The sequence below is a fragment of the Idiomarina xiamenensis 10-D-4 genome, from assembly GCF_000299895.1.
GTDB classification, from domain to species: domain Bacteria; phylum Pseudomonadota; class Gammaproteobacteria; order Enterobacterales; family Alteromonadaceae; genus Idiomarina; species Idiomarina xiamenensis.
The window spans coordinates 168654-226324 of record NZ_AMRG01000002.1 but is presented as its reverse complement, the minus strand read 5'-3'; the positions used below and the strand labels follow the sequence as shown (position 1 = coordinate 226324).

Sequence of the window (57671 nt, the reverse complement as noted above, 5' to 3'; positions counted from 1 at the left end):
GGCTAACCAACACCGATTCACGTTTGCATAGCTGCTCGCTTTTAATTTGTCGGTCGCGAATACGACCACTACTCATGACCAGATCGAGTTGTTCGTGTTGTAATGCTTGCACCGTATTAGCGATGTCTTGCTCTAAAAGGTTTTCCGAGATTTGTTGAAATGACAGTCGGATATGAGGGTACAATGCGTGAAATTCGTGGAGCTGATCGCGTAACCACCAGCGTAGCCAATGGTTGGGCAGGGCAATGCGCAAGCGTGTGACTTCGCTGTCGGCAACTTGTCGAGTTTGCGCAATAGCACCGTCTAGTTGCTGAAAAATGTCGGCCAGTCGCGGCGCTAAGGTCATACCCGCGATGGTTAGTGCATGAACGCGATTATCGCGCTCAAATAAACGGACTTGTAATTGCTCTTCCAGGGTTTGAATTTGTCGCGTTACCGCCGATTGCGAGACGCCTAACTGTTGTGCGGCATGCTTAAAACTATGGGCGCGAGCAGCAACATCAAATACCCGTAAGGCATTTAAAGAAGGACGTGATTTGCTCTTCATGGGGGCTAGTCCTAGTCGGTTGAAGACTTTATTTTGGCAATCAATATTGATTAAAAGTCAATTTGATGTGGTTATATTGGCAGTTCTGCGTTTGCAGCTCAAGTTTTATTGTCATTTGAAGGAGTATGCCTCAAGTGTATCTACAAGAGTCTCTGACCATTGCTTTAGTCCACCTTTTAGCGGTAGCAAGCCCCGGTCCTGACTTTGCCGTATTGTCTCGCTACGCTATTAGCGAGGGTCGAAAAACCGGTATCTGGGTGGCTTTAGGAATTGGCTCAGGGATCTTGGTTCATGTGACCTATTCATTAATTGGGGTGGGTTTGATTATTCAACAAACGCCTTGGTTACGACAGCTTTGTTTACTGATCGGCGCGGCCTATTTGGCCTATATTGCGGTGCTAAGTTTACGTGCGCAACCTCGTGCCGAATTACCTAATAATGACGTTGCTATCAGGATTGGCAAAGGCCGAGCCTGGCGAGTGGGCTTTTTAACCAATGCCTTGAACGTTAAAGCCACACTGTTTTTTATGACGTTGTTCAGTACCATTGTTTCGGCGCAAACGCCGTTTTGGTTGCAAGCAGGGTATGGCCTTTATTTGACTCTGGCAACGGCATTGTGGTTTTGCTTTTTGGCATGGTTACTCACTCATCGACGTTGGTATCGCTGGCTGTGGTGTCATAGTCACTGGGTCGACAGAACCATGGGTGTGGTGTTGATGGTGATCGTCGCTTATCTACTGCACGAGTGGGTAACTCTTGTGGCTTAACTCGGGTATACTATGGGTTAACTGAAAAAGACAACAGCGAATGTGGTTTTTGCTCTATGCAATTATTTGTCAATGATTTGACCGTTATCGATTTTTCTTATTTGTGCGCGCGACGCGGTATTGTCGGCGAAAGTTGGATTGTCGATATCGTGCTGGATGGCGATTTGAACGAACAATCGATGGTGCTGGATTTTGGTCGTGTGAAAAAGCAGATCAAACGCATTATCGACGATGCTGTCGATCATAAACTGGCGGTGCCAGCCGATAGCACGTTGACGCAAGTCACACATAACCAAGATGATAGTGCTTATTGGGTCGACTTTAATCGCCCCGATGGTCGCAGTATTCACCTGTACTGTCCTGCCGACGCTTACGCGTTTATTGAGGCTGAACAAATCGACCAAGCGTCGGTCATGGCTTATTTACGTGCGGTGATCAAGCAGCAATTACCGGACAACATCGATGGTTTACAGCTTTTCTTACGCGCCGAGTCGATTGATGGTTTTTATTATCATTACACCCATGGCTTAAAAAAGCACGATGGCAATTGCCAGCGCATCGCACATGGGCATCGTTCTAAGATCCATATTGCATTAGATGATATTCGTCAGCCCGCTTTAGAAAAGCAGTGGAGTGACCGCTGGTGCGATATTTATTTAGGCTCAGAAGAAGACACCTGTAAGGTAGAGCAATTGACGCGCTCAGCCGCAGCGCAAGGCTGTAGCGACGATAGTCATCAGGCTTATCGTTATCATGCCGACCAAGGTTTGTTTGAATTACTGGTGCCGCAGGCAGAGAATGATCTGATCCCCACTGATTCAACTGTCGAGTGTATTGCGCAATTTGTTGCCGATAGTATTAAACGTCGACATCCGCAACAACGCGTGAAAGTATTAGCCTACGAAGGGGTTGGTAAAGGAGCAATTGCGTATGCATAAGTTAGCGTTAGTACTTGGAACTGTCATTTTATCGACCAGTATATCGTCGTATGCCGCATCTGAGGTAAAAGTTCGTGGCGAATTAACCCAAGGTGCGTTATTGATCGGCGAAGCACCGGCAGGCAGTCAGGTGACGTTAAACGGTGAAAAGCTCAGCCAAACCGCAGACGGTGAGTTTGTCTTTGGTTTTGGTCGTGATGCCAAATTGCAGCATAAGTTGGTGGTAGTCACCGCCACCGGTGAGCGTATCGAGAAAGTACTGCAGTTAACGCCGCGTGAATACCAGATTGATCGTGTTGAAGGAGTGCCGCAAGAAACTGTCACTCCCGATCCTGAGCAAGTTGCTAGAGCCAAAAAAGATGCCGAGCAGGTATGGTTAGCTCGTCAGCAACACTCAACTCGCGACGATTTTTTAACACCAGTAATCGCACCTGCGCATGGCCGTATAAGTGGCGTTTACGGGAGTCAACGTTATTTTAATGGCGAACCGCGGCGTCCGCATTATGGTCAAGATATTGCAGCGCCGGTTGGTGCCGCGGTGGTGGCGCCATGGCCCGGTAAAGTGGTGCTTGCCGTACCGGATATGTTTTACTCCGGCGGCACCTTGATCATCGAGCATGGCTACGGCGTAACCACCACTTATTTGCACTTGAGTCATATTTTGGTGAAAGTCGGTGAGCGGGTCGAGCAGGGTGATGACATTGCCGAGGTAGGCGCAACGGGCCGGGCAACGGGCCCTCACTTAGACTGGCGTGTGAACTGGGGGCAGGAGCGTTTGGATCCGGCCTTATTACCCAGCTTATATCAACCATCGACTAGCACGCATTAAGCCGTTATTCGATTTCAGCAAACAGCCAGCCGTTAACGACTGGCTTTTTATCCATCTAGGTATTATATGGGATAGTTTAACCATCCCTGTAAACGCTCTGGTCGATTAATACTGAGCACATGGTTATTGCTTTTTGGCGCCTGCCAAATCAATTTTAACGTTAACAATTGATCGCGTCGAAACGCGTGTACTGTGGTTTCCCGATGCGCTTGCGCTGCTTGCAAAATTTCTTTCAAGTTAGGCTCGTTAACTTGAATATGATCAATCGCAACGATACGGTCACCGCTGGCAAGTCCAGCATGGTAAGCCGCTTCGTCATGATAAACAACTTGTACGTCTAAGCCCTGGCTATGTACTTTGTATTTTGCGCCCAAACTGACGTGCGCAGGGCTATCGCTGGCTTTGCCATTGAGCGTGTTATCATCGGCAGCAACTTGCTTATGCACGCGTACACCAAAATTATCTAATAGCTCACTTAATGGCAGTGGATCGGTGCTGTACAATGCCTTTTGTAAAAGCGCGTCGACATCAATGCCGGGGTAGCTTTGTAAATGCTTAATCAGCGTATCATCATCGGTGCCAATCGCGGTTTTACCATACGCATGCCAAAGGTCACGCATGACTTGCAATAAGCTGAGCTGATGGTCGCTTTGCAAACGTAAGGTTAAATCGAGACACAAGGCAATTAAACCGCCTTTCGCATAATAGCTAACGATGCTATTGGCGGCATTTTCATTCTGTTGATAAAACTTTGTCCAGCTTAAAAAGCTCGATTCGGTCACAGTTTGACTGCTGCTGCCGGCACCTCTTCGCACCCGAGACAGCGTTTCGCCCACCAGTTGTAAGTATTGGTTAGCGTCGATTAAACCGGCTTTATGCAAAATATAGTCGTCAAAATAAGAGGTCATGCCCTCGTAAAACCATAATTGCTCAGTGTATTGTTCGCTATCTAATTGGTAAGGCAAAAAGCGTTTAGGTTTTAATGTTTTGACGTTCCAGCTATGAAAGTATTCGTGGCTGCAGAGACTTAAAAAAGTTCGATAATCGTTATTTAAACGACCGTCTTTGCGACCACCGAGTAAATCTTTACGGCTGCAAATTAATGCAGTGCTATTACGGTGTTCTAACCCGCCAAAGCCACTACCAACAACCAGCGTTAAAAAGGTATAACTGGTAAACGGAGCCGGCTCGCCAAACAACGCCAATTGTTGTTCACAGATTTTTGCTAAATCGGCGGTAATACGGCCCATATCGGCTTGCTGTTTACCGCTTAATACCAACTGATGTTTGATACCATGGGCGATGAAGTCTTGGATGGTCAGCTCACCTAACAAAAACGGATAATCAATGAGTGCCTCATAGTTGTCGGCGCGAAATCGACCAAAACCAAAAGCTGAACCACTCACCCGAGGCATGCCAGTAGCGACCTGCCAGTGAGGCTGTTGAGACGGTGCGTGTAATTGTAATTCACAGGGTTGTTCGGTTTGACCGACAACCGCAAAGCACAGGCTGCTGTTATTAAAAAAACCTTGATATTGATCCAAATAGGCAGAACGCACGGATAAATCCCAAGCGTAAACTTGGTAATGAACGCTGATTGGTGTGTTGCTAGCGGCTAATTGAATTTGATGCTTATTGAGCCAGCGCCAAGCGACTTCATCGCCATTAACGTCTTCGGCATAAAAGCCGATAATGTGTTTAGCGAAGTCGCGGATCATATAACTGCCGGGTATCCAATTAGGTAGCGACAAGCGCTGACCGTCGGCGCTGTCAGCATCAATACTAATGCTGACACTGAATAAATGACCGTGTAAGTCCGCCGGGGTGATTTGGTAGGTGATCAAGGGCTACTCCTATTGCTTGACAGCAGAACCGAACTGTCGGTCATAATAGCATAAACGAGAATCGAGTTAGCGGGGTCTTATGACAAAGAAAATCATGCAGTTGGGTGTGTCGACACGGGTTGAAATTCAAATTGCCACTGCCGGCACGCCGTTGCGTTTTCAGACCTCCTTTATAGGCGCTATCGAAGAGCGCTGGTTTATCGTGGCCATGCCAGACGCCCGCCGTTATGGTGATTATCGTGATGCGCTACACGAAGGTGTGCCGCTTATCGTGCGTTATATACTTGAAAACGACCATGGTGAAATCGTCGCTTTTCGTACCGATATAGATTATATCGTCGCACATCCGACCAAAATGCTGTTTTTAGCATGGCCAGAGCGTATAGAGAGCCGTGTTATCCGCGCCAATAAACGCTTCGATGCCTATTTACCGATTACTATCAGCCGTCTAACCGAGGACCAGGTAGAACAGCAGGCGGCAGTGATGGTCAACGTCTCCAGTTCTGGCTGTCGTTTGAGCATCTTGCCGGCGCAATCATCGCAATGGGCGGAAGGAGACAAAATCAAACTTCATGTGCCGCGTATCGACGAGCAAGCGCTAGAAATCGAGGCCATCGTGCGGCAAATACAGCGTGGCAGTGAAAACCATGAAAACCATGACGATGATGAAGGCGATACGGTAAGACACTTTCTTGGCTTGCAATTCAACCCGCAATTTAAGCCGATCGTCGATAAGCTGTTTTTAGGGAGTTTGGTGGATATCAACGCGTTAACCGAGAAAGCGTAACAAAAACCTTCAGCGACTGTGTAAATATCCATCACAGGCTATCCCGTCGGCTATGACTCTGTGGTAGGCTAACGGTTTTTACCGAATCTTTACGTAATGAAGCAGTTTGCAGCCGCCTGGCAATATTTATTGGATGATCGAAGTCGTTTTTTCTGGCTGCTGCAAGGCGGTGGCTGGCTCGGTTATGCGTTGGTGCATTATATCGGCTCTTTGATGCACGAAATGCGCGATATTTACGCGCTGATTATCGTTCTGGGGGCATACGCAGGGTTCTTAATTACCGTGCCTTTACGTTATTTTTATCGGCGTATTTGGGAGCTGAACCCGGTGATATTATTGCCGGTGGTGCTAACCGCAACCTATGTGGCAGCGGCGTCTTGGGCTGTGATTGATAATGCCACCTATTGGGAAATTTATAAGTTTGGCTTTCGGCCCGATAACTGGCTGTTTTATTTCAAAAATAGCCTAGCCAAGTTTTATATTATGGCGAGCTGGAGCGGGCTATATTTTGGTATTAAGTACTATCAGCTATTGCAAGATGAACGGCAAAAAGCGTTGATGGCGACGTCGATGGCGCATCAAGCTCAGTTGAAGATGTTGCGGTATCAGCTTAATCCACACTTTTTGTTCAATACATTGAATGCGATTTCGACTTTGATACTGGTTAAACAAAACGATTTGGCTAATCAGATGGTCAGCAAGCTCAGTCGCTTTTTGCGTTTTTCGTTAGATAACGAGCCGATCAAAAAAATACCCTTAGTAGAAGAAATCGATGCCTTGATGTTGTACTTGGATATCGAACGGGTGCGCTTTGATGAGCGTTTGAACGTGGTGGTGGAACTGAGTGATGCTGCTCAGCAAGCCCTAGTTCCTAGTTTGATTTGTCAGCCGCTGATTGAAAACTCGATAAAATATGCCATTGCTAAAATGGAAGCCGGCGGTGAAATTCGTATCGATGCTGCAGTGCAGGGTGAGCAACTGATTTTGACGGTAACCGACAACGGTCCCGGCGTAAAAGGTGATGCACAGCATATTCTTGACAATGGCGGAGTTGGCTTAGCCAATACCCGTGATCGCTTGGCCGCGTTATACGGCACCGACTATAGCTTTAGCTTAACTAATCACGATCCTTCGGGATTACGCATTGACATACATATCCCTTATGAACAGGCAGACTAATACGATGAACGAAAAAATTACAACATTAGTCGTCGATGACGAGTCGCTAGCACGTCAAGGGCTGACGATACGCTTACAGCAATATCCGGAACTGGCGGTGGTAGCCGATTGTAGTGGTGGTCGCGAAGCCTTAGCACAAATCAAGGCTTTACGCCCACAACTGGTATTTCTCGATATTCAAATGCCGGGCATGAATGGTTTTGAGCTATTGCGTGAAATCAAACGCAGCGGTATCAGTATGCCGATGGTGGTTTTTGTCACCGCCTATGATCAATATGCGATTAAAGCATTTGAAGTACGTGCTCTGGATTACTTGCTAAAGCCGGTCGATGATGAACGTTTACAGCAAGCTATTAGCCGTATTTGTGCAAGCGTTAGCGCACATCAAGAGCAACAGCAGCAAGATAAACTCATCAACTTAGTCGCTGAAGTCACGGGCGAAGACTGTGAAGATATTTTACGCCGCTTAGCGGCGGGGTCAGATATTGGTTCTGCGCGTTATCCCGAGCATATTGCGATCAAAGAAAGCGGTGAAATTACCCGTGTAGCGATTAATGCCATCGAATGGATTGATGCCGCTGGCGACTACATGTGTATTCATGCTAGCGACGAAACCCATATTTTACGGCGCACCATGAAGGAATTGGAACAAGACCTGAATCCGCAACGTTTTCAGCGCATTCATCGCTCGGCGATTGTTAACATGACTCAGGTGGAAAAACTTTGCAGCCGACAAAATGGTGAATATCATTTGGTTTTGCATAATGGGCAGCAGTTAAAGGTCAGCCGTAGCTATAAAGATAAAATTAAACAGCTGATCTTAAATCGCTAATTTGACCCGTGTCAGCAATTGTGGCGTAGTAACATCATCGCGCTAATCAAGGTAGCTGTTATGGGTATCAAGAGGTTAAAGCAAACCATCTGGCGGGTAGCTAGTGTTGTCACGGTTTTGGCAATAGCTGGCTGCTCTAGTCAATTAGCTTATCGTTTTGCCGATACCGCCATCGAGTGGGAAGTCGACAATTATGTTGATTTAGATAACGCGCAAGAACAGCGCTTAAGTCAACGCATTGACGGTCTGCATCTGTGGCATGCGCAAGTCGAGCTACCTAAATACCGGCAGCAGCTAAAACAGCTACGAGACGATTTGGCCAATGGCAACATCGACCAGCAACGGGTAACCGCAGTCTATGAGCAGTTATGGCAATTGTGGCATAACATCCAACAACGAGTTTACCCCGAAGCGTTATTGTTATTGCCGCAGCTCACGGCCGAGCAACGCCAACAATTGTTAACTAATCTTCAAGAAAAGCTCGACGAGCGCCGGGAAAAGTATCAGCAACGAGCGCAGCAACCAGTTGCTGAGCGGCGCAGTGAACAAATTGATGAGCAAGAGGAGCGGCTACAAGATTGGCTGGGCTATTTAACCAATCAGCAACGTCAATTGGTGGCAGACAACGTCTCGCAACGGGTTTCTGATACCACACTTTGGTTAGCGTATCGGCAGCGTTGGTTAGACGAGTTTGCTAGCACTTTACAAGCAGGTAGCGAGCAGCCTGACTTTGCTGAGCGGCTGCGATTACTACTGACCGACCCGGCGCAGTTGCGCTCGGCGCAACTGAATGAAACCATGCAACAGCAACGCCAGCAACAAATTGCGTTTTACCTGTCGCTCTATCAAAGCTTGAGCGAACGCCAGCGTCAACATCTGTTAGCTAAAGCCGACGACTACCTGATACTGCTCAGTGACTTAATCGATGAGTATCAGGCGAAGTAGGGCATGTAAAAACGCTTTAGCTGACGGTCAAAATTTTGCAGGTATTGGTTGAACCAATACTTTCCATCATATCGCCGTGGGTCAAAATAACTAAGTCGCCAGGCTTGATATGACCCAATGCCTTCACTTGTTGCAATGCCGCTGGCACTAGTTGCTCATGAGGGTACTCAGTTGAGTCAAAAGCGACCGGGTAAACGCCTCGATAAAGCGCACATTTGGCTCGGCTATCGACGTGCCGAGACAGCGAAAAAATGGGCAGGTTAGTGGTAATTCGAGACATCAGGCGCGCGGTACTACCGGATTCGGTCAGGGCGATAATCGCTACCACTCCGGCTAAATGGGTGGCCGCATACATGGCTGCCATAGCGGCTGCTTCTGAGGGATTTTGGATGACTTCAGCCAAATCGCTATGCTGTAATTGCACGCTGGGATGGGTTTCGGCGCCACGACAGATTTCCGCCATGGCTTGTACCGTTTCAATGGGGTATTTACCGGCAGCGGTTTCAGCCGATAGCATCACCGCGTCGGTGCCGTCCAGTACCGCATTAGCCACGTCCATGACTTCTGCGCGAGTGGGCATGGGGCTCTCAATCATGCTTTCCATCATTTGCGTGGCCGTAATAACAACTTTGTTCAGTTGTCGCGTACGGGCAATGATGCGTTTTTGCTTACCGACTAATTGGGCATCACCAATTTCTACCCCTAAGTCGCCGCGTGCCACCATGACCGCATCAGAAGCGATGATAATGTCATCTAACGCTGCATCATCGGCAACCGCTTCTGCACGTTCAATTTTGGCGCAAAGTAGACCATTACCACCGGCTGCGCGAAGCAGTTGGCGAGCGCGTTCGATATCATCACCGCTGCGCGGAAAAGATACTGCTAAGTAATCGACGCCGATAGCAGCAGCGGTTTTAATATCGGCCAAATCTTTATCGGTCAGCGCGTCGGCGGATAGACCACCACCAAGGCGGTTGATACCCTTATTATTACTTAAACGACCACCAACGATAACATCGGTAATGACTTGTGACCCTTTTACTGCGGTTACCCGCAAGCGCACACGACCATCATCGAGCAGCAAAATATCATCTTGCTTAACGTCGTTAGGCAATGCTTTATAGTCAATACCAACTTGTTGTTGGTCGCCGGCATCGGTGTCTAATGCCGCATCCAGAATAAAGGTATCGCCAATAGTCAGGTTAACCGCACCTTGCTGAAACTTTGCCACCCGAATTTTAGGCCCTTGCAAGTCACCCAGCACAGCGACATAGCGATTTTGCTGACGAGCGATATCACGAACCTGTGCGGCACGGCGACGGTGATCGTCGGCATTGCCATGAGAGAAGTTCAAACGAACCACATTGGCACCAGCCGCTACCAACTTTTCTAATACGCCCGGCGCATCGGTGGCCGGTCCTAAGGTAGTGACAATTTTGGTACGACGTAACATGGCTTAACTCCTTGAGCACAATATGGGGGTGACCAGCGTATGTCTTAGTTTAACTCGCCAGAGATGGCAACAAGATAACAGTAATACCGCTAAATCACTGTTACGCTTAATCTTACCCAGTAATGCGCTATGATTAAAGTGGACTCAGCAGTTAAGGGCAGAAAAATGGATGATATAAAGCAGTTATCTGAACAAGAATGGCGTCAACGTCTTAACGATGAACAATATCGCATTTTACGCGAAGGCGGCACTGAACGTCCTTTCAGTGGTCGTTATATCGAGGTTGCCGAGGATGGTGCTTATCACTGCGCCGGTTGCGGTGCGACCTTATTCGCAGCCGCTTCTCAGTTTGCGTCGCATTGCGGTTGGCCGAGCTTCGATCAGGCTATCGACGGCGCCATTGACTATCGTCAGGATGATAGTCATGGTATGCAACGTACCGAAATTCTTTGTCGTCGCTGTGGTGGACATTTAGGCCATGTGTTTGATGATGGTCCGACCGCCAGTGGACAGCGTTATTGCGTGAATTCATTAGCGTTACAACACGAGGCTGATGATTAAATCGATTGTTTTTGCATAGGATGTTAGCGCCTGAGAACGTTGTCTTGGTGCCTTTTTACATGGCTAAGATTGGCGTTGGCGCCTGCTTTTCAGTACAATAGCGCAGCTTTTAAGGCCTATCGTAATTTTCGCGGGATTGAGGCGACTGTAGTTAGCGGTATTTCGTTGCCGCGACAACCGCCTAACCGCACGTAACCGCAAGAGGAAAGGTTATACCATGAGCGAAGCGCAACACGATCAAACTTTGCAAAGCTGGCAGGAACGTCAAGAATATGCAGAAATGATGCAGCCGTTATTGGGTAAACTGTATCGTAATGCTGGCGTCGAGATCCTGATTTATGGTCGTTCAATTTTGAACGTGTCGACCATCACCATTATTAAGGCTCATCGTTTGATTCGTCGCCATGAGGGCGAGAAGTTGCGCCTTCGTGAAAGCTATCCTTTCTTGGAAGCGTTGGCCAAAATGAAACTGGCTCCAGCACGGGTGGATTTAGGCAAGCTGGCGTTTAACTATTTAAACAGCGAAGCCAATCAACAACTGTCGATTGACGATTATTTACGCCGCGAGTTGGCCGATATCGTCGATAAAGACGATACCATGCCAGCACAAGACGTGGTTCTTTATGGTTTTGGTCGTATTGGTCGTTTGTTAGCGCGTTTACTTATCGAGCGTAACGGTAGCAACAATAAAATGCGCTTGCGGGCGATTGTGGTGCGTGGTGGTCGCGACGGCGATTTAGAAAAACGCGCCAGTTTGTTACGCCGTGACTCGATTCATGGCCAATTTAACGGTTCAATTACCGTTGACCATCAAAACAATGCCATTAAAGCGAATGGCACCAGTATTCAAGTGATTTATTCGGATGGTCCGGATCAAGTTGATTACACCCAGTATGGGATTAATGATGCGTTGGTCATTGATAATACGGGTATTTGGAAAGACGAAGCTGGCTTAGGCTTACACCTGAAGTCTAAAGGTGTGAAGAAAGTTCTGTTAACAGCCCCGTCTAAGGGTGAGATTAAAAACATCGTTTATGGCGTTAATGACGGTGACATTCAGCCTTCAGATACTATCGTTTCGGCGGCAAGTTGCACGACTAACGCAATCACTCCGGTATTAAAAGCGATCAATGATGAATATGGCATTAAAAATGGTCACGTCGAAACGGTACATAGCTATACCAATGACCAAAATTTGATCGATAATTACCATAAAGCTGACCGTCGCGGTCGCTCGGCGCCGTTAAATATGGTGATCACCTCGACCGGCGCGGCTAAAGCGGTCGCCAAGGCGTTACCTGAAATGGCCGGTAAGTTGACGGGTAATGCGATTCGGGTGCCGACGCCAAATGTATCGATGGCGATCATGAACCTGAACTTAGAACAGGCAACGGATCGTGACGAATTGAACGAGTACTTACGTAAAATTGCACTTTATTCACCGCTACAAGCACAAATCGATTTCACCGCGTCGACCGAAATCGTGTCTAGCGACTTAGTTGGTTCGCGCCATGCTGGCGTGGTCGATTCACAAGCAACTATCGTCGACGGTGACCGTGCGGTGTTATACGTATGGTATGACAACGAATTCGGCTATAGCTGTCAGGTAGTCCGCGTTGCTGAAAAAATGGCCGGACAAGGGATGCTAACGCTACCTCTATAAATACTTATACAGTAGGGCGCCTTTCGGGGCGCCCTTTTTGTTGACCGATGCAACATTAAAATACAGAACACAACAAGGATATTCTCATGTTTATCAGTGCTCAGTTTGATAGTGGCAATATTGATGTGATTGAGGCGCAAGAGGCGGATAATATCCGTTTAGCCATTCGTAAAGACCATCAGTCTGACTTTTATCAGTGGTTTCACTTTCGTTTGTACGGTGAGGCGGGCGTTGAACACGTTATGACCATCGAGAATGCCGGCGACGCCGCTTATCCGACTGGTTGGCAAGAGTATGCCGCGCTGGCGTCTTATGACCGCGAAACCTGGTTCCGGGTACCTACCGAATATAACGGCAAGCAATTGGTTATCCGCCATATTCCAGAACAAGAATGTGTTTTCTACGCTTATTTCATTCCTTATTCTTATGAACGTCACATGGACTTGGTGCATTGGGCCCAGCAGTCGATGGATTGCCGTCACGAGTTACTCGGTCAGACGCTCGATGGTCGCGACATGAACCTGCTAGTGATCGGCGAGGAAGATGATAGCAAGCGCAAGATTTGGGTAACCGCACGTCAACACCCTGGCGAAAGTATGGCTGAGTGGTTGGTTGAAGGGCTGCTGCAGCGCTTGCTTGATGACGAAGACGGTGTTGCGCGTAAATTACTCCAGCAAAACGTCTTTTATGTGGTACCTAATATGAACCCTGACGGCAGTGTCCGCGGACACTTGCGTACCAACGCGGTCGGTACAAACTTGAACCGTGAATGGGCGCAGCCGAGCATGGAAAAAAGCCCAGAGGTATTTTTGGTGCTGAATAAAATGCAACAAACCGGCGTTGATATGTTCTTAGACGTGCATGGCGATGAGGGCTTGCCTTATAACTTTGTTGCCGGTTGTGAAGGTATTCCTAGCTATGACGAGCGTCATCAGCAACTAGAAGATACTTTCCGCAACGCGTTGCAATCGATTACTCCTGAGTTTCAAAGCGAATATGGCTATGACCGTGATGAACCGGGTCAAGCCAACATGACGGTCGCTTGTGCGGCGATCGGTGAGCGCTTTAAGTGCTTGTCGTATACGCTAGAAATGCCATTTAAAGATAATGCTAACCTGCCTGATGCAGATTTCGGTTGGTCGGTCGCACGTTGTAAACGTTTAGGCGAAGATTGCTTAACCGCTATCTATGCGGTTGCAGATAAACTACGCTAAAGCATCACAATTAATTATTAACTGCTGCAACAATAACAACAACACAGGGGGCAACCTTGGAACTTCTCAACAATTTGCTGCTGAAAATAGACAGTTTTCTAGGCTCAGCAGCCTATTTCCCATTTATTCTGTTAGGCGTTGGCTTATTTTTCACGCTTTACCTCGGTTTTCCACAAGTACGCTATTTTAGTCATGCTTGGAAAGTCGTCTTTGGTAAGTTTGATAAAAAGGGAACCCCTGGCGATACCAGTCACTTTCAAGCGTTATCAACGGCCTTATCCGGCACCGTCGGTACCGGTAACATCGGTGGTGTCGCATTAGCGGTGTTTTTGGGTGGTCCAGCGGCGTTATTCTGGATGTGGATGACGGCGTTCATGGGCATGACGACCAAGTTCGTCGAGGTAACACTATCACATAAATATCGTGTCAAAACCGAAGATGGCACCATGGCCGGTGGTCCGATGTACTACATGGACCGACGTTTAAACATGAAATGGCTTGCGGTGATCTTTGCTATTGCCACCGTCATTAGCTCGTTCGGTACCGGTAACATGCCGCAAATCAACAACATCGCGCAGAGTATGGAACAAACCTTTGGTTTTGATCCCATGGCTACCGGTGGTGTGTTAGCGGTGTTATTGGGCTTAGTCATCATCGGTGGTATTAAGCGCATCGCCGCGGTCACATCAAAAATCGTACCGATCATGGGCGTGTTATATGTGATCGGCGCACTAAGTGTGATTCTATTTAATAGCGAGAATATCTGGCCGTCTTTAACGTCGATTTTCAGCGACGCATTTACTGGCTCGGCAGCAGCGGGTGGCTTCTTGGGTGCGAGCTTTGCCTATGCTTTTAACCGTGGTGTTAACCGCGGTTTGTTCTCGAACGAGGCCGGTCAGGGTTCGGCACCGATTGCACATGCCTCAGCACGTGCCGACGAGCCGGTATCAGAGGGGATGGTGTCAATCCTTGAGCCTTTTATCGATACCATCATCATTTGTACCTTAACCGGCTTGGTGATTTTATCGTCTGGGGTTTGGACCGAAAAGCATGAAAATAACTTCGCGCGTACCGATTTAACCGTCATTGCTGGCAACTACAACGATAATAACGACGCTGATCGTAACGTCTTGTACCAGTTCTTAAATGATAAGCCTGACAACGGTGTGCAATTATTTAACGGCGAGATTCGGGTCGAGAATGGTCGTGCAGTGACCAATGGTTATACCATTTTGCATGCTCGTTCCATTGCCGAAGACGTGCAGTTTATCGTTGCCGGTGAAGACCCTTATAGCGGTGTGTTACGGGTCGAGGATGGTAATATCAAAAAAGAGGATATTGTCATCCGTGGTAAATCGCTGGTGCACTCGGCGGCGTTAACCTCAATCGCCTTCAGTAAAGGTTATTTTGGTGCAGCGGGCGAATACATTGTACCGATTGGCTTACTCTTATTCGCTTTCTCGACAGCAATTGCCTGGTCTTATTATGGTGACCGAGCCATCGTTTATTTGGTCGGACAAAAAGGTGTAATGCCTTATCGTGTCATCTACGTCGCCGGTTTCTTCTGGGCGTCGTTCTCGGATACTACGTTGATCTGGACCTTATCGGCGGTAGCCATCGTGTTAATGACATTGCCCAACTTATTCGGCATCTTATTGCTCCGGCGTGAGATGAAAGACACCGTTAAAGAATATTGGACAGACTTTAACCGCGAGCATGGTAAAGATGGCTCAGCCGCTAAAGACGGCAAGGATAGTTAACAAAAAATCTGGAAAAATAGCCCGTCGAGAGCAAGATTCTCGACGGGTTTTTTATGCTAGCCTTGAAATAGCCTGTAAAACCCTTATATTGCTTGGTCTGATGTTGTGAAGAGTAGGCGCTATGGCTCTGATTAAATGCCCTTCGTGCAATAAACGAATTTCATCACAAATGAATCAATGTCCGCATTGCGATTTTGTTTTGGCTGGACAGTCAGAAGAAGACTTGCAACGCGAGCAGTCGCGCTTGCTTCATCAACGGCGCGATAAATTAACGTCGCAAACGATGTTGGCGTTATTAATTGCCATTGCCGCATTTAGTTTTTTCTTCTTGCAGCAACCACTGCCCGGTAGTTGGCAGTCGAACATTGCCATTGCTGGAATTGTTATTGGCTTGGTTTGGTTTATCATCGCGCGAGCGCGATTGGCAATGATAAAACGGAGCAAGCGTTAATGCAGTTTGACGATATGATTCGGCATATGACCCCGGTGGTTTATCAGCGTTTAGTCGCTGCAGTTGAAACCGGTAAGTGGCCCGATGGCGTTGCTTTAACAGAACAACAAAAAGCTCACTCTTTGCAATTAGTGATGGCCTATCAGGCACGCCATATTCCCAGCGACCAACATATGAGTGTTGGTGCCGACGGTAAGCTCGTTAGCAAAAGTAAAAGTCAGTTACGGCAGCAATTTAAGCAGAGCCAAGTACCGCAGGAAATTGCCCGTTTTTCGTTAAATGATGATCCGCAGCAAGAGAAGCCGCATGAGCACTGATACCCTGTATCGCGATATGCTGAACCAAATTAAAGCATTATGCGCCGACGAACCCGACTTAATTGCTAATTTAGCCAACATTTCCGCTTTAATTTATGACCAATTGGACGATATTAATTGGGCCGGTTTTTATTTAACCCGGGCACCGCAGATGCTCGTGCTGGGGCCGTTCCAAGGCAAAGTCGCCTGTGTCAGAATTCCGTTTAGCCAAGGTGTTTGCGGCGCGGCGGCGCGCACGCAAGAAGCGCAGTTAGTCGCCGATGTGCATCAATTTAGTGGCCATATTGCTTGTGATTCAGCGTCAAACTCAGAAGTCGTTATCCCAATAGTGGTTGATGGCAACACCGTCGCGGTATTGGATATTGATAGCCCCTCGGTAAATCGTTTTGACAAAGCCGATCAACAGGGCTTGCAAGCGATTGGCGATTATTTGCAGAGCTTGGATTGGAGTTAAACCAAGTGCTAAGCGAATTTGATAGCCACGCATTTTTAGTCAGTAGTAGCGACACTTGGTTTTTTGAGGGTGACGAAGAAGAAGCTGCTGATCGAATTAATTACATGTTGCACCTGATTGCTGAATACAGCCAAGAAGATGATACTCAGGAACAACTGGAAGAGGTGGTACGGCGAACGCTGTATGACTGGATAGAACAACCCGCATTACTCGATTTAGACTACAGTGATATGCAGGAGTATATTTCGAGTTCATTACTTGCAGTCCGCGAACAGGAAGACGATACGGATGACCAATGAAGTAAACAAGCTAACCCAGAGTAAGGAAATCATTGCTTATCTGGCAGAGAAGTTCCCCGCATGCTTTAACGTTGAGGGTGAAGCAAAACCCTTAAAAATCGGTATCTTTGAAGATATCGCTGCGCGCCTGGCCGATGATGAACGTGTCAGTAAAACGCGTTTGCGCACAGCGTTGCGTCATTATACTAATAGCTGGCGCTATCTGCGTGCCGTCAAGGTGGGGAGTCAACGTGTCGATCTTGACGGTCAAGCCGTCGCCGCCATCGAGCAAGAACATCAAGACCATGCCGAACAAAGCTTAGCCGAATCAAAAGAACGCGCCGCAGCGCGAGCGGCTGAAAAGCGCAAACAGCAAAAGCAACAACAACCGCGTAAAGCTCAACCACGTGAGTCGGGTAGTGGCGATAACGCGCGCAAAGCTCGAGCCAAAAAGCCTGCCGGTAAAACCTCACGTGCCGCAGCACCTACCGCTTCTAGCAAAGCGCTTAAGCAAGCCAGTCGCGACGCGCGCTCAGCACCGAGTAATTTGCAGCAAGCGGAACTTACCCAGTTGCAAGTCGGTCAACAAGTGCAGGTAAAGGCAGGTAAAGCGCCGATGCCGGGCACTGTCACCGAAATCGATAAAGACGATGTGCAGGTGCAACTGAGTAATGGCTTGACCATGAAGGTAAAAGCTAGCAATGTGTTTGTTAGTTGAGTAAGTAGTTCGCAGGAGAGTGCGCATGAAAAAGCAGGTTTGGGGTTCGGTCGCGTTAACCGCGTTGTTGTTATCGCCGCTAGCGTTGGCAATTCCACCAACACATCAGATTGATGAGTTACCATCTCTCGCTCAAGAGCCACAGCATGAAGTGGCGAGCAAACGGGTGAGTGCTTATTTCACGCGCTATCACTTCAAGCACATGGAGTTGAATAACGAGTTGTCTTCGGCGATTCACGATCGCTATTTAAAGATGCTCGACTACAACAAGATGTTCTTGTTGCAAAGCGATATTGATGCCGCGGAAGAATATCGTTATCTGTTTGACGATATGATCAGTAGCGGTGAACTGGAAGTGGCTTATCAATTGTATCAAAAAGGCCTACAACGCCGCTTTGAACGTTATAGCTATGCGTTATCGTTACTCGACGACGAGCCTTTTGATTTCAGCCAAGCCGATGATAAATATTACTATGATCGCGAAGACGCCGAATGGGCAGCTTCTGAGCAAGAGTTGAATCAGCTTTGGCAGAAACGGGTTAAGTATGACGCGTTAAATTTAAAGCTGGCCGGAAAAGAATGGCCGGATATCAAAGAAACCTTGGGCAAGCGTTATAACAGCGCGCTCAATCGGTTGACACAATCGCAAAGCGAAGACGTTTTTCAAACCGTCATGAACGCTTTTGCCCGCAGTGTTGAAGCGCATACCAGCTATTTATCGCCACGCAATTCAGAACGATTTGAGCAAAATATGAACCTCGAATTAGAGGGCATCGGTGCGGTATTGCAGGCCGAGTATGATTACACCGTTATCCGTAGCTTAGTACCCGGTGGTCCGGCGGATAAAACCGGTGAATTAGCGCCAGAAGATAAAATTGTCGGAGTTGCTCAAGGCGCCGATGAAGATCCTGAATTTGTTGACGTCATTGGTTGGCGTTTAGACGATGTTGTCGATTTGATCAAAGGGCCAAAAGGCTCAACGGTGCGCCTACAAGTACTGAAAGCGAGCCAAGGCGCTGGCGGCAAACCGCAAGTGGTTAGCATCGTGCGTGACAAAGTGAAGCTGGAAGACCGCGCCGCTAAAGCCGAAGTGAAGGTACCTGAAAGCGGTCCTTATCAAGGCAGAAGCATGGGTGTGATCGAAATTCCCGGCTTTTATAACGGTCTAACCGCTGATGTAGCAAAGCTGATTGCGGACTTTGCCGATAACGAAAAAGCCATCGAGGGCATCATCATCGACTTGCGCGGTAACGGTGGTGGCGCCTTAAATGAAGCCATTGGCTTGACCGGTTTATTTATTGATGAAGGTCCGGTGGTGCAGGTCAGCGACGGTAATGGCCGCGTTGAGGTTAGCCGCGACGAAGACGAGCGCATCGCTTACGCTGGGCCATTAGTGGTCATGGTGAATCGCTACAGCGCGTCGGCATCGGAAATTTTTGCTGCCGCCATGCAAGACTATGGGCGAGCCTTGATCGTCGGCGAAAACACCTTTGGCAAGGGCACTGTGCAGCAGCATCGTGGATTGAACCGCCGCTTCGACTTCTTCGAAGAGCCGTTGGGTAGCATTCAGTATACCATTGCTAAGTTTTACCGCATTAACGGTGGTAGCACCCAACGTAAGGGTGTTGAACCGGATGTCAAATTGCCGGCCTATATCGATCCGGAAGAGTTTGGTGAGAGCAGCGAAGACAATGCCTTACCTTGGGATCGTATCGCGCGCGTTGACTACCGGACTTATGATCCGTTATCGGTCGAGCAAATTCAGAAACTGCAACAAAGCGCCGATAAGCGGGTCGATAGCAGTCCAGAGTTTGGCTACGTGTTAGAGGACATCGCTAAGTACCAACACGAAAAGGGTAAAACTTGGGTCAGCTTGGTACTAGCGGAGCGCGAACAGGAAGATAAAGCGCAGCGCGAACAACGCTTGCAGCGCGTTAACGAGCGTCTACAGCGTGAGGGGTTAGAAGCCGTCGATGACGTCGATAACGCACCCGAGAGTGTGCTAGAAATGGATCCTTATTTAGACGAGACGGTGACCATTGCCTTCGACTTTATCGAAACCGATAAAATGGCTGCTAACGCTCAATAATTAGGCAGTTGTTTACGTTCATCGCTGAGAAAAAGCCGCTAGTAGCGGCTTTTTTGCTGTTTGCTTGTCAACTTCACCCATTTTGTGGTGAGATAGCCGCTTTCAACCTGCTCCCTACGCGGGCGAGATTATGACAACAATAACAAATACTATCTCCAGTCGCTGGTCTAGTCGGCTGTCATTTATTTTAGCTTCAACTGCTGCCGCTGTGGGCTTAGGTAATATCTGGAAGTTTCCCTATATCGTCGGAGAAAATGGCGGTGGTGCTTTTGTATTAGTGTACCTAGGCTGCATTTTATTAATTGGTATTCCGGTGATGATGGCCGAAGTCGTCATTGGCCGACGCGGTCGACATTCACCCGGTTATGCTGCAAAAGCGGTCGCACAAGAGTCGGGGCGTCGCAGTTGGTGGCAAAGCGCTGGCTGGTTAGGGATGTTGACCGGCTTTTTGGTGTTATCGTTTTACACCGTTATTGCGGGTTGGGCACTAGCCTACGTGTTTAAAAGCGCCAGCGGTGAATTTAGTGGCGCAGACAGCGAAGGTATTGCTGCCTTATTAAAAGGCTTGCAAGGTTCGGCTGCGCAATTGAGCTTATGGCACAGCGTGATCATCATTGCTACTGTGGCGGTGGTGGGGAACGGCATTAAGCATGGCTTAGAGCGTTCAGTCCGATTTATGTTGCCATTAATGATTTTGTTGTTGGTTGGTATCGCGATTTACGTTGGTGTAAATGGTGCCTTTCAACAAGCCTTCGAGTTCATGTTTACCCCCGATTTTGACAAGCTCAGTGTAAATGGTGTGATGATTGCCTTAGGCCATGCTTTTTTCACGTTAGGATTAGCCTCGGGCGTGGTGACCATGTACGGCGCTTATCTGCCCAAGGAAACCTCAATTGTACAAACCTCGCTGTGGATAGCGGTGGCCGATACCTTAGTGGCGTTACTGGCTGGTTTAGCGATTTTCCCCGTGGTATTTGGTTATGGTTTAACGCCCAGCGAAGGACCCGGATTGATTTTTGTTACACTACCGTTAGCGTTTGGCGCGATGCCCGGCGGTGATATTATTGGTACCGTGTTTTTTGTAATGCTGGTGATTGCTGCTTTTACCTCGGCTATCGCCATGATTGAGTCGTCAGTCGCATTTGTTGGCGAGCGTTTAAACTTATCGCGCTGGCCAGCAACTATTATTGCGGCGGCGGTGCTATGGTTGTTAGGACAACTGACTATTTACTCATTTGCCGGGGCCGATTGGGCGCAACTCAATTGGAACATCTTTGGCAAAGATATCGATAATTTATTCCTGCTTATCGACTTTATAACCGCCAACTTTTTATTACCACTGGGTGGTTTACTGTTAGCGTTACTGGCCGGTTGGGCGATGAAGTCTAGTTATAGTCAGGATGAAATGAGTACACAGCCATGGATTTATAGTATCTGGTTGCTATGTCTTAAGTATGTAGCGCCGGTCGCTATCATTGTCATTTTTTTCCAGCTTATTGGCATAATTAGCTTAAAATAATGTCGTAGAGCCGCGTTTAGCGGCTTTTTCATAATAAAAAATTGAACAACGGAACCTTGCATGAGCCATACCGAAAAGAAACAACCGAGCTATTGGCAGGCGCTCACGCCGCTTATCGCTTTGATCCTGATGTTGGCCTCGTCGGTCTATTTATTTGGCGAAGACTCATCATACGGGCCTAATCAGATTGCCTTGTTAATTGCTGCGGGCATCGCCGTATTAATCGGTTTTCGCAATGGCTTTAGCTGGCAAGATATCGAAGAGGGTATCACCGAGGGTATTTCGGTTGCGTTAGGTGCCATGCTGATCATTTTAGCGGTCGGTTCGTTAATTGGTACTTGGCTGTTGTCGGGTACCGTGCCGAGTCTCATTTACTATGGTCTAGAGTTACTGAGTCCGAGCTGGTTTTATATGGCTAGCTGCCTAATTTGTGCAATTGTTGCCCTAGCTATCGGTAGCTCATGGACAACTGCCGCGACAATTGGTGTGGCATTAATGGGAGTCGCTAATGGCATGGATCTGTCGCCCGCTATTGCCGCCGGCGCGATCGTATCGGGTGCTTATTTCGGTGATAAAATGTCGCCGTTATCGGATACCACTAATTTAGCACCAGCCGTTAGCGGAACTGAACTGTTCTCACACATTCGTTACATGGGTTATACCGCCGGTCCTGCATTTATTATTTCTTTGATCTTATTTATGATTTTGGGTTTTCACGCCAATACCGACGTGAGCATGACGCGCCTAGATAATATGCAGACAGAGCTCACCCAAGCCTTTAACATCAGTTGGCTCATGCTGGTTCCGTTAGCCATTTTGTTAGTCCTCGCGGCGACTCGTAAACCGGCGTTACCGACAGTTTTTTTTGGCGCGTTACTCGGTGGCGTGTGGGCGTTAATTTTTCAACCCGATGTGGTGGCTGGCCTAGCCGGTGGCGATACCAGTTGGGTAGCCAGCCTAAAGGTGGTCTGGTTAGCGTTATCGGACGGAACCACCGTTAATACCGGTAACGAAAACTTGGACTCGCTGCTCAGTGGCGGTGGCATGTCGAGCATGCTAAATACCGTATGGCTAATCTTAAGTGCCATGACATTTGGCGCCATCATGGAAAAAGTGGGTTTATTAAAGCGTTTTATTCAGAGCATGCTGAATGTCGCGCGCTCTACCGGTTCACTGATCACCTCGACCTTGTTTACCTGTTTTGGTGCCAACGTACTGACCGCCGATCAATACATGGCTATCGTATTGCCCGGACGTATGTTCCGCGAAGAATATGAGCGTCGCGGTTTAGATCCGCGAGTATTATCTCGTACGCTGGAAGACAGCGGTACCATTACTTCGGCGCTGATTCCATGGAACACTTGTGGTGCTTATATGTTTAGCGTGCTGGCGGTGAGTCCGTTTGAATATGGGCCATTTGCCTTTTTCAATTTATTGACGCCGTTAATTGCTATTATCATGGCATATACCGGATTCCGTATTCTGCGAGTTGAACCTAAAACGGCCCCAACCACGGCCTAAGGACATTGTTGTTTTATGTCTACAGAGCAAGCAACGCAGCAACCGGCTGCTAAGTATCGTAAAGATTATCAAGCTCCGGCGTTTCGTATTCTAACGACGACGCTGGATATTGATTTACACCCGCAGCAAACCCGCGTCATTTGTGAATTAGAAATTGTCCGAGAGGATTATTCACAAAGCGCGTTAATGTTAGACGGCGAGCAATTGACGTTAGTGTCTTTGCAAGTTGATGGGCGTCCCCTTAGCGAATCTGATTACCAGCTTAGCGAACAGGGATTGCGCATCGATGGTTTGCCCCAACGTTGCCGCTTACGTATCGAAAACCTCATCGATCCGGCTCAAAACAAAGCGCTGGAAGGCTTATATTTATCTGCTGGCTGCTACTGTACGCAATGCGAAGCCGAAGGCTTTCGTCGTATCACCTATTATTTAGACCGACCCGACGTGTTGTCTGAGTTCACCACCACGGTGCGTGCAGACCAGCAACAATTTCCGCATTTATTGTCGAACGGTAATTGTATTGATCGCCAGACGTTAGAGCAGGGCCGTCATGCCGTGACTTGGCATGATCCGCATCCTAAACCCAGCTATCTCTTTGCCTTGGTTGCCGGTGATTTTGATTTACTGGAAGACAGTTTCCATACGCAAGACGGCCGCGACGTCGCTTTGCAGCTATTTGTTGATAAAGGTAATCTGGATCGCGCCGAACATGCCATGCGTTCACTCAAGGCGGCGATGCGTTGGGACGAGCAACGTTTTGGCTTGGTTTACGATTTGGATATTTACATGATCGTAGCCGTCGACTTTTTTAATATGGGGGCAATGGAAAATAAAGGCCTCAACGTTTTTAACGCCAAATATGTCTTAGTCAATCCCAAAACGGCCACCGACCAGAACTTTCTTAATGTCGAGTCGGTTATTGGACATGAGTATTTTCATAACTGGACCGGTAACCGTATTACCTGCCGCGATTGGTTCCAACTCAGTTTAAAAGAAGGCCTGACGGTTTTTCGAGATCAAGAGTTCAGTGCCGACATGGGCTCGCGCGCGGTGCATCGTATTAACGATATTAATATCATGCGTACGCACCAGTTTAACGAAGACGCGGGGCCGATGGCACACCCGATCCGCCCCGATAAAGTGATTGAGATGAATAACTTTTATACGGTGACCGTGTATAACAAAGGTGCCGAGGTTATTCGTATGCTGCATACGCTATTAGGCGAGCAAGGTTTTCAAGCCGGCATGCGCGAGTATGTCAGTCGGCACGATGGTCAGGCGGTAACCTGTGAAGATTTCATTGCGGCGATGGAAGCCGCTAATGCGGTCGACTTGCAGCAATTTCGTCGCTGGTATAGCCAGGCGGGTACACCAGAGTTGACGGTTAGCCAACAGCAACAAAACGGGCAGTTATGCTTAACCGTCGCTCAACAGACTCCGGCAACGCCACAACAGCAACAAAAGTTACCCTTACATATGCCGTTATTAGTACGTGCTTATAACCGTGCCGGCGAGGTGGTCGAGCTACAGCCTGCCGATGAGCATGACGTTAGCATTCGTCGCAGTGATAGCGGTGCTTGGTTGTTGTCATTAACCGAGGCGCAGCAATCGTTTTACTTTAAAGTTGCTGAACAACCCATCGTAATGGCGTGGTTAGAAAGCTTTTCGGCGCCGGTGAAGTTGGTGCAGCAAGCGGATGACGCCGATTTACGCATTTTAATGGCCGCTGCTGACGATGCGTTCGTCCGCTGGGATAGCGCGCAGCAACTTTATCAACGTGTGATTCAACGCGCCGTTGATGCAGGTAATAGTGAACAGCCGTTGCTGCTAACTGAGCAAACGGTGACGGCACTGCGGCAGTTACTGCAAGCCGACATCGACCCGGCCTTACGCGCGCAAGCCTTGACCGTTCCTACGCTAGAGGCGCTATTAGAGCTTTATCCTGAACAGCGTCCGGTGGATGCACTTTGTCACTATCAACAAGCGTTGCAAAGACAAATTGCGACAGCCTTAGCGGCTGACTTTCAACACTGCTACCAGCAGCTTAGCGCTACACAAGGCGATTATAGTGTCGATGCCGCCGCCATTGCCGGGCGTTCGTTAAAGCAAGTTTGCCTGCATTATTTAGCCCTAAGCGCAACGGCTGCTGAAGAAACGGGAGTAGTGACCCAGATACAACAACAATTTGCCAATGCCGATAACATGACTGACCAATTGGCGGCGTTACAAGCGGCTGTATCCGCTCAGCTTAGCTGTGCTAAACCATTATTACAGGCCTTCGACCAGCAGTGGCGGGGCGATGTGCTGGTAATGGATAAATGGTTCGCTGTGCAGGCTACGGCAGACTTACCGGATACGGTAACGCAAGTACAGGCGTTGATGCAGCACCCAGACTTCAGTTTGGATAACCCCAATCGGGTGTACGCGTTGTTAGCAAGCTTTACGCATAACGTGGCACAGTTTCATCGAGCCGATGGTGCAGGCTACCGTCTAATTGCCGAAGTCATTGCGCAGTTGAATAGCAGCAATCCGCAGGTAGCATCTCGTTTAATTGGCGCCTTTATGCAGTGGCGCCGGTTTGATGATGCGCGGCAACAGTTGATGCGCGAGCAGCTTTTACGTTTACGTCAACTGCCAAATTTGGCACGAGATCTTTACGAAAAGATTGTTTCTTGCTTGGATGAATAAAAACTCAGATGCAACGACAGTTTTGGTTTAATTTGAGCATCAGTTATCCCGAATTTGAGCATCATTATTATGCTGAGGGAGTTAAGCAGTTGCTGGTACGTGACGATAATGGCGTCACTATCGCCATTCCTTGCGGTCGTTTCGTGCCTTTTATCGGTGCCCGGGGGATAACCGGGCGCTTTTGTTTAACCATCGATGAGCAAGGGCGTTTTGTCGATTTACAGCAAGTAAATTCAGGCTAACTGGATAAGCATTCCAGAGCCGCGTTTTTGGTGGTCTGAACTGTGCTAAATAGCGTGAAAAGCATTGAACCTCAAGGCTAAATAGCCGAGAATATGAGGAATTTAATAACGGTTTAGCGATAGTGCCAGTACGGCTATCGATTTTTCCGTTAATGCACGTTTCACCAACAACTTAGCAAGGACACCACATTATGTCGTTGGTCGATGGTCAACCCCCGGTTTTACTTGAGAAAGTCGATGAGCTGATCGCCAAAAAAGTGCCTGCCAATCAAGCGCCACTGATCCAAGATTTTGCCCACCGCCTATACCGCAATATTTCAAGCGATGACTTAGTGCACCGCACCGACAGCGATATGTACGGTGCGATTTTAAGCCTGTGGCATAGTTTTAATGACTATAAGCCGGGTAATAAAGCACTGATTAAAGTGTATAACCCCGAAGTAGGACGGCATGGCTGGGAGTCACCGCATACTATCATCGAGATTATTCAATCCGATATGCCGTTTATGGTGGACTCGGTACGCATGGCCTTGAGCCGCCTGAGTATTACCTCACACCTACTTTTACACCTGCCAATTAGTCACAAACGTGATAAGCAGGGCGATATTACCGGCATGCTCAAACCAGGCAGCCACGGCAAGGACACCCATGTCGATACGGTGTTCTTGATCGAAGTCGACCGTCAAACCAGCAGCGATGAATTAAAAACGCTAAAACAAGAGCTGATTTCGGTAATGGCCGATATCTCATTAGCGGTGGGTGACTGGCAAGCCATGCGCGAGCGTTTGCAAGCGGTGTCCGAAGAACTGAACGATATTAAGTATCCGGGCGATGAACAAGAATTAAAAGAAGCGCAAGAATTCCTGCAATGGTTGTCAGAAGACAACTTTACCCTGACGGGCTATCGTCAATATTCATTAGAAACGGTTGAGGGTGATCACGTTATTCGCCAAGTCCCCGACACCAGTTTAGGTTTGTTGCGTAACAGTGTTAGCGATAAAGGCCGCTTAGTATCGACGCTACCCGAAGAAGCACGTGATATTACGTTTGATAACCAATTACTGCTGCTCACCAAAACGAACAGCAAATCGCGCGTGCATCGTCCGGCCTACAGTGATTATATCGGTATTAAACGGTTTGATAAAAACGGTAAAGTTATCGGTGAAGAACGTTTTATCGGACTTTACTCGTCGAGCTTTTACAACAATAGCGCGCGTGACATTCCCATGGTTGGCGCGAAAATTCGTCGCATCATGGAAGCATCGGGTTTTGCCCCTAATTCACATGCGGCAAAAGCCTTACTTAATATTCTAGAGACCTATCCGCGCGACGAAATCGTGCAAGCCGCCGAAGAAGAGCTGCTTGATGTCGGCTTAGGTGTTTTGCAAATGCAAGAGCGTGATTTGACCCGTGCATTCTTGCGGCGCGATATTTTTGGTCGCTTTATGTCGTGCATGGTGTACGTACCTAAAGATCGCTATAACACCTTGGTACGTCAGAAGACGCAATCAATTTTAGCGCGCACCCTGAATAGTCAGGATGATGTCGACTTTACTACCTATTTTTCTGAATCGTCGTTGGCTCGTACTCATTACATGGTACGCATCGGCGAAGATGTTCAGGACGTTAACATTAAAGAATTGGAGCAAAATCTCGTGGAAGCAGCCCGCACTTGGGAAGATAATTTCGAGCGTACTTTAAGCAGCACTTATGGTGAGGCAAAAGCCAACGCGCTGCTTCGCAAGTATGCCACGGCATTCCCTCGCGCTTATAAAGAAGAAGTGCTGCCATCAGTCGCGATTGCCGATATCGCGCAACTCGAAGCGTTGAACGATGACCATAAACTGGGCATGTTACTGTATCGGGCGCAAGAGGTAGAGGCTGATAGTAAGTACGTTAAACTGAAGCTATTCCATAAAGATGAGCCGATTCATTTGTCTGACGTATTACCGATGTTGGAAAACTTTGGTTTGCGTGTGATTGGCGAAAGTCCTTATCAGATTAAAACGGCTAACGGCGATGTCTTCTGGGTATTAGACTTCCATATGTTGCATACCTCAGGACCGTTAGATTTAGACAAGATCCGCGATATTTTCCAAAACGCCTTTGCCAACGTTTGGAATGGTCAATATGAGGACGATGGGTTTAACCGCTTGATCTTAGGCGCTGGCATGACTGGCCGCCAAGTCATCATTTTACGTATGTTCGCTAAATACATGCGTCAAATCGGTACCACGTTTAGTCAGGCTTATATCGAGAGCACCTTCAGTAAATATCCGCTGATTGCCAAGTTGGTGGTGAAGTTGTTCCATACCAAGTTTGAACCGGGTACCAAAAGCGTCGAGAAAAAAATGGACGCCTTGGTCACGCGTATCAATGCTGAACTTGATCAAGTCGCCAACTTGGACGACGACCGCATAATTCGTCGTTACGTTGAACTGATCAGTGCCGCATTGCGAACCAACTTCTTCCAACGCGATGAACAGGGCGAAGATAAGCCCTATGTATCGGTGAAGTTCTTGCCAGAATTAGTGCCGGAAATGCCGCTGCCATTGCCGAAGTTTGAGATCTTCGTTTATTCACCACGCGTCGAAGGCGTGCATTTGCGCGGCGGCAAAGTTGCCCGTGGTGGTTTGCGCTGGTCTGATCGTCGTGAAGACTTCCGTACCGAAGTATTAGGCTTAGTCAAAGCGCAGCAAGTTAAAAATACCGTGATCGTGCCGGTCGGTGCCAAGGGTGGTTTCTTCTGTAAACATTTACCGGAAGAACGCGAAGCGTTTTTCGAAGAGGGTAAAGCTTGTTACCGCACCTTCATTCGTGCCTTGCTGGATATCACCGATAATATCGTCGATGGCGAGATCCAGCCACCGCGTGATGTGGTTCGTCATGATGAAGATGACCCTTATTTGGTGGTCGCTGCTGACAAAGGCACAGCGACTTTCTCGGATATTGCTAACGGTATTTCTGCCGAATATAACTTCTGGTTACGCGATGCTTTTGCATCGGGTGGCTCAGTCGGTTATGACCATAAGAAAATGGGTATCACCGCTCGCGGTGCATGGGAGTCGGTTAAGCGTCATTTCCGTGAAATGGGCGTCGACTGCCAGACTACGGATTTCACCTGTGTGGCGATTGGCGACATGGCGGGCGATGTATTCGGTAACGGTATGTTGCTGTCTAAGCACACGCAGCTGCAAGCCGCATTTAACCACATGCATATCTTTATCGACCCAACCCCCGATGCAGCGCGCAGCTGGGAAGAACGTGACCGCTTGTTCAAGCTGCCTCGTTCAAGCTGGGACGATTATAACCGTGAGCTGATTTCTAAAGGTGGTGGTGTATTCTCGCGCGCCGCTAAAGCCATTGAACTCAGCCCTGAGATGAAGAAAATGCTGGGCTCGTCGAAAAAGTCGATGACCCCCAACGAATTGATCCGTGCCTGTTTGACCATGCCAGTTGATCTAGTTTGGAACGGTGGTATCGGTACCTACGTTAAAGGCGCCAAAGAGACCGATAGCGATGTCGGCGACCGCGCTAACGATGCGCTACGTGTCAATGGCCGAGACCTACAAGCGAAAGTAGTCGGTGAGGGCGGCAACTTGGGCTTTACCCAATTAGGTCGAATCGAATTTGCCAGCAAAGGTGGCCGCATCAACACCGACTTTATCGATAACGTCGGTGGCGTTGATTGTTCGGATAACGAAGTTAACATCAAGATCTTGCTTAATGGTTTGGTTAACGCGGGCGACTTGACGCAAAAACAACGTGATCAGTTGTTGTATGAGATGACCGATGATGTGGCGAAAATCGTCTTAAACGACTGTAATCGTCAAACTCAGTCGATTTCGGTTACCCTGCGTCGCGGTGCTGATCAGATCAAAGAGCTACAGCGCTTTATTCATCACTTAGAGCGTGAAGGGCAACTTAACCGTGCCTTAGAATTTTTGCCCGATGATGATGAGCTGACCGAGCGCCAGGCGTCAGGTAAAGGCTTAACTCGTCCGGAATTGGCGGTTATTACGGCTTACGGCAAGATGGTGTTAAAGGAGCAATTGATTTCGGAAGAGATCACCGAAGATCCTTACCATGCTCGAGCCTTAGTCTCGTCGTTTCCGAAAGTGTTGCAAGAGCGCTTTGTCGAGGCCATGCAATCGCACCCGCTGAAGGCGCAAATTATCGCAACTAAGCTGGCTAACAATATCGTTAATGATATGGGGCCAAACTTTGTACACCGCAAGCAAGACGCCACTGGTGCTTCAGAAGCTGAAGTGGCATCGGCTTATGTGGTGGCGCGTGAGTGCTTTAACATGGGAGACATTTGGCGCCAAGTTGAGGCGGGTAATAACCAGATTCCGGCCGATGTACAGAACGATATTTTGTTCCTGATGCGCCGTATGGTTCGTCGTGCGACACGCTGGTTACTGCGTCATCGCAATACTAAATTAACCAGTATCCAAGAGCGTATCGATTATTATCGTGGTGCGTTCGACGAATTGCGCGAAAACGTCATCGATTACATGAACGAAGAAGAAGCCGCGGCGATTCAGGAAAAAATCGATAACTTGGTTGAGCAGCAAGTACCTGCAGACCTAGCTAAACAAGTTGGTATTTTAAGCAGTGTATTCTCAGCCCTCGATATCGCTGAAATTTCCGACGACAGCGGTCGTGATTTGGTAACAGTGGCGAAAGTATACTTCCGCTTAGGTTCACGCATTCAGTTACATTGGTTCCTTGACCAAATTAACAGCCAACCGGTTGCAAACCATTGGCAAGCGTTGGCGCGTGCGGCATTCCGTGAGGAGCTAGATTGGCAGCAACGCTCATTGACTAATGTGGTGCTGAACTTCTCGGAAGAGCAAAGTGATGCCGCCGTCATGCTAGAAAACTGGATTGAAGCTAACCGGGTGTTCTTAGACCGTTGGCAGCAAATGTTGGCTGACTTCCGTACCACGAAGAGCCATGAGTTCGCTAAGTTCTCGGTGGCGTTGCGTGAATTAATGCTATTGAGCCATAACTGCGCGCCAAAAGGCTAACTAACCGTTTAGGTTAGTGTTGTTAGAACGGTGTTGTTGTATCAATTTGCACAACGGTGCAAATAACCATAACAGCACCGTTTTTCTATCTGTTTAACGAGGACGCTAAATCACCATGCTTTACGCTTTATTGCGCCGCTTTTTATTCAGCCGTGATGCCGAGTGGTCACACGATGTGACTTTATCGTTGCTAAGCCGCTATGCTCGCACACCGTTGCGGTATTTTTGGCAACAACGATTACCGGCAAAGCCGGTTCGCGTGATGGGCATTGATTTTCCTAACGCCGTGGGCTTGGCCGCTGGATTAGATAAAAATGCGCGCTGTATTGAGGCTTTTGCACAAATGGGGTTTGGTTTTATTGAAGTCGGTACGGTGACGCCTAGGCCGCAGCCGGGTAATCCACAACCGCGCTTGTTTCGACTACCGCAAAAGCGCGCGATTATTAATCGCATGGGCTTTAACAATGAAGGCGTCGATGCCTTAGTTGAGCGGGTTAAAGCGACCGCGTTTGACGGTGTGTTAGGGATTAATATCGGCAAAAATAAAGATACCCCGGATGAACAGGGAGTGGATGATTATATCTATTGCATGCGTCGTGTTTATCCCTACGCCAGTTATATTACCGTCAATATTTCATCACCCAATACTCCCGGTTTACGAGCCTTTCAGCATGGCAGCGCATTGGCTAATTTATTGAGCGCGTTAAAGCACTGTCAGCTTGAGTTAGCGCAGCAGCATCAACGTTATGTGCCGGTAGCGGTAAAGATTGCGCCCGATTTAAGCGATGAAGATATTCAACACATGGCTATTGCGATCAAAGAAGCGAAATTAGATGCCATTATTGCGACCAATACGACGCTTGAGCGAAGTCAGGTTGAAGGACTGCCCCATGCTGAAGAAGCCGGCGGTTTAAGCGGCTTGCCAGTGCGTGATAGTAGTACTCATGTGATCAAGGTATTACATCAGACGTTGCAGGGTGAGTTACCCATTATCGGTGTCGGTGGTATTGATGATGCCGCTAGCGCTAAACAGAAATTGGCAGCGGGTGCGAGTTTAGTACAAGTTTACACGGGTTTTATCTATCGCGGCCCGGCTTTGGTTAAAGATATCGTTAAGCAGTTGTCTTAACTCTTGTCTTCAACCCGCATTTACCTTAATGTAATGCACACTTTTTAGCCGTTTAAACCGTTGACCGGCTATGCTGCTCAGCTCCAAAATAGCTGAGCCAACCACTAACGACAATAAAAAAGGAAGCATCGATGTCGGTTGAACAGGGGATGTGGATCGTTGACGACCAATCACAACAGTTACAGTTTAGCTGTAGCGGTAGTCATGGTGTTCTCGACGACGACAGCACTGCTCAACCATTACCTTATCGATTGAAGCAATTAGTCAACCTTCCGACTTCGGCTTTATCCTTTTCTATTGAAGATGCTACGCATTACCAACAAGCGCTTGATTATTTTGAGCCGTTCACCGAATTTGATGACGCTGAGCGCCATCAAATCGCCTTATGCGTTGCTGCCTGGCTACGCTTTGGTCGTCCTCATATGCCGCAAAGCTGGCATTTCCAGCAAGCTCATACCGATAACTGGCCAGTTAACAAGCGCTTATGTGAGTTGAATTCAGGGTTCGCGCAGGGCTTATTTTATATCATTGCCAGAGATGATGAGTTTAGCGAATGCATGTTGATCGACGGCGATATGCCGTTATCGGATATCAAAACCCTACATCGCTATCAAACGGTTAAAGTTTTACATAACCGTTTGCTACCGGCCACCATTGAATTGATTGCATCCACACGGCGACTGGCATAAGCCGCTTGTGCTGACGTAATCGTCAAACTAGCGGTTTAGTCGTAATTTGCTTTTAGATAGTGAGCGTGAAAACTTAAGAAAGGCCATGGAAGATTGGTTGCGGGGGCAGGATTTGAACCTACGACCTTCGGGTTATGAGCCCGACGAGCTACCAGACTGCTCCACCCCGCGTCCATGTGCTGCGCATGGTATGCCCATCACCGACTAAAGGCAAGTGCTATTTGCACCGACTGCTGTTTAATTGGCCGATTTGCGATTGAGTGCTGCTTATTTAAACAAAAATCCCTTTATCACCACCTTTTTAGTGCGTTTTTAAAGACTGTGACAGACAGTTAGAAGCGGCTTAGTTATAATCGCTGACCATTGATGATAGAAATCACTCATCGCAATCGATGACTGATCATCCGCTCGAATTGCCACCAAGAGATAAAGCATGCACGAATATTTTGTTACCTGCGCTAAAGGTTTAGAAGCGTTGTTATTTGAAGAACTTAACCGTATTGGTTGTGACAACGTTAAACAAACCCAATCGGGCTGTTATGTCAGCGGCGAGTTAAAACATGCTTATTTAATTTGTCTGCATTCACGCATCGCAGGACGAGTCCTGTTGCGTTTGGGGCAAGCCGACGTTAGCGATGCTGCCAGTATTACCCGTGTCATCGCCGACTATGCCTGGGAACAACATATGCTACCCAGTCACGACTTTAGTATCGATTTTAGTGGCACCTCGGGCAATATCAGGCACACGCAATTCGGTGCACAAACGGTAAAAGACGGAATTGTAGACCGAATTCGTGAACAAACGGGGCAACGCCCTAACGTCAATCGCCAGCAGCCTGACATTCGTGTCAACGCGCGCTTGCACAAGGGCATTTTACATTGGTATTTAGATTTATCGGGCGATAGCTTGCATAAACGCGGTTATCGACAGCAACAAGGTGCCGCACCGTTACGCGAAACGCTCGCCGCCGCGGTGATCGCGCGTAGTCAATTTGATGCCAGCACGATGTTACCGGTGATGGATGCTTTTTGTGGTTCAGGTACCTTATTGATTGAAGCTGCGATGATCGCAACTCACTGCGCGCCAGGTTTACATCGTGAACAGTGGGGGTTTCGTTACTGGTTAGGCCATGACGAAGCGCTTTGGCAGCAATTACGGCAACAGGCGCGCGAGCGTTTTATAAAGGGTAAGCAGAGCTATCGTGGGCGCTTTTATGGTTTTGATAACGATGTCCGCATGCTAGCCGCCGCTCGAGCTAATACTGAGCGCGCCGAATTAAGCGCTTTTTGTCAGTGGCAACAAGCTGATGCCACCGAACTGACACCGGTTGCGGAACAGGGGCTGCTGATCAGCAACCCACCTTATGGTGAACGCTTAGGTGAAGAAGTCGAGAGTTTGCTGCTGTATCGTCGTTTTGGACGGCAATTGAGAGCCCATTTTACAGGCTGGCAGGTGGCCCTATTATGTGGCGACGAGCAGTTATTAAAGCGCCTCAAACTGCGCAGCGATAAAAAGTACAAATTCTTCAATGGTGCGCTGGAAGTCTTGTTGGCTCTTTACGACTTAACTAAAGAGCAACCAGAGTTTAATGAAACGCAATCGAGTGACATTGCTAATCGACTGAAAAAGAACTATCAAAAGCTGGCTAAATGGGCTGATAAAGAAGGCTTGGATGCGTGGCGCTTATACGACGCTGATTTACCGGATTATAATGCGGCAATTGACGTGTATAACGACTATTTGGTGGTACAAGAATACGCTGCTCCCAGCACTATCCCAGAGCAGGTTGCGCGCGAACGCTTGTGGCAGTTATTAGAAACCCTCAGTCAAGCGTTGCCATTTGCCGACGACCACATCATTTTGAAAGTTCGTCAACGTCAAGCTGGTCGTCAGCAATATCAAAAGCGTGCAGAGCAGGGTGTTATTGAGCAAGTTCGCGAGTACGGTGCGCTGTTTGAGGTAAACTTAACTGATTACTTAGACACCGGATTATTCCTTGATCATCGCCCAGTGCGACGCTTGATCGCCGAAAAGTCGGCCGGTTTGAATGTGCTAAATCTGTTCGCATACACTTGTAGTGCATCGGTTCATGCCGCAATCGGTGGTGCCGCGGAGGTAACCTCGGTCGATCTATCGAAAACTTATTTGCAATGGGGGCAACGTAACTTCCAGCTAAATAAACTGTACGGGGATCAATATCAGTTTATTCAAGCCGATTGTTTAGCGTGGTTAGCCGATCAGCCGGCGGCCAGCTACGATTTGATTTTTATCGACCCGCCAACATTCTCTAACTCTAAGCGTATGGCTGATACCTTAGATATACAGCGTGACCACGTCGCTATGTTAGTCGCCGCTGCACGTCTATTAGCGGACGATGGCGTCATTTTATTCTCGAACAATAAGCGTCGTTTCAAAATTGACGAAAGCGCCTTAGCTGAGCATGGTTTAGTCGCCATCGATCGCACCAAAGCGTCGATTGCAGCAGATTTTGAGCGCAATAAAGGGATTCACCATTTATTCGTTATTATGCGTAACGAACAACTATCTGAGTCATCCTGATGAGTGATTTTTATTTACTCAGCAAACCCAATTGTGGCTTGTGCCAACAAGCGCTGCTGCAAGTTCACCAGCAACCGTTGGAGCAGCCGGTGACATTAGCAATGGTGGATATTAGCGATGATCCAGCACTTTTAGAAGAATATGCCAATTTGGTACCGGTGTTAATACGGGCCAAAGACGACGCTGAATTACGTTGGCCATTCCAGCAGTTAATGGAGTTTTTAAGTCAATGACCTTAGTGCGAGTAAAACAAGCGCAACTGGCCTTTGGCCATCACGCGATTTTAGATAATGCTGATTTTATTATTGAAGCCGGAGAGCGTGTTTGCTTGGTGGGCCGTAATGGTGCCGGTAAATCGACGTTATTAAAAGCGATTGCGGGTGACATTCAACTTGATGGCGGTAGCGTGCAATACGTCGGTGATACGGTAGTGGCTCGATTACCGCAGGACCCACCAGCAAGCAGCCCGCAAAGCGTTTACGATTACGTTGCCGACGCGCTGGCAGAAAGCGGTAAACTGTTGCAAGACTACCATCGCCTCATGCAGCAAATGAGTGATGGCAGTGAGGTTGATGATGCGACGCTAAAACGCTTAGATAAGTTACAGTCGGCGCTGGATGCTTGTGACGGCTGGCAACTCAGTACTCAGGTCGAACAAGTTCTAAGCCGTTTGGGATTAACAGCCGATGAGACGCTCGCTAACCTGTCCGGCGGTTGGCTGCGACGGGTCGCGCTAGCAAAGGCATTAGTGTTGCAGCCCGATTTACTGCTGCTTGATGAGCCAACCAACCACTTGGATGTCGACATGGTGCGTTGGCTTGAAGAAGCGGTGTTAAATTTTAATGGGGCGGTGTTATTCATTAGTCACGACCGGGCCTTTATTCGGCGTTTGTCGACACGTATTGTCGATTTAGATCGCGGTCAATTAAGTAGTTTTCCCGGCGATTACGACGCTTACGTCAGCAAGAAAGAAGAATTATTGAACGTCGAAGCGCAGCAAGCCGCAGAATTCGATAAAAAGCTCGCGCAAGAAGAAACATGGATACGACAAGGTATCAAGGCTCGTCGTACACGTAACGAAGGGCGAGTTCGCGCATTACAAGCCTTACGCAAGGAACGTGCCGCACGACGAGAACGTCAGGGCAGTGCGCAGCTAGGTGTGAACGAAGCGCAGCGTTCTGGCAAGTTGGTTTTTGAAGGTCAGCAAATGGCACTCAGCTTTGGGCCCGAACAGCGTATTTTAAACGACTTCGATTTGACGCTGATGCGCGGTGATAAGTTAGCATTGGTTGGTCCCAATGGCTGCGGCAAAAGTACCTTGATCAAGGTGATTTTAGGCCAACAGCCGGTCGATGCCGGTCATGTACGCTTAGGCACCAATCTTGAAGTCGCTTATTTTGACCAACACCGCGCTCAACTTGACCCGGAATTGTCGATTGTCGATAACGTCGGTGACGGTAAACAAGATGTCACCTACAACGGTCGTAGCCGCCATATTCTGAGTTATTTACAAGATTTTCTGTTTTCGCCGCAGCAAGCCCGAACGCCGGTAAAAGCACTGTCTGGCGGTGAGCGTAATCGCGCTTTGTTAGCTAAATTGTTCTTACAACCAAGTAATCTACTAATTCTGGATGAACCGACTAACGACTTGGACATCGATACCTTAGAATTACTTGAGCAAATTATTGCCGATTATCAGGGCACCGTCATTTTGGTTAGCCATGATCGCGAATTTGTTGATAACACGGCAACTCAGGTGCTGCTATTCCAAGGCCAGGGCATCATTAACGAGATTGTCGGTGGTTTTACCGAAATCAATCATTTTCTGCAGGCACAAGGGCAGAAAAATGAGCAATCAGCGGCACAGAAAAAATCATCTGAAGCGGGAACCAAGACCACCAGTAAACAGTCAGACAGCCAAACATCGGCGAGCGCTGGTCGCCGCCCGGTGAAAAAGTTATCATACAAATTGCAACGAGAGCTGGAACAGCTCCCTGAACAGATTGAACAACTAGAACAAGAATTGGCTGATTATCAGCAGCAGGTTAATGATCCGGCGTTCTTTAGCCAACCGGTCACTGTTACTGAGCCGCTATTGCAGCGCATGGCCAACATCGAATCCGAGCTCATGCAAGCCCTTGAGCGTTGGGATGAACTCGAACAGTTACAACAATAGAGTAGTTAACAGCATGATGAAACAGTTTGCTTATGGCGCGGTTAGCGCAGCGGTGTTAAGTGCCGTTACCATGGGCCAGGCGCGAGCCGATGCTTACAGTGTAAGTGAAGTCGCGACGCCCGATAATTATCTGCAACAATTTGCCGTGTCGTTAAACGACGCCGGTGAAGCTGTGGGTATCGCACGCACACCACTTGGCTTAGATATTGATTTAACTAAAGTGTCGGTGTCGACCTTGAACTCGCTGGGGATCACCTCGACGCAAGCCAATGAAGGCTACGAGTTAAGCGAAACTCAGTACCTCAATTTAGTACGTTTGTTGGAAGACTCTACCAACCAGAATGCTGGTCAATTGCGTATCGGCAACAACGCTGCCACGACCATGATGGGCAATACGGCGACGCTAGTGCCATTCTTCGACAGTAACGATAATTCACTGCCAATCAGCACCGAAAACTTGTTTTATGGTATTAACAATGGCGGCTATGCATTTGGTCGCGGTAGCGCTCCGTATGAACCGTTAGAGTATACCTACACCAATAGCGACGACGAAGAGGTTAGCATTACTTATTACGTACGTGACTTTATTAGTCGCGCGGTATGGTATGACGGCGCTAATTTAACTCGCATCGATCCACCAGAGACGACTGAACTCGGTGGCGAGTCGTCGATTATGGACATGAACGATAATAGTTTGGCAGTGGGTTATGCCAGTGTCGGTTTAAGTCCGTCAGCAGAAACGGTGATTGATAACTGTAATAATCCTGATGAAGACCAGTCGACCTTGAGTCGTCCGCCCGAGATTTGTATTTGGAATGCCTGGTTCTCGTTACAAAGCGCCCGCGCAGAACAGTTCCGTCCAAACTACTTCAGCGCTAGTCGTATCGCCTCTAATCGCTCAATCTATGATATGCGCGGTTATGCTTGGCAGTTAGATAGCCAAGGCCAAGTTATCTCGAGCAAACAGCTGGGTTTATTAACCGAACGTAACGACGAGGATGACAGTGGCGACTTTTCAAGTTACGCCTATGCGGTGAATAATAACGACGTTATTGTTGGCCAAAGCTGGACGTATTATGACGGTAACGAAAGCACTGGCGGACGCATTAAAATGCCAGCTATCTTTGTTGATGATCAGGTCTTACCCGTCACTGAAAACACCGATTACTTCTGGGGTTCAGCGACCGATATTAATGATAACAACATCGTTATTGGATATTTGATTAAGCGTATTAATGGTAGCTTCCGCAATGTCGGCTTCACTTATGATGTTGATGCCGAGACGCCTGCAGTGCAAGAAATGAATGCCTTCTTTACCGGCGCTAGTACCACTCCGATGGCAATTAACAATAATGGTGTAATTGTTGGTAGCGCAGAAATTGAAGCCTCTATCAGCGACACTCGTCGTCGAGTCGGTTTTGTTTACGACACGACCGCCGAACAACCCAAAATGCTCGATTTAAACGATGCCATTAGTTGCGATGCCAACTATTATATCGTTGAGGCTAACAGCATTAATGATCAAGGTGATATTTTGGCAACTGCGGTTCAAACGCAAACTTATACCGATAGCGATGGCAATGAACGTAGTCGTCAAGTTGCTAAAACCATTCGTTTAAATGCCACTGGTGGTGAATTTAACGATTGCACCGAAGAGGCAAACAAAGTAGAACGCGAAGGGGCGGCAACCACACCTTGGCAGCTGCTTGGGTTAGCGCTGATGGGTGCTCTTATAACCATTCGTCGCAAGTTTAGCCACTAACCTGTCATAATTTTATAAAAAAAATTTCATCAAAAATCGTCACAGTATCAGCAAGTTAAACGCTTCGCTGATACTGTCCGATTTTTACCTATTGAACTCGTCTGCAAAATTGCTATCTCTAGTAATGAGGGCAACAAGTCCTCCAATCGAACCAATATACATTCGTTCCGATGATGTGGCGCCGCAACGCCGCCGCCAGTGGTCATTGTCGTCATAGTACGAGGGAATATACGATGAAAAGACAAAAACGCGATCGTCTTGAACGCGCTCACTCTCAAGGGTTCAAAGCAGGTATTTCAGGCCGCTCAAAAGAGAATTGTCCGTATCAGGCCTTTGAGAGTCGTTCACAGTGGCTCGGTGGTTGGCGTGATGCCATTGAAGCGCGTCAGGCCGGACTCTATCGCTGATTGTCAATGCGGTACATCTAACTTAAAACGTTATAGTTAATTATCAAAAGCCCGCCTAATATGGCGGGCTTCTTTCATATAAAGCGCTGCTTAGAACGACGAGGTGTCGGTAAACAGGCCGACTTTCAAATCTTTGGCGCTATATATCGGTTTACCATCAACTTCAACACGACCATCGCCCACGCCCATGTATAGCTTACGCTTGATAACGCGAGTCATATCGATGTAATAGCTGACTTTTTTGGCGCTTGGTAAGATTTGTCCGGTGAACTTAACCTCACCGACACCGAGTGCGCGACCACGTCCGGGGCCACCCGACCAGCCCAAGTAAAAGCCAACCAGCTGCCACATCGCATCCAATCCTAAACAGCCCGGCATAACTGGGTCACCTTTAAAGTGACAGTCAAAAAACCACAGATCAGGATTGATGTCGAGCTCGGCGTGAATAAAGCCTTTACCCTCACGACCACCGTCGGCGGTAATATTAACGATGCGATCCATCATCAGCATATTAGGGGCGGGCAGACGGCTATTACCGGGACCAAACATTTCGCCCCGGCTACAGGCCAACAAATCTTCGCGAGTAAAACTTGATTGATTCATAACACCACATTTGAGCAGATTAAAAACTGCCGACACTTTAGCGAACAGTTGTACGCTAAACAACTCCGATTAGTCATTCGATGACATAAATAAACGCTGCCACCAAGATGTTAACGGTTGATTATGATGTAAATGTGACAAGCGTTGCTGTACTCGGCCAAATAATGTCGTTGAATTGGCTTCATTGGCATCGCCGCAGGGCAGATCAGTTAATAAACTTACGGCTTCGGTAACGTGACTAACGGTGTGAATATGAAACTGTTTTGCCGCCACAGCAGCGACAATGTCGGGATCGAGGTTTAGGTGAATCGCGTTAGCTTGTGGAATGACCACACCTTGCGTACCGCTTAGCCCACGCGCCTGACACAAACGAAAGTAACCCTCGATTTTCTCATTAACGGCACCGATCGCTTGTACGGCACCAAACTGGTCGATAGCGCCAGTCACCGCCAGCTCTTGACGTAGTGGTGCTTCAGCCAACGCTGACAGCAAACAACACAGCTCGGCTAATGACGCGCTGTCACCATCAACCTCATGGTAAGACTGCTCAAACACCACGGTTGCCGATAGCGACATCGGTTCGTTGCGGGCGAATAAATTAGCTAAATAGCTGGACAGGATCATCACGCCCTTGGTGTGAATATTGCCACTGAGTTCTGCCTTGCGCTCAATATCAATAATATCGCCATCACCGTAGTGCACCGTTGCCGTAATACGCGACGGCTCGCCAAACTCAGAGCCGCCCAGCGTTACCACGGTAAGGCCATTTAACTGACCAATCACAGCACCGGCAGTAGCGATATGCACTTGTTCTTCTATAATCGCCCGGCGACTTAACTCGGCCACGAAATCTTGTCGTTGCTGCTGTTGTGTTAGGGCTTGCTGTAAATGTTGTCGCTCAATTTCTCGCTGCTGTTGTTGACGAGCGATGGCGTCGGCTTCACGTAGCCACTGGATAAAGCGGTAACTGTCTAAGCTCAATTCTTGTTGATGTTCGCACCAGCGTGATGCTTGGCGGACCAATACATCGTAACAAGTCGCCGCCAGCGGCAGACAATTGGCCTGTTGTTCGACATAGCGTAAATAACCCAAGTAATCCTTTAAAGGCTGCTGGGTTAACGAATAATGTCCGCTAAAGTCGGCTAAAATTGGGAAAAGTTGCTCAAAATCACGATCATTTTCGCGTAATAGGGCGTAGCTATCTCGTTCTCCGAACAGCACCACTTTGAGTCGCAACGGCATCGCTTGCGGTTGATAAAACACACGTTGTTGAGCGTCGACGATGTCATCCCAAGTAAATTCTGCAGTTTTTAAATAGTATTTCAAACGCTGCCACAGGCCAGGGTCTTGTAACAATTCATGGGCGTTGATGGCTAATACTTGACCGTTAGCTTTGAGCAACATACCCGGTTCGATTAAGCGTAAGTCAGAATGTACAGTGCCAGCCTGCGACTGCAAACGAATGCTACCGAACAGTTGTGATTCGGTCACCCGATCACAAATATACAATGCTTGATGCTGTTGCTGGCTAACGACAATGGTGGCTAATTCGTCACTACCGATATCGGTCAGTTGGCGTTCGCCCAGCAAACTCAGGTATGCCTCTAAGCGACTACTATTTTGCTCTGCCAGCAATTGTTCGCGCAGTGCCGCACGGTTGGATAAATCTTGACTCAAATAATCGTACAGTTGTGCGACTACTTGCTGCGCTTGACCGGCTTTGACATTTACCGCTAATGGCCGCTCGTTGTCTAATGGATTAGCGAGGTAGAGCCAGTCAAAGGCCTGTGAATACTGCCAAGGATAGCGCTGATGTACCGCTTGCAGCAGGTCATGCTGACGGGAGCCAGGGGCCATGACCGCAAAGCTATGGCTGTAACGCCCCGCAATTTGATTAGCCTGGGCTAATGCCTTGCAGGCGCGTTGTTGGCCGACTAAACAATCGGCTGCAGGCATAGACGCCGCAGCGCTATCGCTAAGCAGCTCGGTTGCGGTAAACTGTGGAAATAATTGATTAGCGGTTAATAACATCGGTGGCGTTTTTCCAAGCAAACGTATTGGTACGATTCAAAGAGCGTCATCTTAGCGATAAAGGTCACATATAGCCAGTTTGCTGATAGTGACCACAACTAACCGTAGTAGCGGATAAACGTGATATTGAACTGAACCTGCATTTATTGCGTTTTAGCTGTTTAATAGTAAATATTTGTGCAGGCGAATAACTATCTATAACCTGTTTAACTATCGACAAGGAGATCTGCCGCATGGGTAAGTTTTTGTGGTATCCCATTGGCTTAACCGTCATTAGCGCGCTAGCAACGCCACTAGCCTCTGCTCAACAGCCAGTTACCAGTTCACCATGGTCGGTGGGACTGGGCGTCGTCGGTTCGCCGTCACCCTATGTCGGCGTAGATACGCAAACCACCGCATTTCCGCTAATCAGTTACGAGGGCGAGCGCTTCTATTGGCGCGGGCCCATGGTCGGTTATCGCGTACTACAAGAACGCGGTTACCAGTTTTCGGTTTATGCGGCGGTGGCGCCAGAAAAATACGATGCTGATGAATCAGATAATGTCGCTATGCGACGTTTGCAAGACCGCGATTTCAGCGCCTTAGCCGGCGTCTCGATGCGCTTTGAATTAGCCGCGGGGCAACTGAACGCAAGATTAGGCACCGATATTAGCGGCAAACATCATGGCCAACGTGCCGAAGTCAATTATGAATACCCTTGGCAGTTGCTTGAACGGCAACTGGTGTTAACGCCTAGCATCGGTGTGGCGTGGCAAAGCGATGATTTTAACCAGTATTATTATGGTATCAGTGGCGCCGAATCAGTCCGCAGTGGATTACCGGCTTATCAAGTCGACAGTAGCACTCAATATTTCGTTGGGGCGTCGTTAATGTGGCGTATTAATGCCCATTGGCAAACGTATTTGTCGGGTCGTTGGACCAAACTCGACGATACCGTTAGCGACAGCCCAATGGTTGAAGACAGTAGCGAACTGACTTCGGTATTAGGAATTAGTTACCACTTTTAAGGGCTAAGCACGGCCGCTCAAGTGAGCCAGCTTGGGCTGGCCGTGAAGCTATCTGAACAGCGATAAAATCACCTTTTATTGATCCGCCTTTGGCTGCAATCGCCTTTACTTTGATCTAGCTCCTAGAAATTCGTGATTTATCAATTTTTTGTAAAGCTCTTTGCGGTATCGTCGATATAGGGGTGACGCAAAAGGAGTGCCTGCATGGGATTTTTAAATCGACTGACTATTACACAACGGCTAATCGGCCTGTTATTGATCGCTGCCTTCGGTACCGGGTTGATGGTGGTGTTCGTGATTTTCTTGATGCATTCATTATTGGTTGACGATGAAGCACGCAAGCTCGATGCGATTAATGATATGGCGGTGACCATTGTTCACGAATATCAAGGTCAGGTCGAACAGGGTGCCTTGACGCAAGCAGAGGCGCAACAACAAGCACTACAGGCCATCGACGGCTTGCGTTACGAAAATAATGAGTATCTATTTACCTTATCGCGTGATGGGGTGATGCTGCAGCATCCTTTTTCTAAGCAGCTGATCGGCAAAAATGTATTACAGCAACAAGATCCCCATGGCGTAAAACTGTTCCAGCAAATGGTCGATGGTGTCGTCAAACAACCCCGAGCAACGGTGGAATACCAGTGGCAAAAAGGTGCGAATAAAAATGATATTCAGCCTAAATTAACCCGCGTTGTGCGAGTTGATGGCTGGCCTTGGATCATCGGCACCGGTAAATACCAAGACAACATGAACGATCGTTTACTGAGCGAGTTTTGGAAGCTGCTGGGTATTGCAACCTTGCTGGCTATTCCACTATTAGCACTATTCTTGGTGATTATTCGTAGCATCACCTTGCCGTTAAATCACACCATTTCGGCGTTGCGAGATATCGGTCAGGGTGAGGGCGATTTAACTGTACGTTTAGACGAGCGCGGGCACACCGAACTAGCCCAGCTAGGCCAAGCTTTCAATCATTTTGTGGTGAAAATTCAAGACTTGATCCGACAAGTCCAGCAAGCCGCCGCCGCCGAGCAGACCTCAGCGGTCGAACTGAACAGCCTTAGTCGCACCTCGCAAGATACTGCCGAGCAACTCGCCAGCAATAGCGAATCGGTTGCTACCGCAGTCAACGAGCTGTCCAGCTCGGCGCAAGAAGTGGCGGAACATGCCCGACAAGCTGCCGAATCGGCGCAGTTTGCCGACGAGGAAAGCGGCCGCTCAGCGATCATCGTGCGCGACGCCGCTAACGAAATGGAAAGTTTGAGTCAGCGTTTAGATACCGCTAAAGAGCGCTTTCAACTATTGGAAGATGGCTCGGAAAAAATTGGCAATATCCTCAGCGTCATCGTGGGAATTGCCGAACAAACCAACTTGCTCGCCTTAAACGCGGCTATTGAGGCGGGGGGAGCCGGTGAAGCAGGGCGTGGTTTTGCGGTGGTCGCCGACGAGGTACGCACGCTGGCTACACGTACACAAACCTCAACCGATGAAATTAGCAACATCATCGAACGTATTCAAAATGCGATTGGTGAAGTCGGACATATCGTCGGTGACGTCAGTGAACGCGCTGGCAGTACCACCAGTAAAACCTTAGAAGCGGAAACGGCGATTAGTCAAATTCAGGAAGCCGTGGCCAATATTTCGGCAATGAACCTGCAAATCGCTAACGCCACCGATGAGCAAAGCCGCGTGACCGGTGAACTGAGTGAGAGTATTGTCGGTATTAATGATTTGTCACAAACTAACACCAGTACAGGGCGAAAAATTACCGCGATTGGTGAACGTCTGCGCAATAACTGCGAACAGCTAGCAGAAATGACGGGGAGCTTTAAGACCGAATAGCTCACCCAGAGTTGATCAGTTTATCGCACAACGCCTCGCACCATTGCCGGGGCGTTTTTTCTGGTGCAGCTTGAATGTGGGCGATTAGCTTGCAGTTTGTTATAATAGCGCCACTTTCAAGAACGCTTTTACTCTTTGGTCTTATTAATAGGAAGCATTATGTCGACTGATAACTCGAAGATTATCTACACGGAAACCGACGAAGCGCCACGTTTAGCGACTTATTCATTGCTGCCGGTGATTCAGGCTTTTAGTCAAGCCGCTGGGGTTTCTGTTGAAACTCGCGATATTTCATTGGCTGGTCGTGTGATTGCCGTATTCCCAGAGTATTTAGACGAATCTCAGCGTATTCCTGACGCGCTGGCGGAATTGGGCGAATTGGCCAAAAAGCCGGAAGCGAACATCATTAAATTGCCTAATATTTCAGCTTCTATCCCGCAATTAACGGCAACTATTAAAGAACTGCAAGCACAAGGCTATCAGTTACCTGACTATCCTTTTGAACCCAAAAACGATGAAGAACGCGATATTAAAGCGCGTTATGACAAAGTAAAAGGCAGTGCGGTAAACCCGGTATTGCGCGAGGGCAACTCTGATCGCCGCGCACCCGCTGCGGTCAAAAACTATGTCAAAAAGCATCCGCATAAAATGGGGCAATGGGTAAAAGATTCGAAGACTCATGTGGCACACATGGAAGACGGCGACTTTTATGCGACTGAGCAGTCAACGACCATGGCGAACGCCGATGATTTAAAAATTACCCTGCACATGACCGACGGCAACCAAAGCGTGTTAAAAGCCTCGGTGCCGGTGCTAGCCGGTGAGGTGGTTGACGCGGCGGTGATGAGCAAGCAGCAATTACAAGCATTCTATGAGCAGCAAACTAAAGCGGCGAAAGAAGAGGGCGTGTTGCTGTCGTTGCACTTAAAAGCCACCATGATGAAAGTGTCTGACCCGATCATGTTCGGTCATGCGGTACGCGTTTACTACGCCGACGTGTTGGGCAAGTATGCCAGCGAAATGAAAGAAATCGGTTTTGACGCGACCAACGGTATTGGTGATTTGTACGCGAAGTTAGACAAATTACCAGCGGATAAGCAGGCCGCGATTAAAGCCGATATGCAAGCGGTTTATAAGAGTAACCCGGAATTAGCCATGGTGAACTCTGATAAAGGGATCACTAACCTGCACGTTCCTAGCGATATCATTATCGATGCGTCGATGCCAGCAATGATCCGCGACGCTGGTAAAATGTGGACGCCGGATAACACTCAAGCCGATACTAAGGCGATGATCCCAGACCGCTGCTACGCTGGTGTATACCAAGAAACCATCAACTTCTGTAAAGAGCACGGCGCGTTCGATCCGGCGACCATGGGCACGGTGCCAAACGTTGGCCTGATGGCACAAAAAGCAGAAGAATACGGCTCGCATGATAAAACCTTTGAAATTGCTGCCGACGGTATGGTGAAAGTCACCAACCAAGCCGGTGACGTGGTGTTCGAACATGCGGTTGAAAAAGGCGATATTTGGCGCATGTGCCAGGTTAAAGACGCACCGATTCAAGATTGGGTCAAATTAGCGGTAAATCGTTCGCGTTTAAGTGGTATGCCAGCGGTGTTCTGGTTAGATGACAAACGTGCGCACGACCGTCAGTTGATCGAAAAAGTGAACACTTATTTGAAAGATTTGGACACCGACGGTTTGGATATTCAAATCATGGATCCGGTGAAGGCGACGCGTCATTCATTAACTCGCATCAAAGCCGGTAAAGATACCATCTCGGTAACCGGTAACGTGTTACGTGATTATTTAACCGATTTGTTCCCAATCTTAGAACTGAATACCAGCGCAAAAATGTTGTCTATCGTGCCACTGATGAACGGCGGTGGTCTGTTTGAGACCGGCGCAGGCGGTTCAGCACCTAAACACGTGCAACAGTTTGTCGAAGAAAACCACTTACGTTGGGACTCTTTAGGTGAGTTCTTAGCATTAGCGGCATCATTAGAGCACTTAAGCCGTGCTAATAATAACGCTCGTGCGCAAATTCTTGCCGATACACTGGATACGGCGACAGCCAAGTTCTTGGAAAATAACAAGTCGCCATCACGTAAAGTGGGTGAGTTAGATAACCGCGGCAGTCACTTCTATTTAGCAATGTATTGGGCTGAAGCCTTGGCTGAGCAGTCAACAGACAGCGAACTGCAAGCGCGCTTTGCACCGTTGGCGAAGAAGCTGACCGAAAACGAGCAAGCGATTGTAAAAGAGCTGAATGATATTCAAGGCTCAGCGGTAGAAATCGGCGGTTATTATCAACCTAACCCTGATTTGGTATCAAAAGCCATGCGTCCTAGCAGCTTACTCAATGAAGCTCTAGCCACGCTGTAGACTGCACCATAATGACGAAGGCGCCGCAAGGCGCCTTTTTTTATCGGAGGCTAAGATGAATATCGGCGAAGTCGCTGAACGCACCGGTTTGAGCGCGAAAATGATTCGGCATTATGAAAAACAAGGCTTATTCAATCCTCAGCGTAACGCGCAAAGTGGTTACCGGGTGTTTAATGAAACCGATGTGGCGCAGTTGAGCTTTATTGCTAGTGCGCGACAGCTAGGCTTCTCGCTAAAACAAATCGGTCAATTAGTCAGCCTTTGGCGCGACCCACATCGTGCCAGTCGTGAAGTTAAAGTGGTTGCTCAACAACATTTGCTTGAGGTCGAACAACAGTTGGTAGCGCTTCAACAAATGCGCCGCACTTTGCATGAATTGATTGCTGCCTGCCCGGGTAGCGATGATCCACATTGCAGTATTTTAGCTTCGTTGCAAGCCGCTGACGAAGATTAAGTCTGGCGCTTGACCTTGACATAAGGTTAAGGTTCATACTGTGCTCACTTCAGCAGTGGTCTTACATAAAAATCGCTGCATATTTGAGAGTATGAATACTGGAAAATAGGACAGTATGATGACAACCACGATTAGTTTACGCTTACAAGGAGTTAATTGCGGATCTTGCGTGCGCCGCGCCGAGCAAGCGCTGGCCAGTGTTGACGGTATTCACAGTGCACAAGTCAACTTGGCAAACGCCAGCGCCGACATTCAGATAGAGCAAAGCGCCGCCACAACAATCGCAGAACTCGTCCAGCGCGCAACGCAGGCGCTAGCACAGGCAGGCTATCCCGCGCAGCAACAGCATTGGTCGCTGGACATCGAGGGGATGCATTGTGCCTCCTGTGTCGGGCAAGTCGAGCGAGCATTAAAGCAGGTCGCGGGCGTGACCGATGCGCAAGTTAATTTAGCCAGTGAACGTGCAGAGGTGACCGGCTATCAACAAGTGGTGGCTACCGCTGACCTGCTTAGTGCAGTAAAACAGGTTGGCTATCAAGCTCGTCAACGCGACGCAAACCAACACAACGACCCGCAGCAACAACAAGCACAACAACAACGACGTTTAAAACGACAATTTTTAATCGCCTTGTTGCTGACTTTGCCGGTATTCACCGTGGAAATGGGCGGACACCTGATCCCAGCGTTACATCACTGGTTATATAGCGTCTTCGATAAAACCGTGATCTGGACCGCACAGGCGTTATTGACGACCTTAGTCATGGTCTGGCCCGGCCGTCAATTTTTTAGTTTAGGTCTACCCGGCTTGCTACGTGGCCATCCCGATATGAACGCGTTGGTTGCTTTAGGTGCTAGTGCGGCCTGGCTGTTCTCGATGGCAGTCTTGGTCGTACCGAGCGCTATCCCTGCGCAGGCTCAACACGTCTATTTTGAAGCCGCCGCCGCCATCATTACCCTGATTTTATTAGGCCGTTATTTAGAGGCGCGCGCTAAAGGCCGTACCGGCGAGGCGATTGAAAACTTACTTAACTTGCAAGCCAAACAGGCGCGTGTTGAGGACGCTCAGGGGCAGCTTAAAGAAGTTGCCATTGAACAGCTGCAAGCTGGCGATATTGTGTTGGTTAAACCCGGTGAGCGCATCGCTTGCGACGGAGAAGTGCTGAGTGGCGAGTCTTATATCGATCAAGCCATGTTGACCGGTGAACCTGAGCCAGTGAAAGTCGGTGAGGGCGATAAGGTGGTCGGCGGTACCATCAACAAACAGGGCAGCTTGCGCGTACGCGTGACCGATGTGGGTGAGCACAGCCAATTGGCTCAGATCATTCGTTTAGTTGAACAAGCGCAGGGCACGCGGTTACCCGTACAGTCGTTAGTCAATCGAGTGACAGCGGTATTTGTCCCAGTGGTTATTGGTTTAGCGACACTAACCGCAGTACTGTGGTTTTGGTTGGGGCAAGACGATTCGGTAACCCTAGGTTTGATTAATGCGGTTGCGGTGTTAGTGATTGCCTGCCCATGCGCGATGGGCTTAGCGACTCCCGTGTCAATCATGGTCGGCAGTGGTCGTGCCGCGCAACTGAGTATTTTGTTTCGACAAGGCGACGCGTTACAGTCTCTAAAAGACTGTCAGGTAGTGGCGTTTGATAAAACCGGTACATTAACCGAGGGCAAACCGACGTTACAGCACATTAGTTTATTCGATAACGCCAGTTTCAGCAGTGAAGAAACAGTACTGGCGACGGTAGCGGCGCTAGAGACCCAGTCTGAACACCCATTAGCCCAAGCTATCGTGCAAGCAGCACAGCAACGATCTGTTGAGTTGCCCGCCGTTGAGCAGTTTCAAGCACATGCAGGGCTAGGGGTCAGTGCAACAGTAGCAGGCCAACCCTTATGGGTCGGTGCAAAGCGTTTTATGCAACAGCAACAGATCAATCTGGACGCCGCCGACAAAGCACTACAGCGTTATACCGAGGCGGCAGCGAGCGTCATTTTTGTTGCCAATCAACAAGGTTTAGTGGCGCTATTGGCAGTCGCTGACCAATTACGTGATAGCGCCAAAGTGGCTGTCGATGAGTTGCATCAACAGGGGAAAAAAGTGGCGATGATCAGCGGTGATAATCAAGCAACCGCCGAAGCTATCGCTCGCCAGTTACATATAGATCAAGTGATTGCCGACGTCATGCCGGATGGAAAGGTCGAGGCGATTAAGCAATTACGGCAGCAATACGGTCAGGTCGCGTTTGTCGGTGATGGAATAAACGATGCGCCGGCGCTGGCCGCCGCCGATGTTGGTGTGGCCATTGGCAGTGGTACCGACGTCGCCATCGAATCAGCCGATGTGGTGTTGATGAATGCGCAACTGACCAGCGTGGTTAAGGCGTTTGGTATCAGTCGCGCGACCTTGCGCAACATTCAACAAAACTTATTTTGGGCTTTCGCCTATAACGCGAGCCTGATGCCGATAGCAGCAGGGGTGTTATATCCGTGGTGGGGAATTTTATTGTCGCCAATTTTTGCTGCAGGCGCGATGGCATTTTCTAGTATCTTTGTGTTGCTCAATGCCTTGCGGCTTAAACGCTATGGACGCTGAGTTAACGAGGGTCAAATAAGCTTGTCGAAAAAGGAATAGGGTGATCGGGTATCGATTTGATCTATTTTATGACCCGATCACCATTTTTAGTTAACCGACTTTTAACGCGATAACGCCGGCAATAATCAACGCTACACCGAAATACTTAATCAGACTGCTACTGTCGCCAAAGAACAACACACCGACTAAAAATGTGCCAGCGGCACCAATACCTGTCCATACCGCATAGGCGGTGCCTATCGGAATTTGTCGTTGAGCTAAAAATAACAGGTAACCACTGATCGCCATGCAAACCACGGCAGTGCTAATGCCTGCTAAACGATAATTGTCTTGCTGCGCAAACTTTAAGCCTAGTGGCCAACCGATTTCGAATAATCCTGCCGCGATCAAATACAACCAAGCCATTGCTGTTCCTTAATGTTCACATACGGTTAAAATTTTTTGTTAATTTTATAAACAATATCACTACATGTATTTAACATTCGAATGTATAAGGTTATGCTACTGCTGTTGCATAAGTAACAAACCAGGGATGCGACAACAGTTATCTATCTGATAACTAAGTCACTATATAACAATAACGAGGTTAAAATGAATAAAAAGCAACTAAAGCTTGGCCTGTTATCTAGCGCAATCATCGCAGTACTTGCTGGTTGTGGTGGAAGCGATGATGATAACTATGCACCAGAATTTGATAGCGCAGACGTAAATGTCGCCCAAGCTCAACAATGGGTCCCTGTTGAGGGACAGGTTTCTGCGACCGATCCAAATGGTGATAGCCTCACATATAGCGCTGAAGTAATGGTACCTGAAGATGGAGAAGTGCCAGGTACTGTGACAATCGACAATAATGGCCGCTTTGTTTACACGCCGATCACTGATGATGCTGCGCAAATTCAAATTATAGTTAGTGACGGTGAACTGAGTACTTCAACTACTGTCAATATTGAGGCTGTGCAGGGCGACCCGTTGGCTTCTCAACAATGGCATTTGCGTAATACCGGACAGCGAGCGTTTGCTATGGCAGAGTCAGCGTTTCAAGCCTATAGAGATTTACGCGTAGCTCAAGGCTCGATGACCGAAGAAGAAGCAGCCGAATTTTATAAAGCCGATCCGAGCATTCTTGTTCCGGGTGAAGACCTCAATGTTATGGAGGCCTATGCGCAAGGCGCGACCGGACAAGGTACGATTTCCGTAGTAGCCGATTCAGGCTTAGCGATTGCTCACGAAGACCTGAAGAATAATGTATTGCCGGGTCGTTCTATCAACTTTATTGCGAGTGCCGCAGATCGAACCGATCCGACCGCTACCGGTACTGGTGGCGACCATGGCACATCGGTTTCTGGTCTGATCGCTGCCGAAGGCTGGAATGGTCTGGGTGGTCGAGGGGTTTCACCAAATGCTAAACTGATTGGGATGAACTACCTAGGAGATAGTACTACTCAAACTGACCGTAATAACATGATTGTATACGGTATGCCTGGTTCTGGGATTACAGATTCAGATAATGTCGTTACTTTTAACCGTAGTTACGGTTTTAGCGCACCAGTTTTGTTTGATGTCACTGAAATTGATGAAACAATCATTAGTTATCCAACCAAGTTCTTGCGAAATGGTAAGGGCGCTTTAAACATTAAAGCTAATGGTAATGATTTTGATGGCAGCGGAAACTATCCGATATCAAGTGCGTTATGTGAACTGCAACAAGATGGTATCCAAGAAGATCAGTCTGCTGCTATTCTACTAAGCTGTACGGACGGTAACTGGGATTACAGTAACGCGAGTTTCTATTCGATTTCTATCGGTGCAGTCAATACTGACGGTGCTCATACTAGTTATTCAACTGCTGGCTCAAACCTTTGGGTTTCATCACCTGCGGGTGAATACGGCGATTTCGAGCCTGCGATGATCACGACCGACCAAACCACTTGTTTACGCGGCTACGCCGGTTGGTCTCGAGCTGATAGCTTCGCCAGCGTCAACGGCGCTTTCTTAGGTAGCTTTGGTATTGATGCGTACGAATTCTACGCTAACGTTTTTCCATTCAACGCGCCTGGTGGCGAATCTAACATGGAGCATAACGCTAGCTGTAATTATACAAATACATTCAATGGTACTTCATCCGCTGCACCGAACACCTCAGGTATTGCCAACCTCATCGCTTCAGCAAACCCAGAATTAACGTGGCGTGAGATCCGGCATATTATGGCAGCAACAGCAAGTAAGGTTTCTCCTGACGATGCCGTAGTCACCCTAACACTGCCTGATGGAGAGTTCGTAGCTCACGCCGGTTGGGTAGAGAACTCAGCTGGTTACTCATTTAATAACCTCTTTGGTTATGGTCGCCCAGATGCCGGAGCAGCAGTCGCTTTAGCGAAAGAGGGTGTTGAACTTCCTGATTTGATCGAGACCGATTGGCAGGTCAACGATTTAAGCCCGGGTATCGAAATCCCAGATAACAGCGCTACTGGTGCGGAAGTTGAGATCGAGGTAACCGATGCGATTTCGATTGAAGGCATTCAGTTTTCGTTCTTAATCAAAAATCCTGATATGGCAGAAGCCTATGATGAAAATATTGTAGGTACCACCGCCGCATCAGATATTGCAATTGAAGTCACATCGCCAGCTGGTACTCGTTCTGTTATTGCAACATCTCGCACGGGCTTAGGTTCTATAGGTATTGGTGCGTTAGGTGGTGAGCTTGACGATGTTTATCATCCTAGCAGTCCTATTCTATCAAACGCCTTCTATGGTGAATCCGCTGCAGGCACGTGGACCGTGAAAGTGCTTGATACTAACGGCAATGACTATGATGGTTTGTTCTTGAACAATCGAGTTAACAGTGTACTTCAACAAGTTAACGTTCGTGTGTTTGGTCATTAATTTAAAAGAATAGGTGATTCATAATGAAATTTACTAAAGTGATGAGCTTAGCCGCTGTTGCAGCCTTGTCTGTTAATATGGCTAACGCGCAACAATCGATTGACAAAAAGCAGCTAGACCATAAACAAGTTGTGGCTGAAGCTAAAAAACTGCCCCAAGGCGTCGCTAAACAACGTGTTTACAAAAACTACCGTTTAGCTAATGGTGTTGCAAAAAACGATGCGTTGACTAGTGGAGCTCGTGTATTTAATGAAGTCACCCGTGAGCTAGGAACAGTCAGTGGTAACGTTACGGTATTAACTAATGATGGCGTAAATGTTGGCAAAATTGCTCAACAGTTTGGCTTGAGCGTTGTTAACCAAGAATCTCGTGTTGGCTTAGCCGTGCTGTCTGCGCCAGCTAACACCGATTTAACCGCGTTAGTCGAACAACTAAAAAGCAGTGACTTGGTTAAGTCTGCGCGCATCGAAATCGTGGAAGCGTTAAACCAACCACGATAATCAAAAGCAGTTAATAAAGCCTCAGCAATTTTGCTGGGGCTTTTTTTATGCCTATCAATCGACAAAAAGGGTAACTGTCAGTTTGTATTCACTTTCGCTAGCTATCAACAAAATCAACACTAATAACCAATGGTTGTAAAAATTTAACCGTTGGTTATAATTCTTAAAGTGTTAGTTTCCATAGGTGTTAATAACCATGACGTACAGCCAAGAATTACTCATGCAATTGCTTGATAAAGAACGCCTAACGCTTAATAAAGCGGCGCTAAAACTGGGCGTCAGTCAGGCTTTTTTGTCTAAGGTGAAAACTGGAGAGAAGGCTTTTTCTGAAGCCCTGGCGCTTAGCTTGTGTGACTGGCTGATGCTGGATGAACCGGTCGTTTTACTGCGTTTGCGCGCTAGTAAGGCAACATCTCCGCGTGAGCGTAGCATTTGGCAGAAAATTGAGCGGCGCTTGCAGGATGTTGATTGATTCGGCATTGCAGCTCATCGGCGTTCCGCTGATTTAGGCGAGCAACAGCCCGGTAAACGAAACAGATTTTACGTAGCGGCGCTTTTACATTGGACAAAATGTCGAGCTTGAGAAAATCTGAAACAACAATATTGGTAGCCAAAGAAGGTACACGCGGGAATCATGGAGCACACGCGGGAATCATGGAGCAATAGGCCTGATTTCGGTTAATATCTAATTGCGTATAATGTATATTATGTTAAATAAGCTATAAATAAGTGTAATCACGTTTGGTAAGTACTAACTATAATGACATGCTACTCTGTAAAATCTGTGCCTAACAACCCTGCTTTGTACTCAGATTTTACAGAGCGACGCGTGCGGTTTAGGCGCGTCTTATCCCGGTGCGAACGCTGAGGAACGATGCTAAACTGCGGCGAGGATTGTTGTTTAAGGGAGTTTGAGGATGTTCGAATCAACCTATGCGTCGCTACAAAGTTGGCTGCAGCAATACCACATCGACTTGGATCAGGCGTTACAAGTTTTACAAGCGCTGGCGTTAATTGTGGTGATTTCTATCGCCATTCATATCATTTTGCATCGCGGCCTGATCATCTGGTTACAACGCATGGCCGATCGTTCAGAAGCGGTTTGGAAGCACGCGCTGTTCAAAGATAAGCTGTTCTCGCGTTTGGCTTTACTGGTGCAAGGTATCGTCATCGGTATTCAAGCTAACTTGTGGCTGGCTGAAGATAGCGCAGTGCGCCAGGTCATCGTGACCATGGTGGCGGTTTGGGTAGTGTTGTATGCAATGCTGATGCTATTTTCGCTGCTCAACGTATTAGAAGATATTGCTGACGATACCGAGGTTGGCCGCAACATGCCGCTGCGCGGTATCACGCAAAGCTTAAAAATTGTCTTTTTTATTGTCGCTGCCCTGCTCACTATTTCAATTTTGATCGGTAAGTCTCCCCTACTGCTACTCAGTGGTTTAGGTGCGATGACTGCGGTATTAATGTTGGTCTTTAAAGACCCCATTTTAGGCTTGGTCGCTGGCGTACAGTTATCAGCCAATAAGATGCTAAGCGTTGGTGATTGGTTGGAAATGCCCAAATATGGTGCCGATGGTGATGTTATCGACATTAGCCTAACCACCGTTAAAGTGCGCAATTGGGACAAAACCATTACCACCATTCCAACCTACGCGCTGATTTCTGATTATTTCAAAAACTGGAAAGGCATGACCGAGGCCGGTGGCCGTCGTATCAAGCGTAGCGTATTGATTGATGGTACCAGCGTTCATTTTTTAGCTCAGTCAGATATCGAGCGGCTGACCATGGCGCAATTACTGCAGCCTTATTTAAAAGAAAAAATCGAAGAAATCAGCGCATACAATGAAAAGATCAAAGTCACCGACGACAGCCTGATCAACGGTCGACGATTGACCAATTTAGGCAGTTTTCGAGCCTATTTAGAGCGCTATCTGCGTTCTCATCCGCGTTTGCATCAGGGCTTGACCATGATGGTACGGCAAACCGCGCCCACTCATGAAGGTATTCCCATCGAAATCTATTGCTTTACCGATACCACCGTATGGACCGAATATGAAGGTATTCAAGCCGATATTTTTGATCATATCTATGCGGTAATACCGGAGTTTGGTTTGCGTGTGGCGCAAGCGCCAACCGGTGGTGATTTTCGCCACTTGGGCACATCTTTAAAATCTGGCGGCGATCACGATTAAGCTGACGCAAAATACTAAAAGGAAGAGGCTCGACAACGTTAATATTGGTCGAGCCCCTTGTAGTAAAACTTAGTCGATCTTGATAACTTGATTGATAGCGTGTACAACACCGTTAGATGCCTCAATATCAGCCTCGACAACGGTATTATCATTCACCATGACTGCCTTGTCAGCCTCAATCGTTAAGCGATTTTCAGCAACGCCCTGTAATTCTTGGGTTGAGGTAAAATCATCGCTAAACCATTCACCCATGACCAGATGGGCTTTCAATAGTGCGACCAATTGCTCTTTGTTAGAGGGATCGAGTAATGCCTCGACCTCACCCTGCGGTAACTTGGCGAATGCGTCGTTAGTTGGCGCAAAAAGCGTGTACGGACCTGGCTCGGTGAGTACGTCATCAAGGCCAGCCTGTTTAATCGCTTTGTACAACGTGGAAAATTGCGGTTCAGATAGCGTTATCTCGAGCACGTCCATCGATGCCGCCGTTTGCATTTCCTTTTCTTCATGAGTCTTCATTGTATCTTGCGCAATCGCCTGTAACGGCAATGCCGTCGCCGCGGTAAGCCCGAGCAACGCAGCAAAAACGCGTGAATGAGTAGCTTGTAACATGTTAAATCTCCCTTTTCTCTGTTAAGTTGCCACCCTCCTTAATACGTTATTGGAGCTAAACTGGTTTCATTTTCGCCCTGATCTAAATAAAACAATCACACACCATAATAACCTTATGAAGCAACATTTAATTGCTAAAAAATCAACTGTGAATACTAAAAAATCAATACAAGGCGAATGAATTACGTAAAACTTGCGTTAATATCGGGCAGTAGCTGAGCAGCTTGAGCACCACTATGACCTATAAACCGCACGATTTTTGCGTCATCCGTAGTTGACGAGGGCGCCATAAACACGCAGGCTTAACAAGGTTATTTATTCATCACTGAAATTCATCAACTGAATTAAGGAGTCGGTTATGAAACGTGCTTTAGCGATTGCTACTCTGGTTGCTGCCACTAGCGGTTTAACGACCACCGTGCAAGCGGCTGACAGTGCTCGTCCAGCTTATTCGTCGATTCAAGGCTTTTACATCAATCAAGATGACGACGCCGGTTACGACGGCGATGGCTTTATGGCCCGCGGCGAATTGCAGTTCGGCGCGCGTTACTTTTTTAGTGCCGAACTGATGACCACCACAGACTCTGACATTGCCACCAATGCCGATGTGCGCCATTACCAGTTGGGCTTTGGTCGTTTCTTCGAAATCAATAATGCTTTTACCTTCGATGCCCAAGCCTTCATCGGTAAAACGGACACCGACTTAGATCAAAATAGCGTCCATTTAAAAGGCGACGATGAATTTTTAGGCGCTCAACTGGGGCTGCGTAAGCGTTTCGGTAATCAGTTTGAAGCCGGCCTAGGTTATCGTTATACCGATTATCGCGACGTCGACGCCGAAAAAGGCTTTTTACTCGACGCCTTTTATTATTTCACTAACCGTTTAGCCGCTGGTGTGCATTATCGTAGTTTCGATAACACCGATAGCTGGGCCTTGGGTCTACGTTACGACTTTTAATCCAGCGCACTCAATCCAACGCACTAAAAGCAGGCGGATAACCGACAAACTCGGCGGTTATCCGTTGCCCGGTGATAGTCTCTATCACCAATTGCCAGTGCATATAAGGTTCAGCACACAAGCCTAATCTCAGTTCAGCCTGATACCCCTGCTGTTGTTCAGTTCGCCACACCACGGGTAATTTGCCCATATACATATTCATGCCGGTTAAATAGCTGCGGCTAATTGCCAAGTCGGCATCGGTTTCCTGACCTTG

General features: G+C 48.0%; 47 protein-coding genes and 1 tRNA gene (2 of these 48 cut by a window edge). 39 read left to right on the top strand and 9 right to left on the bottom strand.

Annotated elements, in window-relative coordinates:
- Positions 1-547, bottom strand: partial view of a LysR family transcriptional regulator gene (locus A10D4_RS13555; protein WP_008487495.1) — the 5' portion only. The gene continues 347 nt to the left of window position 1, outside the view; 547 of the gene's 894 nt are visible here — the first part of the coding sequence; the start codon lies at positions 545-547; its stop codon lies off the left edge, out of view.
- Positions 548-672: 125 nt separating this feature from the next.
- Between A10D4_RS13555 and A10D4_RS02355 the strand changes: the two genes are divergently transcribed.
- From A10D4_RS02355 to A10D4_RS02345, 3 genes are read left to right on the top strand one after another with little or no spacing between them, the layout of a single operon-like run.
- Positions 673-1314, top strand: coding sequence for a LysE family translocator (locus A10D4_RS02355; RefSeq protein WP_008487494.1), 642 nt, complete (start codon positions 673-675; stop codon positions 1312-1314).
- Between the two features lie 56 nt (positions 1315-1370).
- Positions 1371-2252: a 6-carboxytetrahydropterin synthase gene (locus tag A10D4_RS02350; protein ID WP_008487493.1), complete on the top strand. Its 882-nt coding sequence runs from the start codon at positions 1371-1373 to the stop codon at positions 2250-2252.
- Positions 2245-3081 (top strand): M23 family metallopeptidase, encoded by an 837-nt coding sequence (locus tag A10D4_RS02345; RefSeq protein ID WP_008487491.1) that lies wholly within the window; start codon positions 2245-2247, stop codon positions 3079-3081. Before A10D4_RS02350 ends, A10D4_RS02345 begins: the two co-directional genes overlap by 8 nt.
- A 62-nt stretch (positions 3082-3143) precedes the next feature.
- On the opposite strand, the gene A10D4_RS02340 is transcribed toward A10D4_RS02345, so the two are convergent.
- The gene (locus A10D4_RS02340; RefSeq protein WP_008487490.1) at positions 3144-4925 is read right to left on the bottom strand and encodes a M61 family metallopeptidase; all 1782 of its coding nucleotides are present in this window, start codon (positions 4923-4925) and stop codon (positions 3144-3146) included.
- 79 nt (positions 4926-5004) lie between these two features.
- Between A10D4_RS02340 and A10D4_RS02335 the strand changes: the two genes are divergently transcribed.
- From A10D4_RS02335 to A10D4_RS02320, 4 genes are all read left to right on the top strand, one after another.
- Positions 5005-5712 carry a flagellar brake protein gene (locus A10D4_RS02335; RefSeq protein ID WP_040502265.1) on the top strand — a complete coding sequence of 236 codons (708 nt, stop codon included), beginning with the start codon at positions 5005-5007 and terminating at the stop codon, positions 5710-5712.
- 96 nt (positions 5713-5808) lie between these two features.
- On the top strand, positions 5809-6891 hold the full coding sequence (locus A10D4_RS02330; RefSeq protein ID WP_008487488.1) for a sensor histidine kinase: 1083 nt from the start codon (positions 5809-5811) through the stop codon (positions 6889-6891).
- 4 nt (positions 6892-6895) lie between these two features.
- Positions 6896-7723 (top strand): LytR/AlgR family response regulator transcription factor, encoded by an 828-nt coding sequence (locus tag A10D4_RS02325; RefSeq protein WP_008487487.1) that lies wholly within the window; start codon positions 6896-6898, stop codon positions 7721-7723.
- A gap of 60 nt (positions 7724-7783) precedes the next feature.
- On the top strand, positions 7784-8668 hold the full coding sequence (locus A10D4_RS02320) for a DUF6279 family lipoprotein (protein ID WP_008487486.1): 885 nt from the start codon (positions 7784-7786) through the stop codon (positions 8666-8668).
- A 16-nt stretch (positions 8669-8684) separates the two neighbouring features.
- Here the strand turns inward: A10D4_RS02320 and pyk are convergent, their stop codons facing one another.
- Positions 8685-10121: a pyruvate kinase gene (gene pyk, locus A10D4_RS02315; RefSeq protein ID WP_008487485.1), complete on the bottom strand. Its 1437-nt coding sequence runs from the start codon at positions 10119-10121 to the stop codon at positions 8685-8687.
- A gap of 165 nt (positions 10122-10286) precedes the next feature.
- Between pyk and msrB the strand changes: the two genes are divergently transcribed.
- The 17 genes from msrB to A10D4_RS02230 all read left to right on the top strand — a co-directional run bounded on the left by msrB (position 10287) and on the right by A10D4_RS02230 (position 32447).
- Positions 10287-10682, top strand: coding sequence for a peptide-methionine (R)-S-oxide reductase MsrB (gene msrB, locus A10D4_RS02310; RefSeq protein WP_008487484.1), 396 nt, complete (start codon positions 10287-10289; stop codon positions 10680-10682).
- Positions 10683-10899: 217 nt separating this feature from the next.
- On the top strand, positions 10900-12345 hold the full coding sequence (locus tag A10D4_RS02305; RefSeq protein WP_008487482.1) for a glyceraldehyde-3-phosphate dehydrogenase: 1446 nt from the start codon (positions 10900-10902) through the stop codon (positions 12343-12345).
- An 86-nt stretch (positions 12346-12431) separates the two neighbouring features.
- The gene (locus A10D4_RS02300) at positions 12432-13559 is read left to right on the top strand and encodes a M14 family metallopeptidase (RefSeq protein WP_008487481.1); all 1128 of its coding nucleotides are present in this window, start codon (positions 12432-12434) and stop codon (positions 13557-13559) included.
- A 56-nt stretch (positions 13560-13615) separates the two neighbouring features.
- Positions 13616-15319 (top strand): alanine/glycine:cation symporter family protein, encoded by a 1704-nt coding sequence (locus A10D4_RS02295; RefSeq protein WP_008487480.1) that lies wholly within the window; start codon positions 13616-13618, stop codon positions 15317-15319.
- 169 nt (positions 15320-15488) lie between these two features.
- Complete coding sequence (locus A10D4_RS02290; RefSeq protein WP_008487479.1) at positions 15489-15770, top strand: Zn-ribbon protein; 282 nt, start codon at positions 15489-15491, stop codon at positions 15768-15770.
- The gene (locus tag A10D4_RS02285; RefSeq protein ID WP_008487478.1) at positions 15770-16087 is read left to right on the top strand and encodes a YeaC family protein; all 318 of its coding nucleotides are present in this window, start codon (positions 15770-15772) and stop codon (positions 16085-16087) included. The genes A10D4_RS02290 and A10D4_RS02285 overlap by 1 nt, the downstream gene beginning before the upstream one ends.
- Positions 16077-16541: a GAF domain-containing protein gene (locus tag A10D4_RS02280; protein ID WP_008487477.1), complete on the top strand. Its 465-nt coding sequence runs from the start codon at positions 16077-16079 to the stop codon at positions 16539-16541. The genes A10D4_RS02285 and A10D4_RS02280 overlap by 11 nt, the downstream gene beginning before the upstream one ends.
- A 5-nt stretch (positions 16542-16546) precedes the next feature.
- The gene (locus tag A10D4_RS02275; protein WP_040502317.1) at positions 16547-16840 is read left to right on the top strand and encodes a hypothetical protein; all 294 of its coding nucleotides are present in this window, start codon (positions 16547-16549) and stop codon (positions 16838-16840) included.
- Positions 16830-17537 (top strand): RNA chaperone ProQ, encoded by a 708-nt coding sequence (gene proQ, locus A10D4_RS02270; RefSeq protein ID WP_008487475.1) that lies wholly within the window; start codon positions 16830-16832, stop codon positions 17535-17537. The genes A10D4_RS02275 and proQ overlap by 11 nt, the downstream gene beginning before the upstream one ends.
- Before the next feature lie 25 nt (positions 17538-17562).
- On the top strand, positions 17563-19626 hold the full coding sequence (gene prc, locus A10D4_RS02265) for a carboxy terminal-processing peptidase (RefSeq protein ID WP_008487474.1): 2064 nt from the start codon (positions 17563-17565) through the stop codon (positions 19624-19626).
- Between the two features lie 130 nt (positions 19627-19756).
- Positions 19757-21145, top strand: a complete 1389-nt coding sequence (locus tag A10D4_RS02260) for a sodium-dependent transporter (protein ID WP_040502261.1) — start codon at positions 19757-19759, stop codon at positions 21143-21145.
- 60 nt (positions 21146-21205) lie between these two features.
- On the top strand, positions 21206-22666 hold the full coding sequence (gene nhaC, locus A10D4_RS02255; protein ID WP_008487472.1) for a Na+/H+ antiporter NhaC: 1461 nt from the start codon (positions 21206-21208) through the stop codon (positions 22664-22666).
- Positions 22667-22681: 15 nt separating this feature from the next.
- Positions 22682-25354: an aminopeptidase N gene (gene pepN, locus A10D4_RS02250; protein ID WP_008487471.1), complete on the top strand. Its 2673-nt coding sequence runs from the start codon at positions 22682-22684 to the stop codon at positions 25352-25354.
- A gap of 8 nt (positions 25355-25362) precedes the next feature.
- Entirely contained in the window at positions 25363-25596 is a 234-nt protein-coding gene (locus A10D4_RS02245) for a DUF2835 family protein (protein WP_008487469.1), read from the top strand.
- Positions 25597-25787: 191 nt separating this feature from the next.
- On the top strand, positions 25788-30629 hold the full coding sequence (locus A10D4_RS02240) for an NAD-glutamate dehydrogenase (protein WP_008487467.1): 4842 nt from the start codon (positions 25788-25790) through the stop codon (positions 30627-30629).
- 115 nt (positions 30630-30744) lie between these two features.
- Positions 30745-31758 (top strand): quinone-dependent dihydroorotate dehydrogenase, encoded by a 1014-nt coding sequence (locus tag A10D4_RS02235; protein WP_008487466.1) that lies wholly within the window; start codon positions 30745-30747, stop codon positions 31756-31758.
- Between the two features lie 131 nt (positions 31759-31889).
- The gene (locus A10D4_RS02230) at positions 31890-32447 is read left to right on the top strand and encodes a cell division protein ZapC domain-containing protein (RefSeq protein WP_008487465.1); all 558 of its coding nucleotides are present in this window, start codon (positions 31890-31892) and stop codon (positions 32445-32447) included.
- A gap of 94 nt (positions 32448-32541) precedes the next feature.
- On the opposite strand, the gene A10D4_RS02225 is transcribed toward A10D4_RS02230, so the two are convergent.
- A tRNA-Met gene (locus A10D4_RS02225) sits at positions 32542-32618 on the bottom strand.
- Between the two features lie 262 nt (positions 32619-32880).
- Here A10D4_RS02225 and rlmKL point away from each other — a divergent pair.
- The 5 genes from rlmKL to rmf all read left to right on the top strand — a co-directional run bounded on the left by rlmKL (position 32881) and on the right by rmf (position 39352).
- Positions 32881-35007: a bifunctional 23S rRNA (guanine(2069)-N(7))-methyltransferase RlmK/23S rRNA (guanine(2445)-N(2))-methyltransferase RlmL gene (rlmKL, locus tag A10D4_RS02220; RefSeq protein ID WP_008487464.1), complete on the top strand. Its 2127-nt coding sequence runs from the start codon at positions 32881-32883 to the stop codon at positions 35005-35007.
- The gene (locus A10D4_RS02215; protein WP_008487463.1) at positions 35007-35240 is read left to right on the top strand and encodes a glutaredoxin family protein; all 234 of its coding nucleotides are present in this window, start codon (positions 35007-35009) and stop codon (positions 35238-35240) included. Before rlmKL ends, A10D4_RS02215 begins: the two co-directional genes overlap by 1 nt.
- Complete coding sequence (uup, locus tag A10D4_RS02210) at positions 35237-37183, top strand: ATP-binding cassette ATPase Uup (RefSeq protein ID WP_008487462.1); 1947 nt, start codon at positions 35237-35239, stop codon at positions 37181-37183. Before A10D4_RS02215 ends, uup begins: the two co-directional genes overlap by 4 nt.
- 13 nt (positions 37184-37196) lie before the next feature.
- Positions 37197-38945: a DUF3466 family protein gene (locus tag A10D4_RS02205; RefSeq protein ID WP_008487461.1), complete on the top strand. Its 1749-nt coding sequence runs from the start codon at positions 37197-37199 to the stop codon at positions 38943-38945.
- A 233-nt stretch (positions 38946-39178) separates the two neighbouring features.
- Positions 39179-39352, top strand: coding sequence for a ribosome modulation factor (gene rmf, locus A10D4_RS02200; protein ID WP_008487460.1), 174 nt, complete (start codon positions 39179-39181; stop codon positions 39350-39352).
- Between the two features lie 90 nt (positions 39353-39442).
- On the opposite strand, the gene fabA is transcribed toward rmf, so the two are convergent.
- Together fabA and A10D4_RS02190 are read right to left on the bottom strand one after the other, a co-directional pair.
- Positions 39443-39955: a 3-hydroxyacyl-[acyl-carrier-protein] dehydratase FabA gene (gene fabA / locus A10D4_RS02195; RefSeq protein ID WP_008487458.1), complete on the bottom strand. Its 513-nt coding sequence runs from the start codon at positions 39953-39955 to the stop codon at positions 39443-39445.
- Positions 39956-40024: 69 nt separating this feature from the next.
- Positions 40025-41986, bottom strand: coding sequence for an AAA family ATPase (locus tag A10D4_RS02190; RefSeq protein ID WP_008487457.1), 1962 nt, complete (start codon positions 41984-41986; stop codon positions 40025-40027).
- A gap of 233 nt (positions 41987-42219) precedes the next feature.
- Here A10D4_RS02190 and A10D4_RS02185 point away from each other — a divergent pair, with 233 nt between their 5' ends.
- From A10D4_RS02185 to A10D4_RS02165, 5 genes are all read left to right on the top strand, one after another.
- Positions 42220-42993 (top strand): MipA/OmpV family protein, encoded by a 774-nt coding sequence (locus A10D4_RS02185; RefSeq protein WP_008487456.1) that lies wholly within the window; start codon positions 42220-42222, stop codon positions 42991-42993.
- Between the two features lie 204 nt (positions 42994-43197).
- Positions 43198-44838 (top strand): methyl-accepting chemotaxis protein, encoded by a 1641-nt coding sequence (locus A10D4_RS02180; protein WP_008487455.1) that lies wholly within the window; start codon positions 43198-43200, stop codon positions 44836-44838.
- A 159-nt stretch (positions 44839-44997) separates the two neighbouring features.
- Positions 44998-47226 carry an NADP-dependent isocitrate dehydrogenase gene (locus tag A10D4_RS02175; RefSeq protein ID WP_008487454.1) on the top strand — a complete coding sequence of 743 codons (2229 nt, stop codon included), beginning with the start codon at positions 44998-45000 and terminating at the stop codon, positions 47224-47226.
- A gap of 55 nt (positions 47227-47281) precedes the next feature.
- Positions 47282-47680 (top strand): Cu(I)-responsive transcriptional regulator, encoded by a 399-nt coding sequence (gene cueR / locus A10D4_RS02170; RefSeq protein WP_008487453.1) that lies wholly within the window; start codon positions 47282-47284, stop codon positions 47678-47680.
- A gap of 115 nt (positions 47681-47795) precedes the next feature.
- A complete protein-coding gene (locus tag A10D4_RS02165; protein ID WP_040502258.1) occupies positions 47796-50270 on the top strand; it encodes a heavy metal translocating P-type ATPase in 2475 nt (824 codons plus the stop codon).
- 90 nt (positions 50271-50360) lie between these two features.
- Here the strand turns inward: A10D4_RS02165 and A10D4_RS02160 are convergent, their stop codons facing one another.
- Positions 50361-50675, bottom strand: a complete 315-nt coding sequence (locus A10D4_RS02160) for a DMT family transporter (protein WP_008487451.1) — start codon at positions 50673-50675, stop codon at positions 50361-50363.
- Between the two features lie 186 nt (positions 50676-50861).
- On the opposite strand from A10D4_RS02160, the gene A10D4_RS02155 reads away from it, so the two are divergent.
- The 4 genes from A10D4_RS02155 (at position 50862) to A10D4_RS02140 (ending at position 55848) form a co-directional block, all read left to right on the top strand.
- Complete coding sequence (locus A10D4_RS02155; protein ID WP_008487450.1) at positions 50862-53153, top strand: S8 family serine peptidase; 2292 nt, start codon at positions 50862-50864, stop codon at positions 53151-53153.
- A 23-nt stretch (positions 53154-53176) separates the two neighbouring features.
- A complete protein-coding gene (locus A10D4_RS02150; protein WP_008487448.1) occupies positions 53177-53653 on the top strand; it encodes a hypothetical protein in 477 nt (158 codons plus the stop codon).
- Between the two features lie 196 nt (positions 53654-53849).
- Positions 53850-54125 carry a transcriptional regulator gene (locus tag A10D4_RS02145; RefSeq protein WP_008487446.1) on the top strand — a complete coding sequence of 92 codons (276 nt, stop codon included), beginning with the start codon at positions 53850-53852 and terminating at the stop codon, positions 54123-54125.
- Between the two features lie 445 nt (positions 54126-54570).
- Positions 54571-55848, top strand: a complete 1278-nt coding sequence (locus A10D4_RS02140; protein WP_008487445.1) for a mechanosensitive ion channel family protein — start codon at positions 54571-54573, stop codon at positions 55846-55848.
- 69 nt (positions 55849-55917) lie between these two features.
- Here the strand turns inward: A10D4_RS02140 and A10D4_RS02135 are convergent, their stop codons facing one another.
- Entirely contained in the window at positions 55918-56457 is a 540-nt protein-coding gene (locus A10D4_RS02135; protein ID WP_008487442.1) for a fasciclin domain-containing protein, read from the bottom strand.
- A 358-nt stretch (positions 56458-56815) separates the two neighbouring features.
- On the opposite strand from A10D4_RS02135, the gene A10D4_RS02130 reads away from it, so the two are divergent.
- Positions 56816-57415: an outer membrane beta-barrel protein gene (locus A10D4_RS02130; protein ID WP_008487441.1), complete on the top strand. Its 600-nt coding sequence runs from the start codon at positions 56816-56818 to the stop codon at positions 57413-57415.
- Between the two features lie 10 nt (positions 57416-57425).
- Here A10D4_RS02130 and A10D4_RS02125 read toward each other — a convergent pair whose 3' ends face one another.
- Positions 57426-57671: the 3' end of a hypothetical protein gene (locus tag A10D4_RS02125; protein WP_156812066.1), read on the bottom strand. Its footprint extends 252 nt past the window's final position; only the last 246 of its 498 coding nucleotides appear in the window; the start codon falls outside the window, past its right edge; it ends in the stop codon at positions 57426-57428.

Coding starts and splice junctions, on each gene's coding strand:
- A10D4_RS02240 (WP_008487467.1), top strand. CDS start 25,788: ATGTCGTTGGTCGATGGTCAACCCCCGGTTTTACTTGAGAAAGTCGAT.
- uup (WP_008487462.1), top strand. CDS start 35,237: ATGACCTTAGTGCGAGTAAAACAAGCGCAACTGGCCTTTGGCCATCAC.
- A10D4_RS02235 (WP_008487466.1), top strand. CDS start 30,745: ATGCTTTACGCTTTATTGCGCCGCTTTTTATTCAGCCGTGATGCCGAG.
- A10D4_RS02140 (WP_008487445.1), top strand. CDS start 54,571: ATGTTCGAATCAACCTATGCGTCGCTACAAAGTTGGCTGCAGCAATAC.
- nhaC (WP_008487472.1), top strand. CDS start 21,206: ATGAGCCATACCGAAAAGAAACAACCGAGCTATTGGCAGGCGCTCACG.
- pepN (WP_008487471.1), top strand. CDS start 22,682: ATGTCTACAGAGCAAGCAACGCAGCAACCGGCTGCTAAGTATCGTAAA.
- A10D4_RS02230 (WP_008487465.1), top strand. CDS start 31,890: ATGTCGGTTGAACAGGGGATGTGGATCGTTGACGACCAATCACAACAG.
- A10D4_RS02145 (WP_008487446.1), top strand. CDS start 53,850: ATGACGTACAGCCAAGAATTACTCATGCAATTGCTTGATAAAGAACGC.
- A10D4_RS02330 (WP_008487488.1), top strand. CDS start 5,809: ATGAAGCAGTTTGCAGCCGCCTGGCAATATTTATTGGATGATCGAAGT.
- A10D4_RS02300 (WP_008487481.1), top strand. CDS start 12,432: ATGTTTATCAGTGCTCAGTTTGATAGTGGCAATATTGATGTGATTGAG.
- A10D4_RS02355 (WP_008487494.1), top strand. CDS start 673: ATGCCTCAAGTGTATCTACAAGAGTCTCTGACCATTGCTTTAGTCCAC.
- A10D4_RS02290 (WP_008487479.1), top strand. CDS start 15,489: ATGAATCAATGTCCGCATTGCGATTTTGTTTTGGCTGGACAGTCAGAA.
- A10D4_RS02335 (WP_040502265.1), top strand. CDS start 5,005: ATGACAAAGAAAATCATGCAGTTGGGTGTGTCGACACGGGTTGAAATT.
- A10D4_RS02245 (WP_008487469.1), top strand. CDS start 25,363: ATGCAACGACAGTTTTGGTTTAATTTGAGCATCAGTTATCCCGAATTT.
- A10D4_RS02150 (WP_008487448.1), top strand. CDS start 53,177: ATGAAATTTACTAAAGTGATGAGCTTAGCCGCTGTTGCAGCCTTGTCT.
- prc (WP_008487474.1), top strand. CDS start 17,563: ATGAAAAAGCAGGTTTGGGGTTCGGTCGCGTTAACCGCGTTGTTGTTA.
- A10D4_RS02130 (WP_008487441.1), top strand. CDS start 56,816: ATGAAACGTGCTTTAGCGATTGCTACTCTGGTTGCTGCCACTAGCGGT.
- A10D4_RS02215 (WP_008487463.1), top strand. CDS start 35,007: ATGAGTGATTTTTATTTACTCAGCAAACCCAATTGTGGCTTGTGCCAA.
- rmf (WP_008487460.1), top strand. CDS start 39,179: ATGAAAAGACAAAAACGCGATCGTCTTGAACGCGCTCACTCTCAAGGG.
- cueR (WP_008487453.1), top strand. CDS start 47,282: ATGAATATCGGCGAAGTCGCTGAACGCACCGGTTTGAGCGCGAAAATG.
- proQ (WP_008487475.1), top strand. CDS start 16,830: ATGACCAATGAAGTAAACAAGCTAACCCAGAGTAAGGAAATCATTGCT.
- A10D4_RS02320 (WP_008487486.1), top strand. CDS start 7,784: ATGGGTATCAAGAGGTTAAAGCAAACCATCTGGCGGGTAGCTAGTGTT.
- A10D4_RS02305 (WP_008487482.1), top strand. CDS start 10,900: ATGAGCGAAGCGCAACACGATCAAACTTTGCAAAGCTGGCAGGAACGT.
- pyk (WP_008487485.1), bottom strand. CDS start 10,121: ATGTTACGTCGTACCAAAATTGTCACTACCTTAGGACCGGCCACCGAT.
- A10D4_RS02325 (WP_008487487.1), top strand. CDS start 6,896: ATGAACGAAAAAATTACAACATTAGTCGTCGATGACGAGTCGCTAGCA.
- A10D4_RS02260 (WP_040502261.1), top strand. CDS start 19,757: ATGACAACAATAACAAATACTATCTCCAGTCGCTGGTCTAGTCGGCTG.
- A10D4_RS02345 (WP_008487491.1), top strand. CDS start 2,245: ATGCATAAGTTAGCGTTAGTACTTGGAACTGTCATTTTATCGACCAGT.
- A10D4_RS02280 (WP_008487477.1), top strand. CDS start 16,077: ATGAGCACTGATACCCTGTATCGCGATATGCTGAACCAAATTAAAGCA.
- A10D4_RS02285 (WP_008487478.1), top strand. CDS start 15,770: ATGCAGTTTGACGATATGATTCGGCATATGACCCCGGTGGTTTATCAG.
- A10D4_RS02135 (WP_008487442.1), bottom strand. CDS start 56,457: ATGTTACAAGCTACTCATTCACGCGTTTTTGCTGCGTTGCTCGGGCTT.
- A10D4_RS02185 (WP_008487456.1), top strand. CDS start 42,220: ATGGGTAAGTTTTTGTGGTATCCCATTGGCTTAACCGTCATTAGCGCG.
- msrB (WP_008487484.1), top strand. CDS start 10,287: ATGGATGATATAAAGCAGTTATCTGAACAAGAATGGCGTCAACGTCTT.
- rlmKL (WP_008487464.1), top strand. CDS start 32,881: ATGCACGAATATTTTGTTACCTGCGCTAAAGGTTTAGAAGCGTTGTTA.
- A10D4_RS02155 (WP_008487450.1), top strand. CDS start 50,862: ATGAATAAAAAGCAACTAAAGCTTGGCCTGTTATCTAGCGCAATCATC.
- A10D4_RS02160 (WP_008487451.1), bottom strand. CDS start 50,675: ATGGCTTGGTTGTATTTGATCGCGGCAGGATTATTCGAAATCGGTTGG.
- A10D4_RS02205 (WP_008487461.1), top strand. CDS start 37,197: ATGATGAAACAGTTTGCTTATGGCGCGGTTAGCGCAGCGGTGTTAAGT.
- A10D4_RS02350 (WP_008487493.1), top strand. CDS start 1,371: ATGCAATTATTTGTCAATGATTTGACCGTTATCGATTTTTCTTATTTG.
- fabA (WP_008487458.1), bottom strand. CDS start 39,955: ATGAATCAATCAAGTTTTACTCGCGAAGATTTGTTGGCCTGTAGCCGG.
- A10D4_RS02190 (WP_008487457.1), bottom strand. CDS start 41,986: ATGTTATTAACCGCTAATCAATTATTTCCACAGTTTACCGCAACCGAG.
- A10D4_RS02165 (WP_040502258.1), top strand. CDS start 47,796: ATGATGACAACCACGATTAGTTTACGCTTACAAGGAGTTAATTGCGGA.
- A10D4_RS02175 (WP_008487454.1), top strand. CDS start 44,998: ATGTCGACTGATAACTCGAAGATTATCTACACGGAAACCGACGAAGCG.
- A10D4_RS02180 (WP_008487455.1), top strand. CDS start 43,198: ATGGGATTTTTAAATCGACTGACTATTACACAACGGCTAATCGGCCTG.